We start from the raw sequence: 55,968 nt of genomic DNA on the forward strand, positions 1-55,968 counted from the left end.
GGGCGTCGACGCCGCCTTCGAGCACGAGGACGCCGTGATCACCCAGCGCGCGCCCAGCGACTTCCAGCTGCAGCAGATGACCGACATCCTGCGCGCCCGCCTGGCGGCGCGGAAGATCGACACCCGCTGCCTGGAGTTCGGCGACGTCGAGAGCAACGTCGCCGGCGCGCGGCAGAAGGTCACCGTCAAGCAGGGCATCGAGCGCGAGCTGGCGAAGAAGATCGGCACCGAGATCAAGGCCTCGAAGCTCAAGGTCGATTCGCAGATCAACGGCGACAAGCTGCGCGTCACCGCCAAGAAGCGCGACGACCTGCAGGCGGTGATGGCCCTGCTGCGGAGCAAGGAGTTCGAGCTGCCGCTGCAGTTCGACAATTTCCGCGACTGATGGACCCGCTTGCCGACACCCGCCGCTGGCTGGAACGCGCCGTCATCGGCCTGAACCTGTGCCCCTTCGCCAAGGCCGTGGTCGCCAAGGGCCAGGTGCGCATGGTGCTGAGCGAGGCCCGCGACGAGACGGCGCTGCTGGAACAGCTGGGCGAGGAGTTGCTGCGCCTGCGCGACACGCCCGCCGCCGACATCGACACCACGCTGATCGTGCATCCGCAGGTGCTGGGCGACTTCCTCGACTACAACGACTTCCTGGAATCCGCCGATGCCCTGGTCGGGGAGCTCGAGCTCGAGGGCGTGCTCCAGGTCGCAAGCTTCCATCCGCAGTACCAGTTCGCCGACAGCCACCCGGACGACATCGCCAACAGCACCAACCGCTCGCCGTGGCCGACCCTGCACCTGCTGCGCGAGGACAGCGTCAGCCGCGCGGTCGAGGCGTTCCCGGATCCCGACAGCATCGTCGAGCGCAATATCGCGACGCTGGAGAATCTGGGGCATGCGGGGTGGCGGGAGCTTTTGCGGGACGATTCTTAGGCGCCGACGCCAGCCACGGCCGTGGTTACGGGCTTCGGGAGGGAGCGTGCCCCTGCGCGGTGGGTATGGACCGGCGATTTCGGCTTCGGGTCGATCACATCGTCGCCAGTCCCTGACTGCAGCCGCGGCTCGGCTGACCGCGTGACCGGTACCAACCCCGGGGAAGCGGTTTCGACGAGGTGTCTGCTTCTTTCGTTACGCCTCGCTGTGACCTGGAGGGCCCCGCCGTGGCCGGGAGGCCTTCGCGGCTCATGTCCCCCGGCATCCGCCTGGCGGCGGATGCCTCCTCCTTTACTTCCCCGCGAAGGCCTCCCGGCCACGACGGGGCTCGGCGTTGCTGCGGGTTCGCGGGATACCGGCTTTGCTCTTGGGCCACCGCGTAGTGCCGCGCACCGGGTGCCAAGGCCCTTGAGAGCGAAGTCAAGGAGGAGGCGCTGGCCGCAGGCCAGCGCCGGGGGACATGAGCACTCAAGGGCCTTGGCATCCGGCGCCCGAGAGCATCAATGGCGCGCCTCTCCTCAGTTGGGAGAAGAGCCCAAAAAAAGCCCGTCGCGCTCCGCCGCCTCGAGCATCCGCCACTGTCCTTCCGGCAGCGCGCCCAGGGACAGCCCACCGACCGCGCTGCGATGCAGCGCCACGACATGGTTCCCCACTGCCGCGAACATCCGCCGCACCTGGTGGTAGCGGCCTTCATGCAGCGTCAGCCGCGCCTGCGTCGACGACACCATCTCCAGCTCCGCGGGCAGCAGCGGCGTCTTCTCGGATTCCAGCATCAGCGTCCCGCTGGCGAAGGTCGCGGCCTCGTCGCCCCGCAGCGGCTCGGCCAGCGTCGCCTCGTACACCTTCGGCAGCTTCGACTTCGGCGAAATGATCCGGTGCAGCAGTTGCCCGTCGTCGGTCATCAGCAGCAGCCCGCTGGTCTCGCGGTCCAGCCGCCCCACCGTCGACAGCGTCGGCGAGCGGAGCGCGAAGCGCGGCGGCAGCAGCTCGTACACCAGGCGGCCGCGGTCCTTCGTCGAACACGTATAGCCCGCGGGCTTGTGCAGCATCAGCAGCAGCCCCGGCGGCGGGTCCAGCGGCTCGCCGTCCACGCGTACGTCGTCCCACCCCGGCTGGTCGTCCGCGTAGAGCACCTCGCCCGCGGCGTCGGTGACGCGGCCCTCGCGGAACATCATCGCGACCTGCTTTCGGCTGCCGAAGCCGAGGTTGGCCAGCGTCTTGACCAGCTTCATCGCCGCGCCCGCGCCTGCGTCGGCCGGCCGGCTGCGGCCTTGACCGCCTCCACCACCTTGAAGCCGCCTTCCTGCGCCACCAGCCGCGTCTCGCCGAAGCCGGCGCCCAGCGCCTGCTCGTAGGGCAGGTGGCGATTGGCGACCAGCCACAGCCGGCCGCCGGGCCGCAGCGCCTGCGCGGCGGCGGCGATGAAGGCACGGCCGATGTCGGGGCGTTCGCGGCCGTTGGGCGAGTGGAACGGCGGATTGGTGACCACCACGTCGTAAGCGCCCGGAACTCCCGCGACCACGTCGTGCCAGTGGAAGCCGAGCGCCACGCGCGGTGCGAAACCGGCCAGGTTGTGCCGGGCCATCGCCAGCGCGCGGGCATCGGCTTCGAACGCATCCAGCGCGCCGATGCCGGGGCTGCGTTCGAGCAGCTCGGCGGCGAGGTAGCCGTAGCCGGCGCCGAGGTCGGCGGCGCGACCGCTGAGGTCCGCCGGAAGATGGCGCGCCAGGAGTGCCGACGCCGCGTCGATGCGATCCCATGCGAACACGCCCGGGCGGCTGAGGAAGCGGCCACCCGCCACCGGCCGCGGCGCGTCGAGTCCGCGCCACTGCGCCGCCAGCGCGGGGTCGCTGCCGGGCTGGCCGGCACGCGCCCAGAACACGCGGCACTTGTGCTTGCTGCGGCTGCTCACCGGGCCGGCGATGCGCGCGAAGTCGGCCTCGGCGGACTTCGCGCCGGCATCGTTGGCAACGCTTGCAATCACCAAGGCGCCCGGTGCCGCGCGCGCCAGGGCCTCGGCGAACAGCGCCCGTGCCTCGTCCCGCTGCCGCGGCGGCAGGAGCAGCACCAGCGGCCGCTGCCCGGTCGTGGCCTCGGCAACGGTGAAGCCGTTCTGCCGCAGGCCGTCGGCATCGGGCCTGAACGCGGTCTCGCAGACCAGCCCGGGCCAGTCCTGCATTGCCAGCGCCGCACCGGCCCGGGCGTGCATGAACAGCGCGCCGGACGCACGCGCCAGGGTGCCGTCGGCGAAGGGAAGCAGCAGCGCGTCGAGGGCGGGATCGCCTTGGCTGGACATCGGGGACTCGGGATCATCGAAAGAGGCCGCGATTGTAGTGCGGCAGCCCTCGCGCACGCCGCGCGCACGCGTGCTTCATCGGACGCGAATGCCGGTTTTGCCAGCATCGACGGCAACCCAGGCAAGCATAAGGAAACGCCATGCGCGCACTTTTCGTCGGTGGCCCCGTCGACAACAGCGAACTCGACATCGATGCCGACACCCCTCCCAAGCACTATCCGCCCGACACCGGCAGCGGGCAGTCCCGCTACCGCCTGCACCAGATCGGCCGCAAGGACGGGGAGATCGTCTACGCCGTGTACGGCGCGCCCGACAGCGCCGACGAGGAGGTGATCGCGATCGCCGGGGAGCGCGACTATGCGCGGCGCTTCGGGGCCGAGCCGGGGCCGGCCGAAGCCTGAGCACCCCGCACGATCAGCCCTGCAGTTCGCGCAGGGTCACGGCCGGCGGGGCGTCGAGCACGCGCCGCGTGGCCCACAGGCCCGCGACCAGCGCCGCGGCCATGCCGGCCAGGCCACCCAGGGCCGCCATCGCGATGTCCGGCTCCCAGGGCAGGTCGAACACCTGCGTGGCCACCACGCCCGCCAGCACCGAGGCCGCGACGGACGCCACCAGGCCTGAAAGCAGGCCGATCGCCGCGAACTCCGAGGCCTGCGCCAAACGCAGCTGTCGCCGACTGGCGCCGAGCACGCGCATCACCCCGCCCTCGAGCAGGCGCTCGTCCTGGCTGGCGCTGATCGCCGCGAGCAGCACGAGCAGGCCGGCGGCAAGCGCGAACCAGAACACCACTTCGACCACGGTCGAGACCTGGTCGGCGGTACTGCGCACCTGCTCCAGCACGGCATCGATGTCGATCACCGACACGTTCGGATAGCGCTCCACCAGCGCGCGCGTGAACGCGGTATCGCCCTGCGGCACGCTGACGGCGGTGATCCAGCTCGCCGGATAGGCATCCAGCGCGCCCGGCGAGAACAGCACGAAGAAGTTCGGCCGGAAGCTTTCCCAGTCGACCTCGCGCAGGCTGGTGACCCGGCCCTCGATGCGGCGCCCGGCGATGTCGAAGGCCACGCGGTCGTCCACGGCCCAGCCCAGCGATTCGGCGAAGCCGGTTTCGACCGACAGCTCCACGCCTTCGCCGCCCTCCGGCCCCCAGAACGCGCCGGCGGTGACCCGGTTGTCATCGCGCAGGGCGTCGGCGGTCGACAGGTTGAACTCGCGGTCGGCACGCCGCTGCGCACGTCGCGCCTCCTCGTCGCCACCTTCGTCCGCATAGTCGGCGCCGCTCACCACCTGTCCGTTGTGCGTGGCCAGGCGCCCGCGGACCATCGGGTACAGCACCGGCTCCGCCAGTCCCTGCGCGGCCGCGACCTCGGCGACGCCGGCGATCTGGTCCTGCTGCACGTTGACGATGAAGCGGTTGGGCGCCTCCGCGGCCAGCGCCAGCTGCCAGCGCGCGACCAGGTCGGTGCGCACGAAGGTCAGCAGCAGCAGCGCCATCAAACCCAGGCCCAGCGCCGACACCTGGGCGATGCTGGTGCCGGCGCGGCGGCTGACGTTGGCCAGGCCGTAGCGCGCGCTCCCGCGCAGGCGCGTGCGCAGCCGGCGCACGGCCAGGATCATCAGCCAGGCCAGCAGTGCGAGCACGCCCAGCGTGGCCGCGATGCCGACCAGCATCGCCATCGCGAGCGTCGCCGACCCCGCCTGCCACCACAGCAGCGCGCCGATGCCGGCGACGCCGGCGGCAAGCACCAGCAGCGCCGCCGGCTCGGTGGGATCGAGGTCGCGGCGCAGCACGCTCAGCGCCGGCACCCGACGCAGCGCCAGCACCGGCGGCGCGGCGAAGGCCAGCAGCACCACCATGCCCACGCCATAGCCGCCCAGCGCCGGCATCACGCCCGCCGGCGGGATCGCGATGCCGAGCATGCCCGACAGCCAGTCGCCGATCGCCCACTGCAAGCCCCAGGCGATGGCCACGCCCACGGTGCAGGCCAGCAACCCGAGCATCAGCAGTTCGCCGATGTGGATGCCGGCCAGCGTCGCCTGGCTGGCGCCGAGGCAGCGCATCACCGCCGCGCCCTGCAGGTGGCGCGCGCTGTGCCGGCGCGCGGCCATCGCTACCGCGACCGCGGCCAGCACCACCGACACCAGGGCGGCGAGGCCGAGGAAGCGGCCGGCGCGGTCGAGCGCGGAGCGCACCTCCGGCCGCGCATCGGCCGCGGTTTCCAGGCGCTGCCCGCGCGCGAGGTTGTCGCGCGCGATGGCGGTGAAGCGCTCCACGGCGCCGGCGTCGTCGCCCGCGACCACCAGCCGGTAGCGGATGCGGCTGCCCTCCTGCACCAGGCCGGTGGCGGCGAGGTCGTCGGGATGGATGAAGGCCTTCGGCGCGACGTTGAAGTAATCCAGGGCGGCGTCGGGTTCCTGCACCACCAGCGCTTCGAGCCGGAGCTCGAGCTCGCCGATGCCGACGCTGTCCCCGATGCGGGCGCCCAGCGTGTCGGCGCCTCCGCGACTCATCCACAGCGTGCCCGGCGCGGGGACGCCGGCGGCCGCGCGCTCGACGCCGTCCGCTCCGGTGACGCGGTATTCGCCGCGCAGCGGGAAGCCCTCGCCGATCGCGCGCAGCTCACCCAGCTTCAGCTGGGCCTCGGCGCCGCGGCCGACGCGCACCATCGTGTCGAGTTCGACCGTGTCGGCGATGCGCAAACCCGCGGCTTCCGCCGCTTCGCGCGCCGGGCCCTCGATCGGCGCATCGGAGCGCAGCACCGCGTCGCCGCCGAGCAGGCGGTTGGCCTCGATCGCAAGCGCACGCGCGGCGCGGTCGGTGACGAAACCGACCGCGGTCACCGCCACCACCGCCAGCACCAGCGCCGCCAGCAGGATGCGGACGTCGCCCGACGCCAGGTCGCGCTTCAGCTGGCGCCAGGCGAGCCCGGCGATCCTCACGCCGCCGACCCGCTGTCGGCCACCAGCCGACCGCCCTCGATGCGCAGCGTGCGCCGGCAGCGCTCGGCCAGGTGTTCGTCGTGGGTCACCAGCACCAGGGTGGTGCCGGCGTCCTGGTTGAGCGCGAACAGCAGTTCGATGATCGCCTGGCCGGTGGTGGTATCCAGGTTCCCCGTGGGTTCGTCGGCGAACATCAGCGACGGCCCGGTGACGAAGGCGCGCGCAACCGCCACGCGCTGCTGCTCGCCGCCCGACAGCTGGCGCGGATAGTGCCCGAGGCGTTCGCCCAGGCCGACGCGGCCCAGGATCGCGCGCGCAGGCGCTTCCGCGTCGGCGTCGCCGCGCAGCTCCAGCGGCAGCATCACGTTCTCGAGCGCCGTCAGCGAAGGCAGCAGCTGGAAGTTCTGGAACACGAAACCGACCTTCTCGGCGCGCACCCGGGCGCGTCCGTCCTCGTCGAGCGTCGACAGCGGCGCGCCATCGATCGCCACCGTGCCGGAGCTCGGCGTGTCCAGGCCCGCCAGCAGCGACAGCAGCGTGCTCTTGCCCGAGCCCGAGGGCCCGACCACCGCCACGCTCTCCCCGCGCCGGATGCTGAAGCCGACGCCATCAAGGATCACCAGCTCGCCGCCGGGGAGCTGCACGCGCTTGCCGAGCTCGCTGGCGGCGAGCGCCGGCGCGGCGGTGGCGGGGGTTCGGGAAGAGTCAGCCATGGTGTCCTTCATCGGGGCATGATGTCCGCATCGCCGTCGCGGTGTAACCGGGCAGCACAACGGACAGGAGCGGGAGTCGCTGGATGAAGACAGGATATTGGGCGCCGCGGCGCTGGCTGCAATGTGCCATGGGTTTGTGCGTCCTGCTGCTGGCAACCGCGGCGCAGGCGCAAACCACGGCCGCTGCGCCGGACACCGACGCCCCGCGCACCGTGCTGGTGATGGGCGACTCGCTGTCGGCGGCCTACGGCCTGCGCGCCGACCAGGGCTGGGTGGCGCTGCTGGCCGGCAGGATCGCCGCCGAACACCCGGGCTGGCAGGTGGTCAACGCCAGCATCAGCGGCGAAACCAGCGCCGGCGGCTCGGCGCGCGTGGTCGGCGAAGTGCTGCGGCACCACCCCGACGTGGTGGTGATCGCGCTGGGCGCCAACGATGCCCTGCGCGGGCTGCCGCTGGCCGAGCTGAAATACAACCTTGCACGCATGATCGGGGCGTCCAGGCACGTTGGCGCGCAGGTGCTCCTGGTGGGCATGCGCATGCCGCCCAACCTGGGGGCCGAGTACACGCGCGCTTTCGAACGCACCTACCGCGACCTCGCCAGCTTCTTCGACATCGAGCTGCTGCCGTTCCTGCTCGAACCGGTCGCGGCGGACAGGGGCCACTTCCTGGACGACAACCTGCATCCGACCGCCGAAGCGCAACCGGCCATCAGCGACCACGTCGGGCAAGCGCTGGCACCGTTGCTGCGCTGAAGAACGCGGCAGGCGTCAGCGCGTTTCGCCGGCGAGCAGCGCCAGGGATCGATCGCCGTGCCCTCCCACCAGCGCTTCTCGGGGCGTGGCTGAACGCAGCATGCAATGCATCCGGCCCGCGATTGCCGCGACACCACCACGGGCGCAGACTCGGGTTCCCGACTGCAGGAGGTGCGCCATGCCCCGCCCACGCCACATCCAGGCCCTTGTGATCGGCACCCTGCTTGCATTCGCGCTGGCAGGCCCCGCGATCGCTGCCGACGTCACCGACGCGGACTATCCCCGCAGCCTGGAGCAGGACGGCCCGGTGGCCGTGTCCTGGGCCGACCCGTCCGGGTTCACCGAGATCCGCCACAGCCGCAATCGCTTCGAGGCGCGGCGCGGCGACTGGGTCCGCGACATCGCCAGGCACCTGGCCAGGCGCGCCGGCGACGTGCTCGGGCCCGGTGAGCGGCTCGAGGTCGAGATTACCGACATCAAGCGCGCCGGCGATTTCGAGCCGGGCGCCGGCCGCGGCGACCACGTGCGCGTCGTCCGCGACATCTATCCGCCGCGGATCCATCTCAGCTACTCCCGCCATGACGCCGCGGGCAACGTGGTCGACGGCGGCGAGCGCGAACTCACCGACCTCGGCTTCCTGCAAAGGGGGGTCGGCATGGTGTCGATGAGCGACCCGCTGCGCCATGAAAAGCGCCTGATCGACGACTGGGTGCGTCGCGACCTTGCCGGCCCGGGGCGCTGACCGCGCGATGACGGTCTACGTGGACGACGCGGTCACCCTGTGGCGTGGCCGCCGCTGGGCACACCTGATGGCCGACACCCTGGACGAACTGCACGCCTTCGCCTCCGCGCTGGGCATGCCGCGCCATGCCTTCCAGGACAGGACCAGCGGGGCGCATTACGACGTCACCGCCGAACTGCGCGAGCGCGCGATCGAGCTCGGTGCGGTGCCGATTTCGCGCCACCGGGACCGCGAACAGATGCGCGCGGTGATCGCCAATGCCCGCCGCCAGGGCCGCCGGCACGCACAGTAGGGCGATAATGGGCGTCCCCGCCGCGTTGGAGCCCTGCATGGCCGCCTTCGACCTCTCCCCGCCCGATGACGCGCAGCGTCGCGCGCTTGCCGAAGCGCTCGACGACGACGCCCGTCGCGTGCTGCTCGCGCACGGCACCGAAGCACCGTTCTGTGGCGTGTTCCTCGACAACGGACGCAAGGGCACCTACACCTGCGGCTTCTGCGGCCTGCCCTTGTTCCGCTCCAGCGCCAAGTTCGACTCCGGCACCGGCTGGCCGAGCTTCTTCCAGCCCCTCGATCCGGCGCACATCCGCCTGGTGCGGGACCTCGGCCACGGCATGGTGCGCGTCGAAGAGGTCTGCGCGCGCTGCGGCGGCCACCTCGGCCACGTGTTCCCGGACGGCCCGCCGCCCACCGGCGATCGCCACTGCCTGAACTCGGTCGCGCTCGGCTTCGTTCCCGAGGGCGATCCGCTGCCCGACCTCCTGGGCCGGGGAGCACCGGAAGGCCAGCCCCTGGGCTGAGGCTGCAGCACCCGGCGCAGCCACGTATGCTTTTGCGCCGCGCGCATGCGCCGGCGCCCGCCTCCGAGGCGAACACCACGATGGAATCCACATGACGCAGACCCCTCCCGACCGCCTCAGCAACAACCCCCGCAGCCCGCACTACGACGAGGCGCTCCTCGGCCGCGGCATCGGCATCGTCTTCAACGGCGAGGAGCGCACCAACGTCGAGGAGTACTGCGTGAGCGAAGGCTGGATCCGGGTCGCCGCCGGCCGCGCCCTGGACCGTCGCGGCAACCCGATGACGATGAAGGTCAACGGCCGCGTCGAACCCTATTTCCGCGACGGCGAATAGGCCGCAGCGGGGCGCGCCAGTGTTCGCGTGCCGGCGCGAACCGGCGATGAAGACGGTGCGGTTCACGTGCCGTTGTCGACGCTCACGTCGCGTGGATCGGCGGGCGGGGAAACTCGCAGGCTCCAGAAGACAAGAACGGAGCCTTCCCCCATGAACAAGCGCATTCAGCACGGCACCTTCACGGCGACGGCGTTGGCCCTCCTGCTGGCCGGCGGCACCGCCCTGGCCACTGACGATCCGAAGACGGAGCGCTCGGACAGCGCGGACTCGCAGCAGCCCATGGGCGACACCTGGATCACCACCAAGGTGAAGTCCAGCCTGCTCGCCGACCCGGACGTCGCCGGCCTGCAGATCGACGTCGAGACCCTGAACGGCGTGGTGACCCTGAGCGGCGATGTCGCAAGCCAGGCGCAGATCGACGAAGCGCTCCGCATCGCCACGGAGATCGAGGGTGTCACCGACGTCGACACCACCGGCCTGCGCGTCGATTCGACGGAGTAAGGACGCCGCGCGCGCGCCCGTGCGCGCCCTGGCCAGCGAAGACACCGGCGATGATCCGCCGGTGTCTTTTTTTGGTTCTTCTCCCAACTGAGGGGAGGCGCGCCATTGATGCTCTCGGGCGCCGGGCGCCAAGCAGTACGCGGTGGCCCAGGAGCAAAGCCCGGACGGGCTCGCGCATCTGCAACCAACGCCGAGCCCCGCCCTGGTCCGCTCACCCGCGATACCGCGGCAAAAGTGCCTTGGCCGAATCCGCGTCATCCGCGCAAATCCGTGGCTGAAAAGCTTTTGCCTTATCCGCGCTTATCCGCGTAAATCCGTGGCAAAAAGCTCTTCCGGCGGAGGGTAGCCCCCCGCCGGAAGTCCCGTCGACTCAGGCGAGCAGCGGGTTCGGCCGGTCGGTGTCGATCTTGTAGAGCTTCAGCGCGCGCGCCGCGTCCTTCGCGGTCATCGTGCCGTCCTTTGCCAGCGCGTCGATCGCCGCGTGGGCGATGTGGAAGCGGTCGACCTCGAAGTGGCGGCGCAGGTTGGCGCGGGTGTCCGAGCGGCCGAAGCCGTCGGTGCCCAGCACCGTATAGGTCATCGGCACGAAGGCACGGATCTGGTCGGGGAAGGCGCGCACGTAGTCGGTGGCGGCGATCGCCGGGCCCTGGCGGCCTTCCAGCATTTCGGTGACGTAGGCCTTGCGCGGCGTCTTCGCCTCCGGGTTGTGGCGGTTCCAGCGCTCGACGTCGAAGCCGTCGCGACGCAGCTCGGTGAAGCTCGGGCAGGACCAGATGTCGGCGGTGACGCCGAAGTCCTTGTCCAGCAGCTCCGCCGCGGCGATCGCTTCACGCAGGATCGTGCCCGAACCCATCAGCTGCACGCGCAGCTCGCCCTTCTTCGGCTTGCCGGCGTCCTTGAGCAGGTACATGCCGCGGATCACGCCCTCGGCCGCGCCCTCGGGCAGCGCCGGGTGGGCGTAGTTCTCGTTCATCAGGGTGAGGTACCAGTACTCGTCCTGCTGCTCGTCGAGCATGCGCTGCATGCCGCGCTGCAGGATCACCGCCACCTCGCCGGCGAACGTGGGGTCGTAGGCGCGGCAGTTGGGGATGGCGCCGGCCAGCAGGTGGCTGTGGCCGTCCTCGTGCTGCAGGCCCTCGCCGTTGAGCGTGGTGCGGCCGGCGGTGGCGCCCAGCAGGAAGCCGCGTGCGCGCATGTCGGCCGCCTGCCAGGCGGAATCGCCGATGCGCTGGAAGCCGAACATCGAGTAGTAGATGTAGAACGGCAGCATCGGCAGGTCGTTGGTGCTGTAGCTGGTCGCCGACGCCATCCACGACGCGAACGCGCCGGCCTCGGAGATGCCTTCCTGCAGCACCTGCCCGGTGGCGTCCTCGCGGTAGTACATCAGCTGGTCGCGGTCGACCGGCTTGTACTTCTGGCCATCGGGCGCGTAGATGCCGATCTGCCGGAACAGGCCTTCCATGCCGAAGGTGCGCGCCTCGTCGGCGACGATCGGCACCACCCGCGGGCCGACCTCCTTGTCGCGCAGGATGATCGCCAGCGACTGCACGAAGGCCATGGTGGTGCTGATCTCACGCTCGCCGGTGTCCTTGAACAGGCGCTCGAACGCCTCGACCTTCGGCGCCGCCAGCGTCTGGCTGCTCTTGCGGCGACGCTGCGGCAGGTAGCCGCCGAGCGCTGCGCGGCGCTCCTGCAGGTACTGCACCTCCTCGGACTTCTCGCCGGGGTGGTAGAACGGCACCGCGCCGTCCTTGAGCTGGTCGTCGTCCACCGGGATCCTGAAGCGGTCGCGGAACGCGCGTACCGCGTCGTCGTCCATCTTCTTGGTGTTGTGGGTCGGGTTGAGCGCCTCGCCGGCGCTGCCCATGCCGTAGCCCTTGACGGTCTTGGCCAGGATCACGGTGGGCAGGCCCTTGGTCTCCATGGCGTTGCTGTAGGCGGCGTAGACCTTGTGCGGATCGTGGCCGCCGCGGTTCAGGCGCCAGATGTCCTCGTCGGACAGGCTGGCGACCATGTCCGCCGTCTCCGGGTACTTGCCGAAGAAGTTGTCGCGCGTGTACTTGCCGCCGAAGGCCTTGCAGTTCTGGTACTCGCCGTCGACGGTTTCCATCATCAGCTTGCGCAGCATGCCGTCCTTGTCGCGCGCGAGCAGCGGGTCCCAGTAGCTGCCCCAGATGGTCTTGACCACGTTCCAGCCGGCGCCGCGGAAGTTGCCCTCCAGCTCCTGGATGATCTTGCCGTTGCCGCGCACCGGGCCGTCGAGGCGCTGCAGGTTGCAGTTGATGACGAACACCAGGTTGTCCAGGCCCTCGCGGCCGGCGATCGAGATCGCGCCCAGGCTCTCGGGCTCGTCGGTCTCGCCGTCGCCGAGGAAGCACCAGATCTTGCGGTCGGTTTTGGGCATCAGGCCGCGGGCTTCCAGGTACTTCCAGTTGCGTGCCTGGTAGATGGCGGCGATCGGACCCAGGCCCATCGACACCGTTGGCGTCTGCCAGTAGTCGGGCATCAGCCAGGGGTGCGGATAGGAGGAGACGCCGCGGCCGTCGACCTCCATGCGCAGGTGGTCGATCTGCGACTCGGTCAGGCGGCCCTCGAGGAAGGAGCGCGCGTAGATGCCCGGCGAGGAGTGGCCCTGGATATAGAGCAGGTCGCCCGGATGGTCCTCCGACGGCGCCCGCCAGAAGTGGTTGAAGCCGACGTCATAGAGCGTGGCGCCGGAGGCGAAGCTGGCGATGTGGCCGCCGAGGTCGCCGGGCTTGCGGTTGGCGCGTACCACCATCGCCATCGCATTCCAGCGGATCATCGAACGGATCTTCCATTCCATGGTCTGGTCGCCCGGGATCTTCGGCTCCAAGTGCGGCGGGATGGTGTTGATGTACTCGGTGGTCGGCGCGAACGGCAGGTGGGCGCCCGCGCGGCGGGTCAGCTCGACCATGCCCTCGAGCAGCTGGTGCGCGCGGTCGGGGCCCTGGGCGTCGATGACGGCCTTCAGGGACTCCATCCACTCGCGGGACTCGGTCGGATCCGGGTCGTTGTCGAGGACGTCGTTCAGCCAGCTGTTCATGCTTTGCTCCGCAACGGCGCACCGGCCGTTTCAGTCGTGGGTCGTGGGTCGTAGACCCGTTGATTCTACCAGCGCCCGCCCCTCCGTTTGCCTCGCACCACCGCTTCAACGATGATCCTGCAGCCGGGCGGGAACCATCCGATCCGCCGCACCGAACGCCAAAGGGGACCCGCGCCGTACATGACCTCCGCTTCGCCCCAGGTCAGCCCGCGCTGGCGCGTGCCACTGCTCGCAGCGGCCGTGCTCGCGATCGTGGTGGCGCCGTTCCTGCTGCTGCGCGCCTCCGAAGAGCGCCTGCGCAACGCGGAGGCGCTGGTCGCGCACTCCCTCCAGGTCGTAGCCAACCTGCATGCGGCAAGCGCCGTGGTGCGCAACATCGAGGCCGCGTCGCTGGCCAGGGCGCTCGGCGCCGAGACCGCGCTGCTCGATGAACGGCTCCGGTCCAGCCACGACCTGGTCGGGCCGCTCCTGGACAAGATCCAGGACCTGAGCCGCGACTCGCCGGCGCAGCAGGTCCGCCTGGGCATCCTGCGCCAGAGCATCAGCCAGCGCATCGAACAGCTCGACCGGCTGATACTCGAGGGCGGCGAACTCGACCGCGGCGAGCTGCAGCGGCTGGTCGAGAACTTCCCCGTGCAGGCCCCGATCACGGAGATGGTCGAAGCCGAGCACAGCCTGCTCGTCCAGCGCAGCACCGACGCCACGCGCGTGCGGCGGCAGGCGGACTGGCTGTCGGGCGGCACGATGGCAGCCCAGGTCCTGCTGCTGGTCGTCCTGGCCTGGCTGGCCACGCGCGACGCCGACCGGCGCGCGCGGGCCGAGGCCGCCTCGCAGCGCGCCAACCTGCGCGCGGCCGCGGTGCTGGACACCGTGCGCGAGCCGATCGTGCTGCTCGACAAACAGCTGCGCATCGTGATGTACAACGTGGCGTTCGGCGAACTGTTCGGCCTTGAGGACGATGCCCGCGGCCGGCCGCTGTCCGGGATCGGCGAGGGCGCCTGGGACGACGTCGAGACCCTGCGCCGCCTGCGCGACGTCGGCGGCCGCGGCCGCGAACTCTGGGACTACGAGCTGCGCCAGCGCACCGCCGACGGCATCGAGCGGGTGATGCTGGTCAACGCGCGCCTGATGGAGCTGCCCGACAACGATGACCACGTCGCCCTGGTCACCGCCAGCGACGTCAGCCTGCAGAAGGCCAGCGAAGAACACATCCGCGACCTCAATCGCCAGCTCGAAGGCAAGGTCGAGCAGGTCTCCGACGTCAACCGCGAGCTCGAGGCGTTCAGCTATTCGGTCTCGCACGACCTGCGCGCGCCGCTGCGCCACATCGCCGGCTTCGCCGACAAGCTCCGCCGCCACCTCGGCGACGGCATCGACGACAAGGGCCAGCACTACATCGAGGTCATCGGCGGCTCGGCCAAGCGCATGTCGGAGCTGATCGATGACCTGCTGGTGTACTCGCGCCTGGGTCGCAGCGCGCTGCGCCTGCAAGCGGTGGACATGCAGTCGCTGGTCGAGGAGACCCGCGCGATGCTCGACGCCAATGCGGCCACCGAGATGCCCGGGCACCATGTCGACTGGCGCATCGGTTCGATGCCGGTGCTGGTCGCCGACGAGAACATGCTGCGCCAGGTCTGGGGCAACCTGCTGGGCAACGCGGTCAAGTACAGCGCGCACAGCGAGCCGGCGGTGGTCACCGTCCAGTACCGCGTGGCAGACAGCGGCGAGCACGTGTTCACGGTGTCCGACAACGGCGCGGGCTTCGACATGGCCTATTCCGGCAAGCTGTTCGGCGTGTTCCAGCGCCTGCACGCACCGAGCGAGTTCAGCGGCACCGGCATCGGCCTGGCCAGCGTCAAGCGCGTCGTGACGCGGCACAATGGCCGCATCTGGGCCGAATCCGAGCCCGGCAAGGGCGCCACCTTCCACTTCACACTCCCAGCCAGCCTGGACCTGGGGATACGGAGCCACAACGCATGACCGCCATCCGCACGATCCTGCTCGCCGAGGACAGCCCGCACGACGCCGAGATGGCGATCGACGCGCTGCGCGACGCGAACCTCGCCAACCCGATCGTCCACGTCGAGGACGGGGTCGAGACGCTGGACTACCTGCTCCGCCGCGGCCGGTTCGCCGATCGCCCCGAAGGCGACCCCGCAGTGCTGCTGCTGGACATCAAGATGCCGCGCATGGACGGCCTGGAAGTGCTCACCCACCTGCGCGAGCACGAACACCTCAAGCGCCTGCCGGTGGTGATCCTGTCGTCATCGCGGGAAGAGAACGACCTCGCCCGCAGCTGGGACTTGGGCGTCAACGCCTACGTGGTGAAGCCGGTGGACGTTGACCAGTTCTTCGAGGCCGTGCGCACGCTCGGCAAGTTCTGGGCCGTGCTCAACGAAGGCCCGGGAGAGGACTGAGGGCGTGGCGATCAGGGTGCTGATCGTCGACGACTCGCGCGACGACGCCGAGCTCACCGAGTTCGCGCTGCGCGAGGCGGGGCTGGCCGTGGAGTGCCGCAGCCTCTGCCATGAAGATGCCCTGTCCGCCGCGCTGGACGGCTTCGAGCCGCAGCTGGTCGTATGCGACCTCAACCTGCCCGGCTGGTCCGGGGCCGAGGCCATGGCGGCGGTGCGACAGCGGGTGCCGTCGGCGTGCTTCGTGTTCCTTACCGGTGCCCTGCACGGCAACGAACAGCTGCCTGCCGCCGACGCCGTGATGCTGAAGGATGACCTTGCGCGCCTGGTCGAGCTGGCGCGCCCGCTCGTTTCCGCCGGCTGACGCCCGGGCCGGCGGCTGCGGGATCAACCCTCTCCGGCCGCCTCTCCCTGTGCAGACCCGCGGCGCGCGGCGCGGATCTGCGCCTCCACCGCGGTGATCGCAGTCATGTTGACCACGCGCCGCGGCGTGCTTGCGGCGGTCAGCACGTGCGCCGGGTGGTCCAGGCCCATCAGGATCGGCCCCAGTGCCACGCCGTCGGTCATCACCCGCACGATGTTGTAGGCGATGTTGGCGGCGTCGAGGTTGGGCAGCACGAACAGGTTCGCGCGGCCGGACAGCGTGGTGCCGGGAAGCATGCGCTCGCGCAGCACCGCGTCCCAGGCGGCGTCGGCCTGCATCTCGCCGTCCATGTTCATCCGCGGCGCGCGGCGCGCGAGGATCTCGCGCACCCGGTGCATCTTGGCCGCGCTCGGGTTGTCGTGGCTGCCGAAGTTGGAATGCGACAGCAGCGCCACCCGCGGCTCGATGCCGAACAGCTTGAGGCGGTAGGCGCCCTGCAGCGTGGCCTCGGCGATCTGCTCGGCGGTGGGATCGACCTGGACGTGGGTATCGAGGAAGAACCAGACGCCGCGGTCGTTGATGACGCCGGTCATCGCCGAGGTGCAGCTGATCCCGCGCTCCAGGCCGAACACGCTGCGCAGGTAACCGAGCTTCTTGTGGAAGCGGCCGACCAGGCCCGCGATCATGCCGTCGGCCTCGCCGCGCTGGACCATCAGCGCCGCGATCAGCGTCGCACGCGAGCGCATCAGGTTCTTGGCGGCGTCGGGGGTCACGCCGCGGCGTTCGGTCAGCGCGTGGTACTGGCGCCAGTAGTCGGCGAAGCGCGGGTCGTCGTTGATGTTGGTGAGCTCGAAGTCGCGGCCTTCTTCCAGGCGCAGGCCCAGGCGCTCGATGCGCGAGGCGATGACGTCCGGCCGGCCGATCAGGATCGGCCGCGCCAGCTGTTCGTCGGCCACCGACTGCACGGCGCGCAGCACCGTTTCCTCCTCGCCCTCGGCGTACACGATGCGCTTGACGTCTGCGCGCGCGCGCTCGTACACCGGCTTCATCACCAGGCCCGTGCGGTGGATGAACTGGCCGAGCTTCTCGCGGTAGGTATCCACGTCAGCGAGCGGGCGCCGGGCCACGCCGGAGTCCATGGCCGCCTGGGCCACGGCCGGGGCCAGCATCATCAGCAGCCGCGGGTCGAAGGGCCTGGGGATGAAGTAGTCGGGGCCGAAGGACATGACGTCGCCGCCGTAGGCCGCGCCGAGGTCGGACGACTCGCGCTTGGCGAGTTCGGCGATGGCGTACACGCAGGCGAGCTTCATCGGCTCGTTGATCTCGGTCGCGCCGACGTCGAGCGCGCCGCGGAAGATATAGGGGAAGCAGACGACGTTGTTGACCTGGTTCGGGTAGTCCGAGCGGCCGGTGGCGATGATGCAGTCCGGGCGTGCGGCACGCGCCGCGTCGGGCAGGATCTCGGGATTGGGGTTGGCCAGCGCCAGGATCACCGGGCGCGCGGCCATGGTCTTGACCATCTCCGGCGTCAGGATGCCGCCGGCGGACAGGCCCAGGAACACGTCGGCGCCGTCGACGATGTCGGCCAGGCTGCGCTTGCCGGTATCACGCGCATAGCGCGCGCGGTCGGGGTCGAGGCCGGCGCGGCCGGTGTACAGCACGCCGTCGCGGTCGACGGCAAGGATGTTCTCCGGCTTCGCGCCCAGCGCCACCAGCATGTCCAGGCAGGCGATGCCCGCCGCGCCCGCGCCCGAATGCGCGATGCGCGCCTGCTCGATGCGCTTGCCGGCGATCTCCAGGGCATTGATCAGCGCTGCGGCCACGGTGATCGCGGTGCCGTGCTGGTCGTCGTGGAACACCGGGATCTTCATCCGCTCGCGCAGCTTGCGCTCGACGATGAAGCACTCCGGCGCCTTGATGTCTTCAAGGTTGATGCCGCCGAAGGTCGGCTCGAGGCTGGCGATGATCTCGACCAGCTTGTCGGGGTCGCGCTCGTCGATCTCGAGGTCGAAGACGTCGATGCCGGCGAACTTCTGGAACAGCACGCCCTTGCCTTCCATCACCGGCTTGCTGGCCAGCGGGCCGATGTCGCCCAGGCCCAGCACGGCGGTGCCGTTGGAGATCACCGCCACCAGGTTGCCGCGCGCGGTGAGCGTGCTGGCCTCGTCCGGATCGGCGACGATCGCCTCGCAGGCGTAGGCCACGCCCGGCGAGTAGGCCAGGGCCAGCTCGCGCTGGGTGACCAGGGCCTTGGACGCGGCGACCTTGATCTTCCCGTGGGGCTCGGCGCGGTGGTATTCGAGCGCCGCCTGCTTGAACTCTTCGGTGGACGACGGGTTGGCGGGCGGCTGTTCGGTCATGGTGGGGCTGCGGTCCGGGCGGGCTTTCCATTCTAGCCCCCAAGCAGGAGGCGGCCCCCGATGCCATAACCCCCGGTTATGCGCGGCGGGCATCTTTTCAATGGCGGGGCGTCGGCGCAGGACAGAAGATGGAGTTCCCCCCCCTGCCCACCCGGGCCGCACAGGACGCAACAGGTCATGTCCACCGCCAACTCCGCCGCCGCAGACGCCTCGCACTGGTCGCCGCCGTTCCTGCTGTACCTGGGCAACGCGGCGGACGACCTCGCCGCCAAGACCGCGCGCGGGCTGGTGCAGTTCCGGCCGGAATGGTGCGTGGGCCAGTTCCGCGGGCCGGAGTGCAGGACCAGCGTCCACGTGCCGGACATGGACTTCGCCCAGGCCCGCGCCGCCGGCGCCAACACCATGATCGTCGGCGTGGCCAATGCCGGCGGGCGGCTGGGGCCGGACTCGGTCGCGGACATCATCGCGGCGCTGGATGCCGGCATGAACGTCGCGTCCGGCCTGCACGAGCGGCTGCTCTCGCACCCGACGATCGTCGAGGCCGCGCGCCGCAACGGTCGCCACCTGTTCGACGCCCGCACCCCGCCGGCCACGCCGGTCGGCAACGGCGCGAAGCGCGCCGGGCGCCGGCTGCTGACCGTCGGCACCGACTGTTCCACCGGCAAGATGTACACCACGCTGGCGCTTGAAACCGAGATGCGCGGGCGCGGGCTCGCCGCGGATTTCCGCGCCACCGGCCAGACCGGCATCTTCGTGGCCGGGCGCGGGATCCCGATCGACGCGGTGGTGGCCGACTTCATTTCAGGCGGCATCGAATGGCTGTCGCCCGAGCGCCACGATGGCGGCTGGGACCTGATCGAAGGCCAGGGGTCGCTGTTCCATCCCTCGTACGCCGGCGTGTCGCTGGGCCTGCTGCATGGCGCCCAGCCCGACGCCCTGGTGCTGTGCCACGAGCCCGGCCGCCCGCACATGCGCGGCCTCCGGCATTACCCGCTGCCTGGTCTCGTCGCCACGCTGGAAACCAACCTTGCCGCCGCGCGACTGACCAGCCCCGGGGTGGTCGCGGTCGGCCTGGCGCTCAACACCTCGAAGCTCGACCCGGCCGGCGCCGTGCGCGCCTGCCGCGAGGCCGAGGACCTGCTCGGGCTGCCCGCGCAGGACCCGATGCGCGATGGCGTGGCGCGGATCGTCAACCGGCTGCTGGAGTCCGTGCCGTGCTGAACCTGGCCCACGCCAGCCATCCACTGGCCACGCCGTTCCGCATTTCGCGCGGCGTGCGCACCTCGACCGAAGTGGTGGTGGCGACGATCCGCCGCGGTGGCTTCACCGGCCGCGGGGAAGCGCTGCCCTACGCCCGCTATGGCGAGAGCGTGGCCTCGGTGATCGAAGGGGCTTCACTGCTCTCGCCGGCGATCGCCGGCGGACTGGACCGCCGCGGACTGTGCGAGCTGCTGTCGCCGGGCGCGGCGCGCAATGCGCTCGACTGCGCGCTGTGGGACCTGGAGTCGCGGCAGCAGGGCACGCCGGTCTCGGCGCTGCTGGGCCAGCCCGGCGCGCTGCCGCCGCTGGCCAGCGCGCAGACCGTCAGCCTCGACACGCCCGAGCGCATGGCCGAGGCGGCGCGCGCGCTCGCCCGCCTCGAACTGGTGAAGATCAAGGTCGACGCCTCCGACCCGGCCGCGCAGATCCGCGCCGTGCGCGGCGCGCTGCCCGGCGCCCGCCTGATCGTCGATCCCAACGAGAGCTGGACGCTCGAACTGCTGGAGTCGCTGCAGCCGGTGCTCGCGGAAGCCCGTATCGACCTGGTCGAACAGCCGCTGCCGGCCGGCGGGGACGACGCCCTGTCCGGCTTCTCCTCGGTGGCGCGCCTGTGCGCCGACGAGTCCTGCCACACCGCCAGCGACCTGCCGCGCCTGCGCGGGCGCTACCAGGTGGTCAACATCAAGCTCGACAAGACCGGCGGCCTCACCGGCGCGCTGGAGCTGCTGGACGCGGCGCGCGCGCAGGGCTTCGGAATCATGGTCGGCTGCATGATCAGCTCCTCGCTGGCGATTGCGCCGGCGTGGCACATCGCGCGCCACGCCGAGTTCGTCGACCTCGACGGACCGCTGTGGCTGAAGGACGACCACGCCGGCGGCGCGGTCATGCGCGACGGCCTGCTGCAGCCACCGGCCCCGGAGCTGTGGGGCGGCGGTGCGCGCGTCGAGGACGCGCAGCCGGCATGAGGGCTGGCCGCGACTGCCGCACCGGCCCGCGCGTGCGGGAACGTCGCCGGCCCCTGCGCATGCTCGCGGTCGCAATGGCGGGTGGCCTGCCCGGCCTGCTGCTGCTCGCCGGCTGCGCCGGCCCGCCGCGGGACCAGGCACCTGCGGCCGAAGCCGACACCCTGATCCACGGCGGGCTGCTGTTCGACGGCGGCCACGGAGCCGGCCGGATCGCCGACGTCGCGATCCGCGGCGACCGCGTCCTCGAAGTGGGCCCCGGCCTGCGCCAGCGCTATCGCGCGGCGCGGGAAATCGACGCCACCGGGCAGGTGGTGTCGCCGGGCTTCATCGATCCGCACACGCATCCCGACACCTACCTGCGTTCGCAGGACCCGGCGGCGCGACGCCTGCTGCCGTGGCTGCACCAGGGCGTGACCACGATCTTCATCGGCATCGACGGCGGTGGCACGCCGGACGTCGCGGCCGAGCGCACCACGCTCGAATCCGCGGGTACCGGCACCAACGTCGCCGCCTATGTCGGCCTGGGCCCGGTGCGGCGGCGCGTGCTGGGGCACGACGCGCGCGCGCCCGAGGCGGCGGAACTGGCGCGCATGCGCGGCCTGGTCGCGGACGCGATGTGCGAGGGCGCCTTCGGCCTGTCGGCGGGGCTGTTCTATGCGCCGCAGAGCTTTGCCTCCACCGACGAGGTGGTCGCGCTCGCGCGCGAGGCGGCCCTCCGCGGCGGCGTCTACGACACCCACCAGCGTGACGAATCGAGCTATTCGCTGGGTTTGATGGGCTCGATCGAGGAAGTGCTCGAGATCGGCCGGCGCGCAGGACTCCCGGTGCACATCGCCCACATCAAGGCGCTGGGCGCGGACGTCCACGGCAGCGCCGGCGAGGTGGTCGCGCGCATCGAGCGCGCCCATGCCGAAGGCCAGCGCGTGACCGCCGACCAGTATCCCTGGCTGGCCTCCTCCACCAGCCTCGGCGCGGCGTTGCTGCCGCGCTGGGCGGTGGACGGCGGGCGTCCGGCGCTGTTCGAACGGCTGGACGATCCCGCCACCGCCGCCCGCATCCGCGACGGCATCCGCGACAACCTCCAGCGCCGCGGCGGCGCCGACGCGATCCTGATGACCGGCACCGGCTGGCCGTGGAGCGCGCGCACGCTGCAGCGCTTCGCCGACGAGGCCGGGATCGACCCGGTCGAGGCCGCGTTGCGCATCATCCGCGAGGGCGGCACCGGGCGCACCGGCTCGGCGCAGCGGATCGCGTCGTTCAACATGCATCCCGACGATGTCCGGCTGTTCATGCGCCAGCCCTGGGTGCTGACCGCGTCCGACGGCGGCGACGGCCACCCGCGCCAGCACGCGACCTTCCCCGAGAAGTACGCGCGCTTCGTCGCCGGCGAGGGCGTGATCGACCTGGCCGCCTTCATCCACCGCTCCACCGGGCTGACCGCGACCACCTTCGGCATCGAGGATCGCGGCTTCCTGCGCGCCGGACAGTTCGCCGACGTGCTGGTGTTCGACCCGGAAGCCTATGCGCCGAAGGCCGATTACGTGCGGCCCGCGGTGCTGTCGGAGGGCGTCGTGCACCTGTTCGTCAACGGCGTGGCCATGATCGACGAGGGTCGAGTGGCACATGCCCTGCCGGGACGGGTGCTCCAGCATCGTCCGCCACCGGGCACCTGCCCTTGAGTGCCGCCTGCGAACTGCGGGCGGCGCGACGCCGATAAGGAACGCCATGCTGCAGCTCGACGCCGTCCAGACCCTCGCCCTCGCCGGCATCGCCCTGTTCCTGGGCTATGCGCTGTGCCGCACGATCCCCGTGCTCGGCCGCTACAACCTGCCGCCGCCGGTGATCGGCGGGCTGGTGTTCGCGATCGGCGCGTGGATCGCGCACGAGCGCGATGTGACGCTGTTCGTGCTCGACACCGGCCTGCAGGGCCCGCTGATGATCGCGTTCTTCACCACCATCGGCGTCAACGCCAGCCTGCGCCTGCTGAAGATCAGCGGCAAGCAGGTGGTCGTCTTCCTTGGCCTGGCGACGCTGTTCGCGGTGGCGCAGAACCTGCTCGGCGTGGCGGTCGCAGCCGGCTTCGACCTGCACCCGCTGTTCGGCGTGCTGGCCGGCTCCACCACGCTCACCGGCGGCCCCGCCACCGGGCTGGCGTTCGCACCGCTGTTCGAGGCGGCAGGCGTGGAAGGCGCCGAATCGATCGCGGTGGCCTCCGCCATGTCGGGCATCGTGCTCGGCGGGCTGATCGGCGGACCGGTGATCACGGTGCTGATCCGCCGCTTCCGCCTGGTGTCCACCCGGCCGGAGGACCACGCTGCGCCCGACGACACCGCCACCGCCGCCGCACCGGCGCCAACCGAGGCCCAGCGGGAGTACGGCGCGCTGAAGAGCATCGTGGTGATCCTGGTGGCCATGTGGCTGGGCAGCTGGGTCAGCGACCTGATCTCGGCGACCGGCATCACCCTGCCGGCCTACGTCGGCGCGATGCTGGTCGGCGCGCTGATCCGCAACATCGACGACGCCACCGGCTGGATCGGCATGTCGGTGCCGACCACCGACCTCATCGGCAACGTCTGCCTGGCGCTGTTCCTGTCGGTGGCGCTGATGAACCTCAAGCTGTGGGAGCTGGCCGGGCTGGCGCTGCCGCTGATGGTGAACCTCGGGCTGCAGGTGGCGATGGTGGTGGCGTTCTGCCTGGTGGTGTTCCGGATGATGGGCCGCGACTACGACGCCGCGGTGATGAGCGGCGGCTTCATCGGCTTCATGCTCGGCACCACCGCGAATGCAATGGCGGTGATGCGCACCCTGGTCGAGCGCTACGGCGCCGCGCCGCGCGCGTTCCTGGTCGCGCCGCTGGTGGGTGCGTTCTTCATCGACTTCAGCAATGCGCTGGTCATCACCGGGTTCCTCAACTTCTTCAGTTGACCGGCACGTCATACAGCGGCCCGGGTTCAGCACCGGAGCGGAAGCTGTAGTGCCACCACTCCATCGGGTAGTTGCCGAAGCCCCCGGCCTGCATGGCGTCGCGCAGGAGATGCCGGTTGGCGCGCTGCGCGGCGCTGACGTCCGGGGAGTCGGTGTTGGCGCGGGGTCCGAAGAAGTCGAACGTCGTTCCCATGTCCAGGGGTTCGCAGGCGGCGCCACCCGCGTCGCACTGCAGCAGGGTGAGGTCGATGGTATGGCCACGGCTGTGGCCGGACACCTGCGCGATGTAGCCGTCGAGCAGCTGCGGCTTGTCCAGGTCCGGATAATGCGTCGCCTTGGTGGCCTGGTCGTCCGCGTCGTTCACCCAGCGCATGAAATGCGCGACCGCCCGCACCGGGCGGTAACAGTCGAAGACGTGCAGGCGCATGTGCCTGGCGCGCAGCGACGCCTCCACCCGCGCCAGCGCCCCGGCGGCCCCGCGCTTCAGCCAGCAGCGCGGCGCGAGGTAGCCGTCCACCGGCGCGCCGACGAAGTTGTCGCTGGTGGCGTAGGCGATGGCCTGCGACATGTCCGGCACCAGACTGCGGATGTCGACCATGCCCGCCTGTTGCATCGTCGCCGCATCCGACACGGCGGGCGCGTCTGCCGCCAGCGCGGCACCGTCGATGAAGTGTTCGTACAGGGCCCGGTTGACCTCGTCCCGGATGCCGGTGTCGCGGGTGCCGTTGGTCATCACCACGAAACCGTACTTCGCCTCCGCGTCGAAGAACATGGAGCTGTACAGGCCATAGGCCGATCCGGTGTGCCCGGTCAGCACCACTCCGGGCACCAGCGCCCGCTCGGTCCGGATGGCCAGGCCGTACCCGGCCGTTCCGTCGATGTCGACGGTCGGCTCCTGCATCGTCGCCGCATGCTCCGCGCCGAGGATGCGCACGCCGTTCCACGCGCCCTGGTTCATGTGCATCAACATGTACTTCGCCAGGTCGGGCGCGGAGATCTTGAGGCCGCCGGTGGGCGAGAACACCGGCGCGTCGTAGCCGATGACATGGCCGTGAAGCCGCTCGCCCAGCGGCGCGTACGCCGCGTCCGAGCGCACGAAGCCCTCGCCCTCGCGCCAGCGGTAGATGCGGGCGATCCGGTCCGCGTCCAGCGCGTCCACCAGGTGGCCGCCGTACAACCCGAGCGGCTCGAGCACGTGGCGCTTCACGTAGGCGTCGAAGCGTTCGCCGGACGCGCGCTCCACGATCGCCCCCACCATGTTGTAGGCAAGGTTGGAGTACTCGTAGCGCTCGCCGGGCGCGCGGTCGGCGTAGCTGTCCTGCCACTGCCCGCCCGCGTCGGGATTGATGAAATCAAGACTGCCGTACTTCGGGCCGTCGGTGATCGACGAGGTGTGGTTCAGCAGCATCCGGAGCGTGATCGGCCGCTCCGGGAAGGCCGGGTTGCGCACCGGGAAGCCGATCAGATCGCCGGCCTCGTCGTCCAGTGACAGCCGCCCCTGCTCGGCCAGCTGCAGCACCGAGACGGCGGCGAACGACTTGGAGATGGACGCGATGCGGAACACATCCTCCTCTTCCAGCGGAATCTTCCGCTCCAGGTCCTTCCAGCCCAGGCTGCTGCGATGGACGACGGCGTTGTCCCTCACCACCGCCACCGCCAGGCCCACCGTCCCGTGCTCCTCCATCAGGGCGCGCAGCTGGTCTTCGATGCCCTCGGCGGCCGTGGACGCTTGCCAGGCGCAGGCCAGCAGCAGGCCCATGCCCAGCGACAGCAGGCGGTCCATCCTTGTGCGCTTCTTCATGGTTCCTCCGGCAGGTGGTGCGGCAGTGTCTCAGTCGAAGGACTTGGTGACCGTCAGATAGTAGCCACGGCCCAGCGCGTTGTGCAGCGACGAAAAGCCCAGCGCGGTCGGCATCAGCGGCGGCTGGCGGTCGCCGATGTTGCGGACGGTCAGGCGGACGCGCAGGCCGTCGAGGAAGCCGTCTGTGCCGCTGAAGCGGCGTTCGGCCCAGACGTTGGTCGTCGTCCAGCTCGGCACCGGATAGTAGTTGCCGAGGTTGGACACCGCGCCGGTCGATTCGAACCCGTCGATGTGGTTGACGAAGGTGCCCAGGCCCCACCCGTCCTTGCGCCAGGTGCCGCTGAAGGTCGCGCGCCACTGCGGCTTGCCGTTCACGCCCAGCAGGTTGCCGGCGTTGCGGATGTCGAAGTTGTCGTCGATGAGTCCGGCTTCCTGCGCCGCGATGATGCGCATCTCGTCATCGGTGGAATCCTGTGTCATCTGGATCAGGCGCGTCGCATTGAGGCTGGCGCTGAACGTGCCGGCGGTGTCGGTGGCCATGCGCCAGTCGACGCCGAAATCGATGCCGCGCGTGGTCCTGGGCAGGCGGTTGATGTACAGGTCGTCGACGTAGTCGACCCGGCCCACCGGATCGAGTCCGGTTCCTTCGAACAGTGCGATCCGCTCTTCGTCCGGCTCCAGGCGCACCACGGCGGGGTTGAACGAGCCCTCCATGCGCAACAGATAGTCCAGGGCCAGGTGCGTGGCCTCGCCGAGTATGCCGATCACGTCTTCCTGCTGGATCTCGAAGTAATCGGTGGTGAAGGTCATGCGGGTGGATTCAGGCAGGAAGCGCGGCTGGAACACGAAGCCTGCCGACCAGGTTTCCGCGGTCTCCGGCTGCAGGTCCCGGTTGCCGCTGCGGATCGCCATCGTGCTGTAGCTGCGGCCACAGCGATGCACGCCATCGATGGTGCCCTTGCGGATGTCGGCCTCGCACACGTAGTAGTCGGTGCGGGTGTTGCTGACCGTGGTGCCCTCGGAATACATCTGCAGGATGTTGGGCGCGAGGAAGCTCTGCGACCAGTTGGCGCGGAACATCATGCCGTCGACGATGTCCCAGGCCAGCGAGACCTTCGGCTTGGCGACGCCGCCGAAGTCCGAGTAGTGCTCGTAGCGCCCGGCGACCTGCAGGTCCAGCGCGCGCACCAGCGGGATCGCGAACTCGGCGTACAGCGAACCCACTTCGCGGTCCCCGGAGTTGTCGCCGGACGGGCTGGCGCCAAGCACGTCGCTGGTGATGGCTCCGGTCATCGGATTGGTATAGGTGAGCGTGCCGTCGAAACTCGGATCACGGTCGTCGTTCAGGGTTTCGCGACGCCACTCACCGCCGAACGCGACGCCCACGTGGCCGGCCGGCACCTGGAACAGGTCCTCGCGGATGAAGCGGGTGTCCAGCTGGAACAGGGTCGCCTTGCTGTCGCGCACCACCGGCACGGTGAAGTGGTCGATCGCCGCCTGGTTCCGTGCCGGGTCCGCGGGCGCGCCCCAGTCGTCGCGGTTTCCGCCCAGGAACGGGTTGTATGCGTCCGGCGTGCTCCACGACAGCGCCTCGGAGAACAGCGTGTTGCTGATCGAACCGTACTGGGTATCGGTGGTGGTCGCGGAGGAGTACAGCAGCGCACCCTCCCAGTCGAAGCCACCGACCATGCCGCGCACGCCGGTGAGGAAACGGTATGACTCGTCGTCCACGGTGTACGGGCGCGAGGTGTCCGTCGGCCGGTAGCTGGCCAGGCGGACGTCCAGACCCTCTTCCGGGGCGTCAATGCCCGCCAGGCGGTTCGGGTTGAGCGAGCCATCCGGGAGGTACATCGCGCCGAACGGGTTGTAGTAGTTGTCCTTCGACACCAGGATCGACGCCGCGCCCAGCGGCGCGGCCTGCTCGCGCATGCCGTGGTAGCGCGCCTTGTAGAAGGCCAGCTCGCCGAAGGCGACGAAGTTGTCGTCCAGGTCGTGCTCGAGCGTCCCGAACGCATTCATGCGGTCCAGCTCGCCCATGATCAGGCGCTGGTGGTTGGGGCTGAAGCGAAGCGGGCGGTCGCTGGCGGTACTCTGCGCGCCGGAGTTGATGCAGACCCCGTCATCGAGCGCGGCCGTGCAGCCGTGGTGTCCGACCGGATCGATGTGGAACTGGCCGCTGCCGTTGGTGATCAACGCCCCTCCGGGGCCGCGCACCGCCGCGTTGCCGACGGTCTGGAACGCGCCCCAGGCCGAGCTGGAGATGCGGTCGTCGAACGCGGTCACGCCCTCGAACTCGGTCCCCTCCATCAGCGGGCGGCGGTCCATGTTGGCGGTGTAGTCGCGCGCGTCCGCCGGCAGGTCGGTGCGGTGCGTCCAGCCGCCGACCAGCGTGGCGCGCGTGCGGCCGTCGTTGAACCACTGGCCCCACTTGAAGTTGATATTGCCCTGGCGCAGGTCGACGTCCTCGGAACCGCCGTACTGGGCCTGCACCTGGAAGCCCTGGTAGTGCGTGTCCAGGATCACGTTGACCACGCCGGCCACGGCATCCGAGCCGTACAGTGCGGACGCGCCGCCGAGCAGGGTCTCGATGCGCCGGGTACCGAACAGCGGGATCGCGTTCATGTTGGCGGTCTGCCGTGGCACCAGCGATTCGGTCTGCGTGCCCGGGTGCGGCACCATGCGGCGCCCGTTCACCATCAGCAGCGTGTTGCCGGTGCCGAGGTTGCGCAGGTTGATCGATCCGACGTCGCCGCGCGCCGCGTTGAGGTTGGACGCGGTGTCGGTGTTGCTGAACATCATGTCGCCGACCTGCGGGATCGCCTGCAGCAGCTCGTCGCCGGAGATCGCGCCGGTCGCCTCGATCTTCTCCTCGTCCATCACCACCACCGGCGAAGGACCCTCGGTCCGGGAGCTCGCAAGCCGGCTGCCCACGACCACCACGGCGTCCAGGTCCTTGGCCGTGGCCTCGGCCTGCGGCTGCGCCGGTTCGACGCCGTCCTGCTGCTGCGCGAACGCCGTGCTATGGAGCATCGATGCAAGGATGACGCTGAGCAGCGTCGGTTTGATCAGGCGATGGTGCATGTGGTGACTCCCCTCCGAAGGTACGGATCCGCGCGCGGTCGCACGCTCCCCTGGCCCGACTCTAGCGACGCTGCGATCCTGCCAAGCCTCGTTTTTTGATCCCGTTCCATAGCGGCAGGTTATGCCCGCGCCTACTGCGCGACGGCCTCGGCGCCGGGACGCCGCGGATCGGCCGCGCCCTGCACGCGCTGCGCTTCCAGCAGCAGCGTCTGCGTGCTGCCGATGGTCTGGCCCTGCTCCGGCTGGTGGCCCCGTTCGCGCAGGATGCGCAGCGTGTCGGGGCTGAACCCGCGTTCGATGTCGAGTTCGCCTCGGGTGGTGACCTGCTGGTGGATGCGCGGGAACGCGGTGGCCTCGGCGATGTTCATTCCGAAGTCGACGACGTTGACGATCATCTGCACGATCGTGCCGGGAATGGTGTTGCCGCCCGGGCTGCCGGTCACCAGCCAGGGCCTGCCGTCGCGCAGCAGCATGGTCGGCGCCATGCTCGATACCGGCCGGCTGCCCGGCCGCAGCGCGTTCGCCGGCGGCGCGCGGCCGTCGCGCGCGGCTTCGAGCTGGGCCTGCAGCGAAAAGTTGCCGATCAGGTTGCCGAGCAGGAAGCCGGTGCCTTCGATCATCACTCCGGAGCCGAAGTCCGCGCCGATGGTGTAGGTGGTGCTGACCGCGTTGCCGTCGCCGTCCACCGCCGAGAAGTGGGTGGTCTCCGGGCCCTCCTGCGCCCAGATGTCGCCGGCCTCCACGTCGGCGGCCGGAGTCGCGCGCTCCATCGTGATCGCGGCCGCCCGCGACGCGCCGTAGGCCTTCGACACAAAGCCTTCCAGCGGCACGCGCGCCGCGGCCGGATCGTTGGCGTGGGCCCGGCGGTCGCGCCAGGCGCGCTTGGTCGCCTCGGCCAGCAGGTGCAGCGCATCGGCGGAGCCCGCGCCCATCGCGGCGAGGTCGAACTGCTCCAGGATGTTGAGCGTCATCGCGATGCCCGGCCCGCCGCCGCTGGACGGCGGCATGGTCAGCAGTTCATGCCCGCGGTAGCTGCCGCGCAGCGGCTCGCGTTCGATGGCGCGATAGGCGGCGAGGTCCAGCTTGCGCAGCAGCCCGCCGTGGGCGCGCATGCCGGCGTCCAGGCGCTCGGCGATTTCGCCGCGATAGAAGGCATCGGCCCCGTGCTCGGCGATCTGGCGCAGGGACCAGGCGAGGTCGGCCTGCACCAGGCGCTCGCCCGCGCGCAGCGCGGAGCCGTCCGGATGCAGGAAGACCCCCGCGCCCGCGGCACTGCGCGCGAGCCGCTCCCGGCCCCAGTCCAGCGCGAAGGCCTCGTCGCGGCTGAGCACCATGCCGTCCCCGGCCAGCCGGATCGCCGGCTGCAGCAGCTGCTTCCATGGCAGCCGCCCGTACTTTCCGTGCGCCAGCGCCAGCCCCGCCACCGTGCCCGGCACGCCGGCGGCACGGATGCCCGCCGAGTGGCCCTGGAGGTTGCCGTCCTCGCCCACGTAGGCATCGAGCGTGGCCAGCGCGGGCGCCATCGAACGGAAGTCGATCGCGACGGCGCGGTCTTCGTCCGCGAGGTGGATCAACATGTAGCCGTCGCCGCCGATGTTGCCGGCGCGCGGCAGGGTCACGGCCATCGCGAAGGCCATGGCCACGCTGGCATCGACTGCATTGCCGCCATCGCGCAGCACCTGGGCGCCGATCCGGCTGGCATGCCCGCTCTGGCTGACCACCATGCCGGCGTCGGCCTCGAGCGGCTTGTGGATCTGCTCGTAGTTGAGCAGCTGCCGCACCTGCGCCGGAGCGGGCACCGGCGCAGCCACCGACGAGGTGGTCGCGGCCAGGAAGAGGCACAGCAGTGCGCTGCGGATCGGGGCGGATGGCCTGCGCATGGTTAGGGTCCTTCAGTCGCGTCCGCTCCGACACTGCCGCAGGCGATCCCGGCTGTCGCCCAGCTTTCCTGCGGTCCGGTATGCACCCGGGCTATGGATCGTCCATAACCTGGCGCTATCGGAGACCCCGGCAAAGCGAGGGGCGGGCGATGTCCGTCCGCGATAGTCTCGGGGCCTCGATCCGCTCTGGCGACGCACGCGCCGGCGGCCCCGCAGGAATCCCGCCCATGGTCACGTTCATGCTGCACGCATTCCTCGCGACGTCGCGCCACGCGCTGCTCGTTGCCGCCCTCCTGGGCCTGGTGGCCTGCGGCACCGGTGCCCGCGTCGCCACGCCGGTGCAGCAGCCCGCCGATATCGCGGAGGCGCGCACTGCGGGCCTTGTCAGCAGCGCGCATCCGCTCGCCACCGAGGCCGGCCTGGAGGTGCTGCGCCGCGGCGGCAGCGCGATCGACGCCGCGGTCGCGGTGCAGGCAACGCTGGGGCTGGTCGAGCCGCAGAGTTCGGGCCTGCTGGGCGGGGCGATCGTGCTGCATTACGACGCGAAGTCCGGCCGCGTCGACAGCTACATCGGCCGCGAGCACGCGCCCGCCGGCGCCGGCCCCGACATGTTCACCGACGCGGACGGGGGCGCGCTGCCACGTGCCGAGGCCATGCTCGGTGGCCGCGCCACCGGCATCCCCGGCGCGCTGCACGCACTCGAACTCGCGCATGCCGCGCACGGCGCGCTGGACTGGGCCGCCCTGTTCGAACCCGTCGCGCTGCGCGCCGAGCAGGGATTCGCGCTGAGTCCACGGCTGCACCGCCACATCGCGGGCCGCTTCCCGCAGGCATCCGCGCCCGACGTCGTGGCATTGTTCGCCGGCCCGGACGGCGCGCCGCTGGGCGTCGGCGACACCTTCCGCAATCCGGCCTATGCCAGCAGCCTGCGCATGATCGCCACGCGCGGCGCCGACGCCCTGCGCACGGGTCCGCTGGCCGACGCCCTGGCCGCCCGCGTGGCGGACCCGCCCCACGGGGCGCACATGTCCGCGACCGACCTCCGCAACGGCGGCGCTGAACGCACCGACGCGCTCTGCCGGCCGCTGCGGGCCTGGCTGGTCTGCTCGGCTCCGCCACCGGCCAGCGGCGTCGGCCTGCTGCAGCTGATGCTGCTGCTCGACGGCACCGACATCGCGCAGCGCGGCCCCGATGATCCACGGGCCTGGCTGCTGCTGGCCGAGGCCAGCCGCCTGATGTACGCCGACCGCGACCACTACGTGGGCGATCCGCGTTTCGCGCAGGTGCCCGTGGACGGCCTGCTCGAACCGCGCTACATCGCAGGACGCCGCGCGCTGATCGGCGCACGCGCCGCGCCCGAAGCACCCGCACCCGGCCGCCCGCCCGGGGCGCGCACGCGCGATGCCGATGCCACCGACGAGCCGGCCGGCACCAGCCACTTCGTGGTGGTCGACGCCGCCGGCAACGCCGTGTCGATGACCACCACCATCGAATCCTATTTCGGCTCCGGGCGCGTGGTCGGCGGCATGCTGCTGAACAACCAGCTCACCGATTTTTCCTGGGGCCCGGGCGCGGCGGCCGCCAACGCGATCGCGCCGGGCAAGCGCCCACGCTCGTCGATGTCGCCGGTGATCGTGCTCGACCGCGACGGCGGCTTCGTCGGCGCCATCGGCTCGCCGGGCGGCAACGCGATCCCCGCCTACATCGCCAAGGCCCTGGTCGGCTGGCTGTACTGGGACCTGCCGCTGCAGCAGGCGGTCGACCTGCCCAACCTGGTCGCGCGCGGCGGGCGGTTCAACGGCGAAGCCGACGCCTTTGCGCCTGCGCTGCGTGCCGCGCTGTCCGACCTCGGCGTCGATATCGTCGCGGGCGCCGGCGAGGATTCGGGCCTGCATGGCGTGGCCCGGGCCGACGGCGTGCTGCAGGGCGCCGCCGATCCGCGGCGCGAGGGCGTGGCCGCACAACCTTAGTCACGCGACACCCGGGCCGCGGGCGACGATCATGCCCGCTGCCACGCAGGAGTACCGGGCGACATGCGTTTCCGCCAGATCGAGGTCTTCCACGCCGTCTACACCACCGGCTCCATCAGCGCCGCCGCGCGCACGCTGCACGTGTCGCAGCCCTCGGTCAGCAAGGTGCTGCAGCACACCCAGCAGCAGTTGGGGCTGGAACTGTTCCGCCTGGTGCGCGGCCGCCTGGTCGCCACCGACGAGGCGCACGAGCTGTTCGTCGAAGTCTCCGAGGTCTTCAGCCGGCTGACCTCGCTGCAGAAGACGGTCGTCAACCTGCGCAGCCTGGCCGGCGGCCGCGTCCGGCTGGCGGTGGTGCCCTCGCTCGGGCTGCACATCGCACCGCTGGCGATCGCCCGCTTCCGAGCGCGGCACCCGGACATCACCTTCGACGTGCAGACGCTGCACCACGACGCGTTGTTCCAGGCGCTGTACGAGCGCAGCTGCGACATCGCCATCGCCTACGACCCGCCGACGCACCCGCGGATGAAGCGCCGCGACATCGACACCGGCGAACTGATGCTGCTGTTCCGGACCGCCACCCTGCCCGGCGTCGGCGAGCAGGTGCCCCTGCAGGTTCTCGACGGGCAGAACCTGGTGGGGCTGACCACGGGCGGCCCGGTCGGCGAGCTGCTCAACCGCGAGCTGCAGCGCGAGGACATCACGGTGAACGAAGTGGTGTCGAACCAGACCTTCTACATCGCCGCCGAGCTGGCGCGCCACGGCGTGGGCATGGCGGTGGTGGACGAGTTCACCGCACGCGCGGCGGCCGGCCCCGCCACGTCGCACCGCCCGTTCTCGCCGCCGCTGCGCTTCAAGGTGCAATGCGTGCACCTGGAGGACCGCCCCCCGTCCGAAGCCGCGCGCCGCTTCCTGACGGTGTTCGCAAAGACCCTGCGCGACACGCGCGCGGGCTGAACGGGACGGTGCACCGACCGCGTGAGGGAGTGCGTTCCGGACTCAGCGCTTGCCGTGCCTGTCATCCGGCCGCTTGTGCGCAGCGCGCGACGCCGGCTTCGCGCCCTGCTTGTCGGCGAGGCGGGAAGCGAGCCGGTCCGCGGCGGCGGCGACCTCGCCGCCCAGCTTCATGTAGTTGAGGAAGCGGCCCTCGTCGAGCTCGCCACGCGCGATCGCGGCGCGCACCGCGCAGCCGGGCTCGCGGCCGTGCGCGCAGTCGCGGAACCTGCACTGCGCCGCCAGGACCTCGACGTCGCCGAAGCCGCCGTCTGCGAGCTCCTCCTCGCCGGTGGGCTTGAGTTCGCGCATCCCCGGCGTGTCGATCAGGCAGGCACCGGACGGCAGCGGGATCAGCGCGCGATGGGTGGTGGTGTGGCGGCCGCGGGCGTCGTGCTCGCGCACCGCGGCGGTCTTCATCCTGTCGATGCCGAGCAGGGTGTTGGTCAGCGTGGACTTGCCGGCGCCGGAGCTGCCGACCAGCACGACCGTGTCGCCGGGATGCAGCCATGGCGCCAGCGCCTCGACCGCCGCGGCGTCCTTCGCGTTCACCGCCACCGCCGGCACCCCCAGCGCTTCGATGCCGGCCAGCGCGGCGTGCGCGGCGGCCGCGTCGGCACCGGGCAGGTCGGCCTTGGTCAGCACCACCACCGGCTGCGCGCCGCTGCCCTGCACCAGCAACAGGTAGCGCTCGATGCGGCGCAGGTTGAAATCACCGTCCAGCCCGCAGACCACGAAGGCCACGTCCACGTTGGCCGCGATCAGCTGCTGCCGGTAGTGCTCGCCGGCGGCACCGCGCTTGATCGCGCTGCGACGCGGCAGCAGGGCGACGATGCGCCTGCCGTCCTCGACCAGCACCCAGTCGCCGACCGCGGGCCGGTCCTCCGGCGCCACCGTACCCTTGCGATAGCCGGTCGGGCGCTGCCATTCGGGCAGCGACTCCACCGCGACGCCCTCGCCCGGGCCCGTGGCCACCACGTAGCCGGAGCGGTGCTGCTCGACCACGCGCGCAGGGTGCGCATCAGGATGCGCGGCCATCGCATCCCGCCAGCGCGGATCGATGTCGGCCCGCCAGCCGATCGCCTGCAGGTCGGCGGGCGGGGAGTTCAAGCGTGGGCGCGACGGGGATCCATGGCCGCGATTCTAACCGCCGGCCGGCGGCATCGGCTTGGCAGGGTGCGGCCCGCCTGCGACCATCCGACCGCTCTGCGACTGCACGGATTCCGGATGAACCACTCCATCGACCAGGGCCCGCACCGCCGCGGCCGTTCCGCCGCGTGCGCCTCCCGCTGGCTGCCGGTGGCGGTGACGCTGTTCCTGGCCGCCTGTGCGTCAACGCAGGTGCTGGATCCGGTGGCGACGGCGGCGGCCCCACCTGCTGTCGCAACTGCGCCCACGGAGGTGTCGCGCGTGGCGCCCCAGGTCCGGAAGACCTGGCGCTTCGACGGGGACGGCCTCCGCTTCGACAACCTGCTGCCGGCGGCGCGCCTGTCCGGCGTCGAGCGCCTGGGCGACGGCAGCTACCGCGTCGACATCGCGCCGGAAACCCACCCCGTCAACCCCAGCGCCTGGTACGGCTTCCGCGTCCACGCCGAGGCGCCGCGCGCGCTGGAGCTGCGGTTCGCCTATCCGCACAACCACCGCCACCGCTACGTGCCCAAGCTCGGCACCGGGGGCGGCGAGTGGCGCGAGGCGGGCCCCGGCGAGTTCCAGGTCGACGCCGAAGGACGCGCCCGCCTGTGGCTGCAGCTGGACGCGGGCGAACTGCGCGTGTTCGCGCAGCCGCCGCTGCTGCCCGGGGATGTCGAAGCCTGGTCGGCGCGCGTCGTTGCGGGGATGGGGGTCGAGCCGCGCACCTTCGGCACCTCGGTCCAGGGCCGGCCGCTGCGGGCGTTCGAGTTCGGCGCCGGCGCGGACGCGCCGCTGCTGCTGGTGCTCGGAGGCCAGCATCCGCCCGAGAACACCGGCACCCAGGCGCTGATGGGCTTCGTCGAGGCGCTGGCCGCCGACACGCCGCAGGCGCGCGCGTTCCGCGACCGGGTGCGCGTGCTGGTGGTGCCGCTGCTGAACCCGGACGGCGTGGTCGAAGGCCACTGGCGCGGCAACGCCAACGGCGTCGACATCAACCGCGACTGGGGGCCGTTCGCGCAGCCGGAGACGCGCGCCCTGCGCGACCTGCTGGCCGCACGCGGCTTCGGCGCCGGGCGCGTGGCCTTCGCCATCGACTTCCACTCCACCTTCCGCGACGTGTTCTACACGGTGACCGAAGATCCCTCGCACGTGCCGGGCGGCGTGCTGCACGCGTGGATGGCGGCGATGCAGGCCGGCTTCGACATCGAGGAGAAGCCTTCCGCCGCCCGCACCGCGGTGTTCAAGAACTGGGCGTTCTGCCGCCTCGGCGCGCCGGCGGTGACCTACGAGGTGGGCGATGCCACGCCCGCCGCGGCGCTGGACGAGGTCGCCCGCCACGCGGCGCGGAGCCTGATGGCCGTGCTGCTGGAGCCGCCGCGGCCCATGGCCGCCCCGGCATGCCCGCAGTTCGGGGAATTCCGCTAGTCTCTGGCCTTCGCCCACGCCGATCCGCCCGCATGTCCAAGCCCCCCGTCGCCACCCGGCAGCGCCTGTCCGAGGTGCGCTACGAGATCCGCGGCGAACTCGCGCGACGCGCCCGCGAACTCGAAGCCGCGGGGCATGCGCTGATCAAGCTCAACATCGGCAACCCGGGCGCCTTCGGCTTCCGCGCGCCGGAGCACATGCAGCGCGCGATCGCCGACCACATCCACGACACCGACCCCTACGCGCACCAGCAGGGCCTGCCGGCCGCGCGCGGGGCGGTGGCCGCGCACCACGCCGCGCGCGGCACGCCGGGCGTGTCCGCCGACGACGTCTTCATCGGCAACGGCGTCAGCGAACTGATCGACATCTCGCTGCGCGCCCTGCTCAACCCCGGCGACGAAGTGCTGCTGCCCTCGCCCGACTATCCGCTGTGGTCGGCGTCCACCATCCTCAACGACGGCCGGCCGGTGTACTACCGCTGCCACGCGACCGACGGCTTCCTGCCCGATCCCGACGAGATCGAGGCACTGGTGTCGCCGCGCACGCGCGCGATCGTGCTGATCAATCCCAACAACCCCACCGGCGCCAGCTATCCGCGCGCGCTGCTGGAGCGCATCGTCGCGATCGCCGCGCGCCACGGCCTGCTGCTGATGGCCGACGAGATCTACGACGGCATCACCTACGACGAGGCGCGCTTCGAGCCGCTGGCGCCGCTGGCCGGCGACGGGCCCTGCCTGTCCTTCGGCGGCCTGAGCAAGGTGCACCGGGCCTGCGGCTGGCGCATCGGCTGGGCGGTGCTGTCGGGCAGCGCCGACGCGACGCGCGACTACCGCCACGCCATCGACCTGCTGGGCGCGCTGCGCCTGTGCGCCAACGTGCCGGGGCAGTTCGCGGTGCCGGCGGCGCTGTCGGGGCTGGACACCATCGGCCCGCTGGTCGCGCCGGGTGGACGCCTGCACGAGGCGCGGCGCGTGGTTGCCGAGGCCTGCGCCGCCAGCCCGCACCTGCGGCTGCAGGTGCCCGACGGCGCGCTGTACGCCTTCCCCGGCGTCGTCGGCGACGCGGCCCGCGGCTTCGACGACCATGCCTTCGCGCTGGAGCTGATGGAGCAGGAGCACGTGCTGGTGGTGCCGGGTTCGAGCTTCAACGTGCCCTACCGCAACCACTTCCGGGTCACCCTGCTGCCGGAGCCGGAGCAGCTGCGCGAAGTGTTCCGGCGCATCGATCGCGTGCTGGATCGACGCGCGGCGGCGGCTCGCCACCCCGCGCCGCAGACGGCGACGCCGGCGTCCGCGCCGGTCTGAACGCATGGGCCTGCGCTATCTCGCCCTGGGCGATTCCTACACCATCGGCGAAGCCGTCGCGGTCGAAGGCCGCTGGCCACACCGGCTGGCACAAGCCCTGCGCGCCGAAGGCATCGCACTCGATGATCCGCAGACGATCGCCACCACCGGCTGGAGCACCGACGAGCTCGACGCCGCGATCGATGCCGCCAACCCGCAGGGCCGCTTCGACTTCGCCAGCCTGCTGATCGGCGTCAACAACCAGTACCGCGGACGCAGCGCCGCGGAGTACGCGGGCGAATTCGCCGCCCTGCTCGAACGTGCCATCGGCTTCGCCGGCGGCCGCGCGGACCGCGTGCTGGTGCTGTCGATCCCCGACTGGAGCGTGACCCCGTTCGCCGCCGCCTCCGGACGCGACCTGGACGCGATCGCGCGCGAACTCGATGCATACAACGCCACCGCGCGCGAAGCCTGCAGCGCCCGCGGCGTCGCCTTCGTCGACATCACAGCCGTGAGCCGCGCGCGCGGCGCCGAGCCCGCCATGCTCGCCGAAGACGGCCTGCACCCCTCCGCCACCATGTACGCCGAGTGGACGCGCCTGGCCCTGCCGGTCGCGCGCCGCCTGCTGCAACCGCCCCGGACGACGCCATGACCATCCGCTCCGCCGACGCTCCCTTTCCCCCGGGCGACGCGCGCGCGATCGCGCGGGCGTTCCTGCCCCGGCGCTTCTACGGCAACCGCTACGACTACTACTACACGCTGTCGAAGCTGCGCACCGACCCGCTGTATCCCGGCGTGCTCGAGGCGCTGCGCGGCACCACCGCACCGGTGCTCGACCTCGGCTGCGGGCTCGGCCTGCTGCTGCACGCGCTGCGCCGGGACGGACAGGCCATGCCCTGGCACGGCGTGGACATCGACGCCGACAAGATCCGCCGCGGCCGCGAGATCGCCGCGCGCAGCGGCCATGCCGACGGCGCGTGCTTCGACGTCGTCGACCTCGCCGCCGGCTGGCCGCCGCACGCCGGCAGCGTGGCGATCCTCGACGTATTGCAATACCTCGACGCGCAGGCGCAGGCCGCGCTGCTCGCCGATACCGCGGCCATGCTCACCCCGGGCTCCCGCCTGGTGATCCGCAGCGGACTGGGCGACGACTCGCGCCGCGGCCGCACCACGCGCATCACCGACCGGCTGGCGCACCTGGCGGGCTGGATGCAGGAAGTGCCGAAGCGCTACCCGACGCGCGCAGAGCTGGAATCCACGCTCGGCGAGGCGGGGCTGGCGGTGGAATTCCGGCCGCTGTACGGGAACACGCCGTTCAACAACTGGCTGGTCGTGGGGCGCCGGGATTGACTGCGGTTTCGCTTTGATCGGGGGAAAGCATTTTTTGCCACGGATCTACGCGGAGGGGCGCGGATCTACACGGATAAGGCGGGAAGGGCAGAAAAAGCGAAAAGCTTCTTTGGCCACGGATTTGCGCGGATTACGCGGATCAGTGCGAGGCCAGCGCCAATACCGCGCCCTGTCGCAGCTTTTTTTTCAAATGGGATCTCGACAACAATCTTGCCTCGGCCAGATCCGCGTAATCCGCGCAAATCCGTGGCCAAAAAAGGCTCTTCTCCCATCAATCAGATTCGTGGCCAGGCGCCGCGTTCAATCTGTCGGGATCACTGCCCGGTAGCCGGCACGCTTCAGCTCGGCAAGCACCGCGGCCACGATCTCCGCGCTGCGCCCGTGCGGTGCGCCCTCGTGCAGCAGGACGATGGCGCCCGGCTCCAGGTCGCGGGCGATGCGCGCAGCGACGCGCGCGGGATCGGCTTCGACGGCATCGTAGCCGCGCGCGCTCCAGGCCAGGCGCGACAGGCCGGCGTCGTGCAGGGGGGCGTGGACGAAGGGGTTGGCGTGGCCGACGACGGCACGGAACCAGCGCGGCGCGGTGCCGGTGATGTTGGCCAGCGTGTGCTGGCAGTCGAGGATCTCACGCCGCATCGCGCGCGGCCCCAGCGCCCAGAAGCGGGCCTGCGGGTGGGTGTGGCTGTGGTTGCCGATGCCGTGGCCGCGCGCGGCGATCTCGCGCACGAGCTCCGGCCGCGCTTCCGCGCGCGCGCCGACCAGGAAGAAGGTGGCGCCGGCGCCGTGGGCATCGAGCAGGTCGAGGATCACGCGGGTGTCGTCGGAGGGGCCGTCGTCGATGGTCAGCCAGACCTCGGGACGCGTGGCGACGAAGCGCCGGATGACGGGCCCGAACAGGCGCGAACCCGGGTGCAGCGTGCCCCAGACGAAGCCCAGATGCACCGCGACCAGCAGCCCCAGGCCCCAGTGCCAGCCCAGCCACCACCAGGCCAGGGCAACGCCGGCGTGCAGCAGCAGCGCGGCCCAGGCCCAGGCGTGGGGGCGGCGCGGAGTGATGTGGATTGCGGTGTCGGTGGGCATCAGGGGAACGGTGGCATCGGGGTCGCCGCCGGGGCGGCTCCCGGGGATTGTCGAGTGGAAAGGCGCCCTGGATGATGCCAGTCAAGGCGAGATCCAGGCACGGGGAGTACCCTGTCGCGTCCCCACACTACACACCGCGGTGCCCGCCATGACCCTTGCCCCCGACCTCCGCCAGCGCATCGAAGACCTGCTGCAGGCCAATCGCATCGTGCTGTTCATGAAGGGCGACCCGCGCGCGCCGCAGTGCGGCTTCTCGGCCAAGGCGGTGGCGGCGCTGTCCTCGCTCGAGCAGCCCTTCGCCCACGTCAACGTGCTGGCCGACGCCGACATCCGCGAGGGCATCAAGGCCTACGGCAACTGGCCCACCATCCCGCAGCTGTACATCGGCGGCGAGCTGGTCGGCGGCAGCGACATCATCGAGCAGATGGCGAACTCGGGCGAACTGCACGCCGCGGTCGGCCTGCCGCCGCCGGACCGCACGCCGCCGACGATCACCGTCACCCCGGTCGCGCACGCGACCCTGCGCAAGGCGATCGACGACGCCGGCGGCGACCTGGCGGTGAAGATCGACATCGACCCGCGCTTCCGCACCCGCCTGGCGCTGGCCACCCAGGACGCCAAGGCGATCTCCGTGGACTGCGACGGCATCACGGTGCAGGTGGAACTGGCCGCCGCGCGCCGCGCCGACGGCATCGTGATCGATTTCGCCGACGACGCCCGCGGCCGCGGCCTGGTGATCGAGAACCCGAACGCGCCGCCGCCGGTGCGCGCGCTGTCGCCGACCGATGTCCATGCCCGCGTTTCGGACGGCAGCCTGCGGCTGGTGGACGTGCGTCCGGCCGAGGAACGCGCGAGCGCCACCGCGCCGGTGCCGCACGCCACCCTCGACGACGGCCCGGGCGCGCTGGAAGGCCTGCCCAGGGACACGCCGCTGGCCTTCCTCTGCCACCACGGCACCCGCAGCGCGCAGGCGGCCGAACACTTCCGCCAGCTCGGCTTCCGCGAGGTCTACAGCATCGAAGGCGGCATCGACGCCTGGGCCGACGTGGACGCGGAGATCCCGCGCTACTGAGTGCCGGAAGGGGACGCGCGCCGGAAGCGCGCGCCCCCGCCTTCAGAAGCCGCCGCCGGCGTCCAGCCAGGCCTGTTCGTCGGCGCTGCTGGCCCGGCCCAGCGCGTGGTTCCGGTGCGGGAAGCGCCCGAAGCGCTCGATCACTTCCAGGTGCCGCACCGCGTAGCCGAGGTACGTCTCGCCGAGGTCGGCCATGAGCGCCACCGCGCGCTCCTGGTCCGCCATCACCTCGGAATGCTCGAAGGGCATGTAGCAGAACACGCGCAGCTCCGGATCCACCTCGCGGTCGAGGCCGGACTCCAGCATGCGCTCGGCGTAGTGGAGCGCCAGCGGATCGGTCGCATACGAGTGCGCGCTGCCGCGGAAGATGTTGCGCGGCACCTGGTCGAGCAGGATCTGCACGGCCAGCGCGCCGTCGGCATCGTCCACCCAGGCTTCGAGTTCGCGGCGCGCGGCGGCGAAGTGCGCGCCTTCCAGGAACTGCCGCACTTCTTCGTCGAACGCCGCCCCGCCGTTGAACCACTTCGGCGGGCCGGCCTCGCGCCAGAACGCCACGATCTCGCGCGCCGTCGGCAACCCGTGCACGGCGCTCATTCGTCGAACCTCAGGTGGCGCACGGACTTGCCGTGGCGGCGGATCAGGCGCAGCGCCTCGATGCCGGTCTGGATGTGGTCCTCGACGAAGCGCGTGCTCACCTGCGCGTCGGACGCCTCGGTCTTCACCCCCTCGGGGATCATCGGCTGGTCGCTGACCAGCAGCAGCGCGCCGCAGGGAATGCGGTTGGCGAAGCCGGCCGCGAAGATGGTCGCGGTCTCCATGTCGATGGCCATGCAGCGCATGGTACGCAGGCGCTCCTTGAAGGCTTCGTCGTGCTCCCAGACGCGGCGGTTGGTGGTGTAGACGGTGCCGGTCCAGTAGTCCAGGCCCATGTCGCGGATCGAGGTCGAGACCGCGCGCTGCAGCGCGAACGCCGGCAGCGCCGGGACCTGCGGCGGCAGGTAGTCGTCGCTGGTGCCCTCGCCGCGGATGGCGGCGATCGGCAGCACCAGGTCGCCGAGCTGGTTCTTGCGCTTCAGGCCGCCGCACTTGCCCAGGAACAGCACCGCCCTGGGCGCGATCGCCGACAGCAGGTCCATCAGCGTGGCCGCGTTGGGGCTGCCCATGCCGAAGTTGATCATGGTGATGCCGTCGGCGGTGGCGCTCGGCATCGGACGGTCGGCACCGACGATCGCAGCGCCCGTCAGGCGTGCGAAGTGGCCCAGGTAGCCGCCGAAGTTGGTCAGCAGGATGTGCTCTCCGAAGCCGTCGAGCGGCACGCCGGTGTAGCGCGGCAGCCAGTTCTCGACGATCTGTTCCTTTTCCTTCATTGGTCCTCCTCGCTTTCCGGGGATTCTGGCATGGCGTGGTCGCAGCCCCAACCTTCTGCCCATTGCCTGCGGCCGCGCCGCCCGCTTAGGGTGTGCGACTGACTTCGGGGAGCGACACATGGGACTCAAGCCACACGCCACGCTCGCCGCGGCGCTCACGATCGCGCTGGCCACCGGCTGCGCGACCACCAGCGCGGCCGGCAGTCGCGACGACGACCGCGGCGGCAGCGCAGCAGCGGCCGCCTCGAGCGGGTCCCCGGGCGACGCCTATCCCAGCACCTACCAGCGCATCGCCAGCGCGCCGGTGCTGGTCGGCGGCGCGACCGTGCTCGACGGCACCGGCGCCCGGCTCGAAGGCGCCGACGTGATGATGCGCGACGGCGTCATCGTCGCCGTCGGCGTGGGGCTGGACGCACCGGCGGATGCGATCCGCGTCGATGGCCGCGGCAAGTGGGTCACGCCCGGCCTCATCGACATCCACTCCCACCTCGGCGTCTATCCGAGTCCGGGCACGCGCTCGCACAGCGACGGCAACGAGGCGACCTCGCCGGTCACCGCCGCGGTCTGGGCCGAACACTCGGTGTGGCCGCAGGATCCCGGCTTCCACGCCGCGCTGGCCGGCGGCGTCACCACCCTGCAGATCCTGCCGGGCTCGGCCAACCTGGTCGGCGGCCGCGGCGTGACGCTGCGCAACGTGCCCGCCACCACCTACCAGGGAATGAAGTTTCCCGGCGCGCCGCACGGCCTGAAGATGGCCTGCGGCGAGAACCCCAAGCGCGTCTACGGCCAGAAGGGCGGCCCGGCCACGCGCATGGGCAACGTCGCCGGCTACCGCGCGGCCTTCATCGATGCCGCCGACTACCGCGACAAGCGCAAGGATGGCGGCAAGGACGGCAAGCGCGACCTCAAGCTCGAGACGCTGGCCGGCGCGCTCGACGGCGAGATCCTGGTCCACATCCACTGCTACCGCGCCGACGAGATGATCACCATGCTCGACCTGGCCGACGAGTTCGGCTTCAAGGTCGCCGCCTTCCACCACGGCGTCGAGGCCTACAAGATCGCCGACCGGCTCGGCCGCGAAGGCGTCTGCGGCGCGCTGTGGGCCGACTGGTGGGGCTTCAAGATGGAGGCCTTCGACGGCATCCAGGAAAACATCGCGATCGTCGACCGCGCGCCTGGCGGCTGCGCGATCGTGCACTCCGACTCCGACGAGGGCATCCAGCGCCTCAACCAGGAGACCGCCAAGGTCATGGCCAATGCGCGCCGCGCGGGCATCGACATCGCGCCCGAACATGCGGTGACCTGGCTGACGCGGAACCCGGCGAAGGCCATGGGCATCGCCGACCGCACCGGCACGCTGGAGGCCGGGAAGATGGCCGACGTGGTGCTGTGGAACGGCAACCCCTTCAGCTCCTACGCGCTGGCCGAACAGGTGTGGATCGACGGCGCCCGCGTCTACGACCGCAACGACCCCGCACGCCAGCCGCGCTCGGACTTCATGCTTGGCCGCGGCGCGGCCACCGGAGGTGCCCGATGAACCGCGTGCAGGGGCTTGCGCTGGCTGCGATGCTGGCCGCCTCCGCCGGCGCCGCAGCCGAGGACCTCCTGATCCGCAACGCCACCGTGCACACCGCCACCGAGCGCGGCACGCTGCAGGGCGCCGACGTGCTGGTGCGCAACGGGCGCATCATCGCGGTCGGCACCGGCCTCGACGCGGGCGGCGCAACGGTGGTCGAAGCCGATGGCAGGCCGGTCACGCCCACCCTGTTCGGCGGCATCACCGGCATCGGCATCGAGGAAGTGTCGGGAGAAAGCGCGACCACCGATGGTCGCCTGGCGCTGGGGGAAGGCGCACACGACATGACCGTGCGGCCGGAGTTCGACGTCACCCTGGCCTACAACCCCGACTCGCTGCTGCTGCCGGTCGCGCGTATCGAAGGCATCGGCTTCACCCTGCTGTCGGCGAGCACTGGCGCCGGCGGCTCGATCATCGGCGGCCAGGGCGCGACCATGCGCCTGGACGGCGGCGACCAGCCGACCGGCCCGAAGCTGCTGTTCATCGACCTCGGCAGCCGCGCCGCCAACCTCACCGGCGGCTCGCGCGCGGCGCAGTGGATGCTGCTCGACCAGCTCGTCGATGAAGCACGCGGGCGCATCCCCGCCAGCGCGCATTCGGCGCTGCTGACCCCGGCCGGACGCACCACCCTGCAGCAGCACCTCGACGGCAACCGCCCCCTGGTGGTGGCCGTGGACCGCGCGGCCGACATCCGCCAGCTGCTGCGCTGGTCGAAGAAGCACGACGTGCGGGTCGCGATCCGCGGCGGCGGCGAGGCCGCGCGCGTGGCGCGCGAACTGGCCGCGGCGCGGGTGCCGGTCTTCATCGATCCGCTCGACAACCTGCCCGCCAACTTCGACCGCATCCACGCCAGCCTGCGCAGCGCCGCGGTGCTGCGCGCGGCCGGCGTCGAGGTCGGCTTCACCCAGGCCGGCGACTCCTCGCACAACGCGCGCAAGCTGCGCCAGCTCGCCGGCAACGCCGTCGCCCACGGCCTGCCCTGGGAAGACGGCCTCGCCGGCCTGACCCGCGTGCCGGCGCGCAGCTTCGGCGTCGACGGCGAAATCGGCGCCATCGCGCCCGGCCTGCGCGCCGACCTGGTTCTGTGGGACGGCGACCCCCTCGACGTCGCCAGCCTCGCCAGCCAGGTGTGGTTCGACGGCCGCGCGATCGACATGCGCTCGCGCCAGACCGAACTGCGCGACCGCTACCTGCGCGCCGAACCCGACGCCGCGCGCGGCGAGCTGCCGCGGGCATATCCGGCCAGCGGCGGGCGCTGACCGCCACGCCGGCCTCCCGGGCCGCCGCGGACCAGGTCCCGCGGTGGCCTTGACCAGGGTCAACACGCCGCCGCCCACGATGGCCAATGATCTCCCCAGGCCCTTGGGGAGATCCGCAATGCATCCAGTCCTGGTTGAAATCCTTGCCCGCCCGGTGGGCTGGCTGCTGATCGGCGGCACGCTGATCATGATCGGCATCGGCTTCGGCGTGCCGCTGTTCATCCGCAGCCGCGAGCGCGCGGAGGCGGAGGAGGCCGGGCGCAGGGGCGAGACGCCGCGCCAGCGCTGAGGCGCCTGGCCGCCCCGCACGCGGCGCGGCGCGTCGCAAACGTGACCCCGGGCACGCTCCGTGCGACGATCCCCGGGCCAGCACTGCCAAGGGAACACGCGATGCGCATCGGTCTTGTCGTCGATTCCGCCTGCGACCTGCCTTGGGAGTTCTTCGAGCGCGAACGGGTCGAGATCCTGCCGATCACCGTGCGCATCGGCGACGCCGTCCAGGCCGACCACCGCGACGAGGCGCAGACCCTGGCCTTCCTCGAATCGCATATCGCCGAGCGCGGCGCCAGCGCCGAGACCATTCCCTACACGCCAGAACAGATCCGCGACCTGTTCCTGGAGCGGCTGGTGGTCGATTACGACTACGTCTTCTGCATGACGATCACCGGATCGCGCAGCCCGATCTTCGCCAACGCGCAGAAGGCGAGCTACATGATCCTCAACGACTACAAGCAGCCGCGCGCCGCGGCGGGCAACAACACCCCGTTCGCGCTGCGCGTGATCGACACCCGGAACCTGTTCTGCGCGCAGGGCATCCTGCCGGTGGAAGCCGCGCGCATGCGCGCCGCGGGTGATGAGCCGCCGCGCATCCGCACGCGCCTGGAGGAGCTGGCCAGCCAGACGTACGGCTATCTGGTGCCGCGGGATCTGTACTACATCCGCAACCGCGCGCGCGCCAAGGGCGATCGCAGCGTCAGCCTGTTCAGCGCCGCGATCGGCACCGCGCTGGACATCAAGCCGGTGCTGCGCGGCTTCCGCGGCGAGACCGGCCCGGTGGCCAAGGTGAAGGGCTTCGAGCCGGCGGTGGAGAAGATGTTCGACTTCGCCGCGCGCCGCGTGCGTGCCGGCCTGCTGACTCCGACCGTCACCCTCTGCTACGGCGGCCGCCTCGACGAAATGCGCGACCTGCCGGGCTACACCCGCCTGCGCGATGCCTGCGCCGACCAGAACGTGGACGTGTTCGAAAGCGTGATGAGCACGACGGGCATGGTCAACGTCGGCCGTGGCGCGGTGGTGGTCGGCTTCGCGGCGGCCGACCACGCCTTCGATTGAGGCCGGTACAACATCGGGTTAACAGGGTCGGCGGCTAAGCTTGTCGCAACAACACATTCCGGACGCCGCCATGGCCACGCGCTATTTCATCGCCATCCCCGACCCCGACGCCGCACGCGGCGCGGGCGAGCTCGCCTTCACCGCGCACGGCGCCGAAGCCTTCGCGCGCGAGCTGCAGGAGGCGCTGCGCGACGACCACCTGTTCGAGCGCTGGCGTGCCACCCAGGACGAGCCCGACGAGGTCGACCCGCTGCTCGGCGCCACCGATCCCACGGCCAGCGTGGAGGGCACCCAGCGCGAGACCCGCGTCGAGCTGGTGGCCAACACCCGCCTGCGCGGCGACGTGTTCAAGCACCGCCTGCGCCTGCTTGCCGGCGGCGCCTGGGAACTGCGCGACGTCCGTGCCGGCTGAGCCCGCGGCACGTCCGCGCGCGCTGCTGGCCTGGAGCGGCGGCAAGGACGCGGCCTGGGCGCTGCACGCGATGCGGCAACGTGGCGAGGTCGACGTCGTGGGCCTGCTGACGACGATCACCGAAGGCTTCGAACGGGCTTCGATGCAAGGCGTACACGTGGACGTGCTGCGCGCACAGGCCGCGGCCGCGGGTTTGCCACTGCTTGAATCGCGGATTCCCCAGGACTGCGACAACGCCCGCTACGAGGCGGCGTTTGCCGCGGCCCTGGATGACGCACAGGCGCGCTGGCCAGGCATCACCCATATCGCCTTCGGCGACCTGCTGCTGGCCGACATCCGCGCCTGGCGCGAGGCGCTGTGCGCGCGGCTGGGCTGGGCGCCGCTGTTCCCGCTGTTCGGCCGCGACACCGTGGAGCTGGCGCGCGAAATGATTGCCGGCGGGCTGCGCGCGACACTGTGCTGCGTCGACACGCAGCAGCTCGACGCCGCTTTCGCGGGGCGCGACTTCGACCAGGCCCTGCTCGATTCCCTTCCGGCCGCCGTGGACCCCTGCGGCGAACACGGCGAATTCCACACCTGCGTGGCGGACGGCCCGATGTTCGCAGTCCCTGTCCCACTGCAACGCGGCAATACGGAACTCCGCGACGCACGCTTCGCCTACACGGACTTCCGGCTGGCGACCTGATGCGGCGCCAGGAGGCATTGGCGCGTGTCGCAGTGCGGCACAGGAAAGGATCAGGGAAAAGCTTTGCCACGGATTACGCGGATCAAATCTGATCAAAGCAGATGAGGTGCGGAGCTTCGGTGCTCTATGTCCTATCTGCTTTTATCCGCGTGAATCCGTGGCAAAAAGCTCTTGCTCTTCCGCGGCGTTCGCAGCCGGACAGACTCAACGCAGGATGTGGCGGGCGGACATGCGGCGCGCAAAGAGCCACAGGGCGATCGCGATCGCCACCAGCAACACGGGGAAGCCGAGGCTTGCGGCGCCACCGAGCGACCAGGCCGGCGTGACCGCGTAGCTGGCCAGGACCTGCAGCACCAGGGCCACCAGTGCGACGAGGTAGACCGGCACGGCCCAGCGTCGCCGCAGCAGCAGGCCCAGTGAACCGATGACGCCGCCGATGGTCGCCACGCCGTAGAAGATGTACAGCCAGCCGGGCGCAGCCTCGTAGATCGCGCGCCGGTCGGCCGGCATGGCCTCCAGCGCCTCGGCCGGCATCGCCAGCTGCATGCCGAAGGCGGCCACCCCGACCAGGTTCCACAGCAGCGCCAGCACGCCGACCACCCACACGCTGGCCGGCACTTTCGTCGAACCTGCTTCCATGACCCACTCCCCTGCATATGCATACGGACCCAGCCGAAGCTTGAACCGACGCGGAGCACCGGGCAAGTGTGGAAGGCCGGGCAGCAAGAGAAAAGCTTTGCCACGGATTACGCGGATCAAATCCAATCAAGCAGAAGAGGCGCGGTGCCTCGGTGCTTTACGTCCTATCTGCTTTTATCCGCGCAGATCCGTGGCAAAAGAGCTCTTCAGCTTTTCACCCGGCCCGCAGCGCCTTCGCATGGTGCGCGATGTGGTCTCCGATGAAGCTGGCGATGAAGTAGTAGCTGTGGTCGTAGCCGGACTGCATGCGCAGTTCCAGCGGGTGGCCCATGGCTTCGCAGGCGGCCTGGAGCAGGTGCGGCTTGAGCTGGCCGTCGAGGAACTCGTCGGCGTCGCCCTGGTCGACCAGGAGCGGGAGCTTTTCCTTCGCCGACTTCACCAGTTCGACGGCGTCGTGCTGCTTCCACGCTTCGCGGTCTTCGCCGAGGTAGGCGCCGAACGCCTTCTCGCCCCACGGCACCTGCGACGGCGCCACGATCGGCGAGAACGCCGACACGCTGCGGTAGCGGCCGGGGTTCTTCAGCGCGATGGTCAGCGCGCCATGCCCGCCCATCGAGTGGCCGCTGATCGCGCGCGCGTCGCTGGCGGACGGATCGGCCTCCACCCAGGCCGGCAGCTCGTCGGCGATGTAGTCGTACATGCGGTAGTGCTTCGCCCACGGATCCTGCGTGGCGTTGACGTAGAAGCCCGCACCCTTGCCGAGGTCGTAGCCCTCGGCGTCGGCCACGTCGTTGCCCCGCGGGCTGGTGTCGGGCGCGACGATGATGATGCCGTGCTCGGCGGCGTAGCGCTGCGCGCCGGCCTTGGTGATGAAGTTCTGCTCGTTGCAGGTCAGGCCCGAAAGCCAGTACAGCACCGGGCAGGGGCCGTCGGCGGCCTGCGGCGGAAAGTAGACGCCGACGGTCATGTCGCAGCCGAGGGTCTCGGAGCGGTGGCGGTAGACGTCCTGCCAGCCGCCGAAGCAGGCGCGATGTTCAATGCGTTCCATGACAACCTCGGATCAATAGTGGATGACGGTCCGGATCGACTTGCCCTCATGCATCAGGTCGAAGGCCTCGTTGATCCGATCCAGCGGCAGCGTATGCGTCACGAACGGCTCGAGCTTGATGTCGCCGCGCATCGCGTCTTCCACCATGCCCGGCAACTGGCTGCGGCCCTTCACCCCGCCGAACGCGGTGCCCAGCCACTTGCGGCCGGTCACCAGCTGGAACGGTCGCGTGCTGATCTCCTGCCCCGCGCCGGCCACGCCGATGACCACGCTCTGGCCCCAGCCGCGGTGCGCACACTCCAGCGCCGCGCGCATCACGTTGACGTTGCCGATGCACTCGAAGCTGTGGTCCACGCCCCACTCGGTCATCTCCACGATCACCTGCTGGATCGGCTGCTCATGGTCCTTCGGGTTCACGCAGTCGGTGGCGCCCATCTCGCGCGCCAGGGTGAATTTGTCCGGGTTGGTGTCGATGGCGATGATGCGCCCGGCCCTGGCCTGCACCGCGCCCTGGATCACCGCGAGCCCGATCGCGCCCAGGCCGAACACGGCGATGCTGTCGCCTTCCTGCACCCTGGCCGTGTTGTGCACCGCGCCGATGCCGGTGGTCACGCCGCAGCCGAGCAGGCAGACGTGCTCCGGGTTCGCGTCCGGGTTCACCTTGGCCAGCGAGACCTCGGCCACCACCGTGTATTCGCTGAAGGTCGAGCAGCCCATGTAGTGGTAGACCGGCTCGCCGTTGTAGCTGAAGCGGGTGGTGCCGTCGGGCATCACGCCCTTGCCCTGGGTGGCGCGCACCGACACGCAGAGGTTGGTCTTGCCGCTCTTGCAGAACAGGCATTCGCCGCACTCGGCGGTGTACAGCGGGATCACGTGGTCGCCGGGCTTGACGCTGGTGACGCCTTCGCCGACCTCGACCACGATGCCCGCGCCCTCGTGCCCGAGCACCGCCGGGAACACGCCTTCCGGATCGTCGCCGGACAGGGTGAAGGCGTCGGTGTGGCAGAGCGCGGTGTGGGTGATCTTCACCAGCACTTCGCCCTTCTGCGGCGGCGCGACGTCGAGCTCGACGATCTTGAGGGGCTCTCCGGGGGCGAAGGCGACGGCGGCACGGGACTTCATGGCGTTACTCCTGGCAAACGGGATGTGGGGAGCGGCGCGCGGCGCCGCGGGTCATGCGTGGCGGATCACTTCAGGTAGGAGCGGATCAGCCCGGTCATTTCGGCGACGCGCGCCTGGCGATCGGCCGGATCGGCCGCGGGCTGGCCGAACTGCTCGCGCAGGTGCGACTCGAGCACCTCGCTCATGAGTCCGTTGACCGCGCCGCGGATGGCCGCGATCTGCTGCAGCACCGGGCCGCAGTCGGCACCGGCCTCGAGCGCGCGCTCCAGTCCTTCGCACTGGCCGCCGATGCGGCGGATGCGCGCCAGGACCTTGCGTTTCTCCTCGGGCGAATGGGGCATCCGGGCGGGCTCGGTGGATAGTGGGGGGCAGTATAGCATCGCGCCCTGGCAGCGCCTGGCTTCGGCCAATGCGCGCCGTCTTTCGAAGCCGTGAACCCGGTCGCCCCGGGGCGGCATGGATGCCCACGCCACCGGCGCGCTAGACTCCGCCGCAGCATGCGCAACCCCTTGCCCCTGATGGCGTTCCTGCTCGCGGCGCTGCTGTGCGGCGCGGCTGTCGCACGGCAGCCGGACGCGCCTTCACCGGCCCCGACGGCCGCTGCCAAAGCCGCCGTGCCGCTCGATCATCTGCCTGCCCTGAAGGGCGACTACTTCCCGCTGGTTTCCCGGGCCAACGGCCGAACGCTCCACATCTATGTGCGCCTGCCCGAGGACTACGACACGTCGGGCGAGCGGACATACCCGGTCGTCTACCTGCTCGATGGCGACAGCCTGTTCCCCCTCCTCGCGCCCACCCACCTGTTCCTCGGCTACGACGAGAAGCTGCCCGAGGCCATCATCGTCGGCATCGCCTACGGCGGATTCGACCCGTCGATCAACAAGCGCAGCGTCGACTTCACCGGGCTCGCCGCGGACACGCGCCCCGGCGAGGGCGGAGCGGAGCCGTTCCACCGCTTCCTGAGCGAGCAGCTCCTGCCCGAAGTCGAAGGCAGGTACCGCGCCGATGCCGCGCGGCGCGTCCTGGTCGGACAATCCCGCGCCGGCTATTTCGTGCTCTGGTCCGCGCTGCAGGCGCCGGACCTGTTCTGGGGGCGGATCGCGAGCAACCCCTCGTTCGACCCCGCGCGCGAACAGCTGTTCGCAACGCCAGGCGCCCACGCGCGCGACGACCTGCGGATGGCGATCGCCAGCGGCGCCCGCGACACCGCCGCGCGGATGCAGAACGCCGTGGAGTGGCGGACGTTCTGGACAGGGCGGAGCGATGCGCCCTGGGAGGTCGAACAGATCGTGCTGCCCGAAGGCACGCACGCCGCCTCCATCGGCGAGGCCTACCGCCGCGCCATGCTGTGGCTGTTCCGGGATCAGCCGCCCGCCTGAGGCTCCGGATCCTCCAGGGCATCGACCGCATCCATGACCCGGGCCGAGTACACCAGCGCCGCGCCCGCGTTCAGCGCGACCGCCACGCCAAGCGCTTCCGCAATCTCCTCGCGGCTGGCGCCGTGCTTCCGCGCGGCCTGGGCATGCACGGTGATGCAGCCGTCGCAGCGCGTGGTGACCGCGACCGCCAGCGCGATCAACTCCCGCGTCTTGGCATCCAGGTGGTTCGTTCGCGCCCCCGCACCGCCCAGCGTTGTATAACCACGGACAGTGTCCGGCGAGAGCGTCCCGATCTCCGAGATGCGCTTCGTCAGGTCCTTGCGGTATTCGTTCCAGTCGAGCATGGCGCCGTCCTCCTCAGTGGGATCCGGGCGGTGCGGCCAGCCGAAACAAGGGCGCACGCCCTGGTCCTGTTTGCGCCCTGCCCGGGCCGGAGTCAAGGACGATCCAGGCCCACGACGACGGGCGCGATGCAGGCCGATGCGACACCACCCGGCACCGATCGGGCGACCTTTCCATCAACCACCAGGAGCAAGCCATGAAAACCTACAACGTCGGCTACCTGATCGGCAGCCTCGCCAAGGAGTCGATCAACCGCAAGCTCGCCCAGGCGCTGTTCAAGCTGGCGCCGCCGCAGCTCAGCTTCAAGGAAATCCCGTTCGGCGACCTGCCCCTCTACACCTATGACTACGATGCCGACTACCCGGAGGCGGGCCGCAGCTTCAAGAAGGCCATCGAGGCCTCCGATGCGATCCTGATCGTGACGCCCGAATACAACCGCTCCATCCCCGGCGGCCTGAAGAACGCCATCGACTGGGCCAGCCGCCCCTGGGGCACCAACTCCTTCGCGAATATCCCCTCGGGCGTGATCGGCACCTCGCCCGGCGCGATCGGCACCGCGGTGGGCCAGCAGCACCTGCGCAGCATCCTCGGCTTCCTCAACTCGCCGCAGATGAACTCGCCGGAGGCCTATATCCAGTTCAAGGACGGCATGCTCAACGATGCCGGCGAGATCGCGGACGCGGCCACCGCGAAATTCCTGGGCACCTACCTCGAGGAATTCCACGGGTTCATCGCGCGCGTGCTGACGGTGCTGCCGCGCGGCGCCTGAAGAACGGTACGGGCCTGGGCCGGCGGTCGGACCGTCGGCCGACTCACTTTCCCCGCCTGGGGCAAGGGAGGTCGCGGTCTTCGCGATGACTCGATGTACTCGACAAAAGCCGAGGAACACCTATACTTCAATAATTGAAGTTATAAGGTGCCGGCAAGGTGAAAGTGAAGTCTTTCGCGGGAATGCGGTGCTCCATCGCGGGCGCGCTCGAGCTGATCGGGGATCGCTGGACGCTGCTGCTGATCCGCGACCTGTCGCTCGGACTCCGCCGCCATGACGAGTTGCGCGCGGGCACGGGCATTCCCACTGCCACGCTGGCCGCGCGCCTCAAGTACCTGACGCAGCACGGCATCGTCGAACAGTCGCGCTATCAGGAGCGGCCGCCACGGGTCGAATACCGGCTGACGGCCAAGGGCCGCGACCTGTGGAAGGTCAGCGTCGCACTGCGCGAATGGGGCGATCGCTGGGATGCGAGCGGCTTTGGCGCGCCGACCGTGGAGACGATCGATCGCGAGACCGGGCGACCGCTGCGCCTGGCGCTGGTCGATCCCGAGACCGGCACGGCCGTGCCCACGAACCGCATCCAGCTTCGCCCCGGGCCCGGCGCAGACGACCGCGTCCGCCACCTTCTCGACAACCTCGCCACGGAAACAGCCCAATGACCCGATCGATCGAACTCTTCTACGATTTCCGCAGCCCGTACAGCTACCTCGCCTTCACCCAGCTACGCGAGATGGGCGTCGATCTCGTGCTCAGGCCGATGCAGGTGCTGAAGCTGATGGAGGCGGTCGGAAACGTACCGACCACGCTCACCTGTGCGGCCAAGGGACGCTATGCCCGCACCGATCTGGCGCGCTGGGCGCAGCGCTACGGCTTCGCTCTGAACCCGTCGGACATGCGCGCGAACGATGGAGACGCCTGTTCGCGCGCGGTGCTGGCCGCGGAGTCGCCGGCGGATGCCGCGACAGTCACGCAGGCGCTGTACAGCGCCTGCTGGAGTGAAGCCAAGGCACTGGCCACGAAGGACGACATTCTCGCCGTCATCGCCGCGGCCGCGACCGGGATCAATGTCGACGTCGACGCGATCGCCAGGCGGATCGACGCACCCGAAACGATCGCGCAGCTGGACGCCAACACCCGCGAAGCCGTCGAACGCGGCGTGTTCGGTTCGCCGACCATGTTCGTCGGCGACGCGATGTTCTTCGGCAACGACCGTCTCGATTTCGTGCGCGAACATCTCGCGCAGCTGGAGCAAGCCGCATGACCGGCAAGACCACCAAACCACTCGCCCTCGTGACCGGGGTCGGTCCCGGCACCGGCGCTGCCCTGGTGCGGCGCTTCGCCGAGGGCGGCTACCGCGTGGCGATGCTGGCGCGCGACGCCGATCGCCTCGCGGCGCTGGAGAGGGAGATCCCCGACACCGTCGCCGTGCCCTGCGACGTGACCGACGTGGCCGCGCTCGAGCAGGCGATCACCCGTATCGGCATGCCGAAGGTGGTCGTCCACAACGCCGTGGGCGGCGCGTTCGGCACCTTCATGGAGATCGAGGCGGAGACGCTGCAGAAGAACTTCGACATCAACGCGATGGCGCTGTTCAACCTCGCGCGGCTGACCGCCCCGGCGATGGTGGCAGCTGGCGAGGGCGCGCTGATCGTGACCGGCAACACCTCCGCCCAACGCGGCAGGGCGGGCTTTGCCGGGTTCGCGCCGACCAAGGCGGCGCAGCGGATCCTGGCGGAATCACTGGCCCGCGACCTGGGGCCGAAGGGCGTGCACGTCGCCTATCTCGTCATCGACGCGGTGATCGACGTGCCCTGGCAGCGCGAGCGGCTGCCCGATGCGGCGGACGATTTCTTCATCTCGCCCGCCTCGATCGCAGGCGAGGTCTGGCACCTGGCGCATCAGCCGCGCGACGCCTGGTCGTTCCTCGCCGAGGTCCGACCCTTCCACGAGCCGTGGTGAGCGCCGTGGATACGTGGGGAGACGGCGCGCTCAACGGCCTCGAGCAGCTTCGCGCCCTGATGGTGGCCGGCTCCAGACAGCCGCCGATGGGCGAAACGCTCGGCTTCACGCTGGTCGAAGTCGATCGCGGCCATGCGGTGTTCGAAGGCGCGCCCGACCGGACCGTCTACAACCCCCTCGGCTCGGTGCACGGCGGTTACGCCGCGACACTGCTCGACAGCGCCTGCGGCATTGCCGTCCACAGCCAGCTCGACGCCGGGCGCGGACACACCACGCTCGAACTGAAGGTGTCGTACCTGCGCCCGCTCACCGACAGCAGCGGCACGGTGCGCGCAGCCGGCCGGGTCATCTCGATGGGGCGGCGCGTCGCGTTCGCCGAGGCAACGCTGCATGACGGTGACGGCCGCTTGTGTGCGACGGCCACGTCGACGCTGCTGGTATTCGACATTGAACAACCCAAATGAGGCAGCAGAGATGGACAAGACGATGAGTGGACTGGAACTGCGATCGCTGGCGACGTCCGATGGACAGCTTCGCCTGAGCCTGGAGCCGGTCGTGCTGGATGAGCCCGGCCCGGATGAGCTGGTGGTGCGGGTCGAGGCCACCCCCATCAATCCGTCCGACCTCGGGCTCCTGCTCGGCCCCGCCGATGTATCGACCGTCAGGGCCGAAGGCACGCCGGATCGGCCGGTGCTGGTCGCCGACATTCCGCAGCAGCGCCTGGCGGCCATTCGCAGCCGGCTGGACCAGTCGCTGCCGGTCGGCAACGAGGGTGCGGGCACCGTCGTCATGGCGGGCCGCAATGTGCAGCATTTCCTCGGGAAAAAGGTCGGGATGCTGGGCGGCGGGATGTACACGCAGCTGCGCAAACTGCGGGCCCAGGACTGCATCCTGTTGCCCGATGACGTGGATGTCGCCGACGGCGCGTCGATGTTCGTCAATCCGCTGACGTCGCTTGGCTTCACCGAGACGATGAAGGCCGAGGGGCACAGCGCCATCGTGCAGACCGCCGCGGCTTCGAACCTGGGCCAGATGCTCAACAGGATCTGCCTTGCTGACGGCATCGGGCTCGTCAATATCGTGCGCAGCAGCGCGCAGGCGGCGATCCTCCGCGCCATCGGCGCACGCCACATCGTCGACAGCACGGCGCCGGACTTCCAGGCCGAGCTGACGGAAGCGATCGCTGAAACGGGCGCCACCATCGGCTTCGACGCCATCGGTGGCGGCAAGCTGGCCGGGCAGATCCTGCAGGCGATGGAAACGGTCGCCAGCCGCGGGGGCACCATCTACAACCGCTACGGCTCGGACACGCCCAAGCAGGTCTATATCTACGGCGCCCTGGACACCGGGCCGACCGTGATCGATCGGACGTTCGGCTTTGCCTGGAACGTCGGCGGATGGCTGCTTTTCCCGTTCATGCAGAAGGCGGGCCAGGAGGTCGCGGCGCGGATGCGGCAACGCGTCGTGGATGAGCTCGGGACGACCTTCGCCAGCCACTACACGAAGACCATCAGCCTCGCTGATGCGCTCCAGCCGGGGATCCTGGCTGCGTACGAGCGCAAGTCGACCGGCGAGAAGTATCTGATCAACCCGTCCCTGTAGTCGGGGCTTGTTTTCCGCTTTCCTGCCAGCGCACGCAAGTCGTTCGGCGTACCTGCG

53 protein-coding genes and 2 pseudogenes are annotated in these 55,968 nt (G+C 70.7%); 36 read left to right on the plus strand and 19 right to left on the minus strand.

The window, feature by feature from the left end; all coding sequences use genetic code 11:
• Together E2169_RS12490 and E2169_RS12495 are read left to right on the plus strand one after the other, a co-directional pair.
• Positions 1-385: YajQ family cyclic di-GMP-binding protein (locus E2169_RS12490; RefSeq protein WP_132986950.1), on the plus strand; the 385-nt coding region annotated here is incomplete at its 5' end.
• Positions 385-921, plus strand: a complete 537-nt coding sequence (locus E2169_RS12495) for a DUF1415 domain-containing protein (RefSeq protein ID WP_132986060.1) — start codon at positions 385-387, stop codon at positions 919-921. The genes E2169_RS12490 and E2169_RS12495, both read left to right, overlap by 1 nt.
• Positions 922-1,439: 518 nt before the next feature.
• On the opposite strand, the gene E2169_RS12500 is transcribed toward E2169_RS12495, so the two are convergent.
• Both E2169_RS12500 and E2169_RS12505 read right to left on the minus strand, forming a co-directional pair.
• Entirely contained in the window at positions 1,440-2,153 is a 714-nt protein-coding gene (locus tag E2169_RS12500; RefSeq protein WP_132986951.1) for a 16S rRNA pseudouridine(516) synthase, read from the minus strand.
• Entirely contained in the window at positions 2,150-3,217 is a 1,068-nt protein-coding gene (locus tag E2169_RS12505; RefSeq protein ID WP_132986952.1) for a class I SAM-dependent methyltransferase, read from the minus strand. Before E2169_RS12505 ends, E2169_RS12500 begins: the two co-directional genes overlap by 4 nt.
• A 140-nt stretch (positions 3,218-3,357) precedes the next feature.
• Here E2169_RS12505 and E2169_RS12510 point away from each other — a divergent pair, with 140 nt between their 5' ends.
• Positions 3,358-3,618, plus strand: a complete 261-nt coding sequence (locus tag E2169_RS12510) for a hypothetical protein (protein ID WP_132986953.1) — start codon at positions 3,358-3,360, stop codon at positions 3,616-3,618.
• Between the two features lie 13 nt (positions 3,619-3,631).
• Here the strand turns inward: E2169_RS12510 and E2169_RS12515 are convergent, their stop codons facing one another.
• Together E2169_RS12515 and E2169_RS12520 are read right to left on the minus strand one after the other, a co-directional pair.
• On the minus strand, positions 3,632-6,160 hold the full coding sequence (locus E2169_RS12515; RefSeq protein ID WP_132986954.1) for an ABC transporter permease: 2,529 nt from the start codon (positions 6,158-6,160) through the stop codon (positions 3,632-3,634).
• Complete coding sequence (locus E2169_RS12520; protein WP_132986955.1) at positions 6,157-6,873, minus strand: ABC transporter ATP-binding protein; 717 nt, start codon at positions 6,871-6,873, stop codon at positions 6,157-6,159. The genes E2169_RS12515 and E2169_RS12520 overlap by 4 nt, the downstream gene beginning before the upstream one ends.
• Before the next feature lie 128 nt (positions 6,874-7,001).
• On the opposite strand from E2169_RS12520, the gene E2169_RS12525 reads away from it, so the two are divergent.
• From E2169_RS12525 to E2169_RS12550, 6 genes are all read left to right on the plus strand, one after another.
• Complete coding sequence (locus E2169_RS12525) at positions 7,002-7,625, plus strand: arylesterase (protein WP_132986956.1); 624 nt, start codon at positions 7,002-7,004, stop codon at positions 7,623-7,625.
• A gap of 178 nt (positions 7,626-7,803) precedes the next feature.
• On the plus strand, positions 7,804-8,367 hold the full coding sequence (locus E2169_RS12530) for a DUF3016 domain-containing protein (RefSeq protein WP_132986957.1): 564 nt from the start codon (positions 7,804-7,806) through the stop codon (positions 8,365-8,367).
• Between the two features lie 7 nt (positions 8,368-8,374).
• Positions 8,375-8,659 (plus strand): DUF4031 domain-containing protein, encoded by a 285-nt coding sequence (locus E2169_RS12535; protein WP_132986958.1) that lies wholly within the window; start codon positions 8,375-8,377, stop codon positions 8,657-8,659.
• A gap of 37 nt (positions 8,660-8,696) precedes the next feature.
• Positions 8,697-9,164 (plus strand): peptide-methionine (R)-S-oxide reductase MsrB, encoded by a 468-nt coding sequence (gene msrB / locus E2169_RS12540; protein WP_132986959.1) that lies wholly within the window; start codon positions 8,697-8,699, stop codon positions 9,162-9,164.
• A 91-nt stretch (positions 9,165-9,255) separates the two neighbouring features.
• The gene (locus E2169_RS12545; RefSeq protein ID WP_132986960.1) at positions 9,256-9,498 is read left to right on the plus strand and encodes a DUF3297 family protein; all 243 of its coding nucleotides are present in this window, start codon (positions 9,256-9,258) and stop codon (positions 9,496-9,498) included.
• A gap of 150 nt (positions 9,499-9,648) precedes the next feature.
• Positions 9,649-9,999, plus strand: a complete 351-nt coding sequence (locus tag E2169_RS12550; protein ID WP_132986961.1) for a BON domain-containing protein — start codon at positions 9,649-9,651, stop codon at positions 9,997-9,999.
• 370 nt (positions 10,000-10,369) lie between these two features.
• Here E2169_RS12550 and aceE read toward each other — a convergent pair whose 3' ends face one another.
• Positions 10,370-13,063: a pyruvate dehydrogenase (acetyl-transferring), homodimeric type gene (gene aceE / locus E2169_RS12555; RefSeq protein ID WP_132986962.1), complete on the minus strand. Its 2,694-nt coding sequence runs from the start codon at positions 13,061-13,063 to the stop codon at positions 10,370-10,372.
• 180 nt (positions 13,064-13,243) lie between these two features.
• Here aceE and E2169_RS12560 point away from each other — a divergent pair, with 180 nt between their 5' ends.
• The 3 genes from E2169_RS12560 to E2169_RS12570 are packed head-to-tail and all read left to right on the plus strand — an operon-like array spanning position 13,244 to position 15,841.
• Positions 13,244-15,043, plus strand: a complete 1,800-nt coding sequence (locus tag E2169_RS12560) for an ATP-binding protein (protein WP_132986963.1) — start codon at positions 13,244-13,246, stop codon at positions 15,041-15,043.
• Positions 15,040-15,480 carry a response regulator gene (locus E2169_RS12565; RefSeq protein WP_132986964.1) on the plus strand — a complete coding sequence of 147 codons (441 nt, stop codon included), beginning with the start codon at positions 15,040-15,042 and terminating at the stop codon, positions 15,478-15,480. Before E2169_RS12560 ends, E2169_RS12565 begins: the two co-directional genes overlap by 4 nt.
• Before the next feature lie 4 nt (positions 15,481-15,484).
• Positions 15,485-15,841 carry a response regulator gene (locus E2169_RS12570; protein ID WP_165942418.1) on the plus strand — a complete coding sequence of 119 codons (357 nt, stop codon included), beginning with the start codon at positions 15,485-15,487 and terminating at the stop codon, positions 15,839-15,841.
• Positions 15,842-15,864: 23 nt separating this feature from the next.
• Here the strand turns inward: E2169_RS12570 and E2169_RS12575 are convergent, their stop codons facing one another.
• Positions 15,865-18,201: an NADP-dependent malic enzyme gene (locus tag E2169_RS12575; RefSeq protein WP_132986966.1), complete on the minus strand. Its 2,337-nt coding sequence runs from the start codon at positions 18,199-18,201 to the stop codon at positions 15,865-15,867.
• Between the two features lie 177 nt (positions 18,202-18,378).
• Between E2169_RS12575 and dgcN the strand changes: the two genes are divergently transcribed.
• The 4 genes from dgcN to gltS are packed head-to-tail and all read left to right on the plus strand — an operon-like array spanning position 18,379 to position 23,351.
• The gene (gene dgcN / locus E2169_RS12580; protein ID WP_132986967.1) at positions 18,379-19,422 is read left to right on the plus strand and encodes an N-acetyltransferase DgcN; all 1,044 of its coding nucleotides are present in this window, start codon (positions 18,379-18,381) and stop codon (positions 19,420-19,422) included.
• The gene (gene dgcA, locus E2169_RS12585) at positions 19,416-20,426 is read left to right on the plus strand and encodes an N-acetyl-D-Glu racemase DgcA (protein WP_132986968.1); all 1,011 of its coding nucleotides are present in this window, start codon (positions 19,416-19,418) and stop codon (positions 20,424-20,426) included. Before dgcN ends, dgcA begins: the two co-directional genes overlap by 7 nt.
• On the plus strand, positions 20,423-22,105 hold the full coding sequence (locus E2169_RS12590) for an N-acyl-D-amino-acid deacylase family protein (protein WP_132986969.1): 1,683 nt from the start codon (positions 20,423-20,425) through the stop codon (positions 22,103-22,105). The genes dgcA and E2169_RS12590 overlap by 4 nt, the downstream gene beginning before the upstream one ends.
• A 46-nt stretch (positions 22,106-22,151) precedes the next feature.
• Entirely contained in the window at positions 22,152-23,351 is a 1,200-nt protein-coding gene (gene gltS / locus E2169_RS12595) for a sodium/glutamate symporter (protein WP_132986970.1), read from the plus strand.
• Here the strand turns inward: gltS and E2169_RS14655 are convergent.
• From E2169_RS14655 to ggt, 4 genes and pseudogenes are all read right to left on the minus strand, one after another.
• Positions 23,344-23,982: a M15 family metallopeptidase gene (locus tag E2169_RS14655; protein WP_370465152.1), complete on the minus strand. Its 639-nt coding sequence runs from the start codon at positions 23,980-23,982 to the stop codon at positions 23,344-23,346. The genes gltS and E2169_RS14655 overlap by 8 nt on opposite strands.
• 63 nt (positions 23,983-24,045) lie before the next feature.
• A pseudogene (locus tag E2169_RS14660) lies at positions 24,046-25,152 on the minus strand (serine hydrolase domain-containing protein); the annotation flags it as partial.
• A 30-nt stretch (positions 25,153-25,182) separates the two neighbouring features.
• A complete protein-coding gene (locus E2169_RS12605; protein ID WP_132986971.1) occupies positions 25,183-28,233 on the minus strand; it encodes a TonB-dependent receptor plug domain-containing protein in 3,051 nt (1,016 codons plus the stop codon).
• A 131-nt stretch (positions 28,234-28,364) separates the two neighbouring features.
• Positions 28,365-30,113: a gamma-glutamyltransferase gene (gene ggt / locus E2169_RS12610; protein WP_132986972.1), complete on the minus strand. Its 1,749-nt coding sequence runs from the start codon at positions 30,111-30,113 to the stop codon at positions 28,365-28,367.
• A 227-nt stretch (positions 30,114-30,340) separates the two neighbouring features.
• Here ggt and E2169_RS12615 point away from each other — a divergent pair, with 227 nt between their 5' ends.
• On the plus strand, positions 30,341-32,083 hold the full coding sequence (locus E2169_RS12615; protein ID WP_207918395.1) for a gamma-glutamyltransferase family protein: 1,743 nt from the start codon (positions 30,341-30,343) through the stop codon (positions 32,081-32,083).
• Between the two features lie 63 nt (positions 32,084-32,146).
• Complete coding sequence (locus E2169_RS12620) at positions 32,147-33,040, plus strand: LysR family transcriptional regulator (RefSeq protein ID WP_132986973.1); 894 nt, start codon at positions 32,147-32,149, stop codon at positions 33,038-33,040.
• 42 nt (positions 33,041-33,082) lie between these two features.
• On the opposite strand, the gene rsgA is transcribed toward E2169_RS12620, so the two are convergent.
• Entirely contained in the window at positions 33,083-34,186 is a 1,104-nt protein-coding gene (gene rsgA, locus E2169_RS12625; protein WP_370465132.1) for a ribosome small subunit-dependent GTPase A, read from the minus strand.
• A gap of 117 nt (positions 34,187-34,303) precedes the next feature.
• Here rsgA and E2169_RS12630 point away from each other — a divergent pair, with 117 nt between their 5' ends.
• The 4 genes from E2169_RS12630 to E2169_RS12645 are packed head-to-tail and all read left to right on the plus strand — an operon-like array spanning position 34,304 to position 38,265.
• Positions 34,304-35,632, plus strand: coding sequence for a M14 family metallopeptidase (locus E2169_RS12630; protein WP_165942419.1), 1,329 nt, complete (start codon positions 34,304-34,306; stop codon positions 35,630-35,632).
• Between the two features lie 32 nt (positions 35,633-35,664).
• Positions 35,665-36,936 carry an aminotransferase class I/II-fold pyridoxal phosphate-dependent enzyme gene (locus tag E2169_RS12635; protein WP_132986976.1) on the plus strand — a complete coding sequence of 424 codons (1,272 nt, stop codon included), beginning with the start codon at positions 35,665-35,667 and terminating at the stop codon, positions 36,934-36,936.
• A 4-nt stretch (positions 36,937-36,940) separates the two neighbouring features.
• Entirely contained in the window at positions 36,941-37,567 is a 627-nt protein-coding gene (locus tag E2169_RS12640; protein WP_132986977.1) for an SGNH/GDSL hydrolase family protein, read from the plus strand.
• Entirely contained in the window at positions 37,564-38,265 is a 702-nt protein-coding gene (locus E2169_RS12645; protein WP_132986978.1) for a methyltransferase domain-containing protein, read from the plus strand. Before E2169_RS12640 ends, E2169_RS12645 begins: the two co-directional genes overlap by 4 nt.
• Positions 38,266-38,565: 300 nt before the next feature.
• Here the strand turns inward: E2169_RS12645 and E2169_RS12650 are convergent, their stop codons facing one another.
• Entirely contained in the window at positions 38,566-39,345 is a 780-nt protein-coding gene (locus tag E2169_RS12650; RefSeq protein ID WP_132986979.1) for a polysaccharide deacetylase family protein, read from the minus strand.
• A gap of 148 nt (positions 39,346-39,493) precedes the next feature.
• Between E2169_RS12650 and grxD the strand changes: the two genes are divergently transcribed.
• On the plus strand, positions 39,494-40,417 hold the full coding sequence (gene grxD, locus E2169_RS12655) for a Grx4 family monothiol glutaredoxin (RefSeq protein WP_132986980.1): 924 nt from the start codon (positions 39,494-39,496) through the stop codon (positions 40,415-40,417).
• Positions 40,418-40,459: 42 nt separating this feature from the next.
• Here the strand turns inward: grxD and E2169_RS12660 are convergent, their stop codons facing one another.
• Complete coding sequence (locus E2169_RS12660; RefSeq protein ID WP_132986981.1) at positions 40,460-41,011, minus strand: DUF924 family protein; 552 nt, start codon at positions 41,009-41,011, stop codon at positions 40,460-40,462.
• The gene (locus E2169_RS12665) at positions 41,008-41,784 is read right to left on the minus strand and encodes an AMP nucleosidase (protein ID WP_132986982.1); all 777 of its coding nucleotides are present in this window, start codon (positions 41,782-41,784) and stop codon (positions 41,008-41,010) included. The genes E2169_RS12660 and E2169_RS12665 overlap by 4 nt, the downstream gene beginning before the upstream one ends.
• 886 nt (positions 41,785-42,670) lie before the next feature.
• Between E2169_RS12665 and E2169_RS14665 the strand changes: the two are divergent.
• From E2169_RS14665 to E2169_RS12690, 6 genes and pseudogenes are all read left to right on the plus strand, one after another.
• Positions 42,671-43,321: pseudogene (locus E2169_RS14665) on the plus strand (amidohydrolase family protein); the annotation flags it as partial.
• Entirely contained in the window at positions 43,318-44,619 is a 1,302-nt protein-coding gene (locus E2169_RS12675; RefSeq protein ID WP_132986984.1) for an amidohydrolase family protein, read from the plus strand. The pseudogene E2169_RS14665 and the gene E2169_RS12675, both read left to right, overlap by 4 nt.
• Positions 44,620-44,737: 118 nt before the next feature.
• Positions 44,738-44,908: a hypothetical protein gene (locus E2169_RS14280; protein WP_165942420.1), complete on the plus strand. Its 171-nt coding sequence runs from the start codon at positions 44,738-44,740 to the stop codon at positions 44,906-44,908.
• Between the two features lie 101 nt (positions 44,909-45,009).
• On the plus strand, positions 45,010-45,951 hold the full coding sequence (locus E2169_RS12680; RefSeq protein ID WP_132986985.1) for a DegV family protein: 942 nt from the start codon (positions 45,010-45,012) through the stop codon (positions 45,949-45,951).
• Between the two features lie 70 nt (positions 45,952-46,021).
• The gene (locus E2169_RS12685; protein WP_132986986.1) at positions 46,022-46,363 is read left to right on the plus strand and encodes a hypothetical protein; all 342 of its coding nucleotides are present in this window, start codon (positions 46,022-46,024) and stop codon (positions 46,361-46,363) included.
• Entirely contained in the window at positions 46,353-47,048 is a 696-nt protein-coding gene (locus E2169_RS12690; RefSeq protein ID WP_229659171.1) for a Dph6-related ATP pyrophosphatase, read from the plus strand. The genes E2169_RS12685 and E2169_RS12690 overlap by 11 nt, the downstream gene beginning before the upstream one ends.
• Before the next feature lie 204 nt (positions 47,049-47,252).
• Here the strand turns inward: E2169_RS12690 and E2169_RS12695 are convergent, their stop codons facing one another.
• The 4 genes from E2169_RS12695 to E2169_RS12710 form a co-directional block, all read right to left on the minus strand.
• A complete protein-coding gene (locus tag E2169_RS12695) occupies positions 47,253-47,687 on the minus strand; it encodes a hypothetical protein (RefSeq protein ID WP_132986987.1) in 435 nt (144 codons plus the stop codon).
• Between the two features lie 214 nt (positions 47,688-47,901).
• The gene (gene fghA / locus E2169_RS12700; protein WP_132986988.1) at positions 47,902-48,735 is read right to left on the minus strand and encodes an S-formylglutathione hydrolase; all 834 of its coding nucleotides are present in this window, start codon (positions 48,733-48,735) and stop codon (positions 47,902-47,904) included.
• Positions 48,736-48,747: 12 nt separating this feature from the next.
• A complete protein-coding gene (locus E2169_RS12705) occupies positions 48,748-49,857 on the minus strand; it encodes an S-(hydroxymethyl)glutathione dehydrogenase/class III alcohol dehydrogenase (RefSeq protein ID WP_132986989.1) in 1,110 nt (369 codons plus the stop codon).
• 65 nt (positions 49,858-49,922) lie between these two features.
• A complete protein-coding gene (locus E2169_RS12710) occupies positions 49,923-50,198 on the minus strand; it encodes a metal/formaldehyde-sensitive transcriptional repressor (RefSeq protein ID WP_132986990.1) in 276 nt (91 codons plus the stop codon).
• A gap of 156 nt (positions 50,199-50,354) precedes the next feature.
• Here E2169_RS12710 and E2169_RS12715 point away from each other — a divergent pair, with 156 nt between their 5' ends.
• A complete protein-coding gene (locus tag E2169_RS12715) occupies positions 50,355-51,236 on the plus strand; it encodes an alpha/beta hydrolase (protein ID WP_132986991.1) in 882 nt (293 codons plus the stop codon).
• On the opposite strand, the gene E2169_RS12720 is transcribed toward E2169_RS12715, so the two are convergent.
• Positions 51,221-51,580, minus strand: coding sequence for a carboxymuconolactone decarboxylase family protein (locus E2169_RS12720; RefSeq protein ID WP_132987017.1), 360 nt, complete (start codon positions 51,578-51,580; stop codon positions 51,221-51,223). The genes E2169_RS12715 and E2169_RS12720 overlap by 16 nt on opposite strands.
• Before the next feature lie 194 nt (positions 51,581-51,774).
• Here E2169_RS12720 and E2169_RS12725 point away from each other — a divergent pair, with 194 nt between their 5' ends.
• From E2169_RS12725 to E2169_RS12750, 6 genes are all read left to right on the plus strand, one after another.
• Positions 51,775-52,347, plus strand: a complete 573-nt coding sequence (locus tag E2169_RS12725) for an NADPH-dependent FMN reductase (RefSeq protein WP_132986992.1) — start codon at positions 51,775-51,777, stop codon at positions 52,345-52,347.
• A 164-nt stretch (positions 52,348-52,511) separates the two neighbouring features.
• The gene (locus E2169_RS12730) at positions 52,512-53,009 is read left to right on the plus strand and encodes a winged helix-turn-helix transcriptional regulator (RefSeq protein ID WP_132986993.1); all 498 of its coding nucleotides are present in this window, start codon (positions 52,512-52,514) and stop codon (positions 53,007-53,009) included.
• The gene (locus tag E2169_RS12735) at positions 53,006-53,611 is read left to right on the plus strand and encodes a 2-hydroxychromene-2-carboxylate isomerase (RefSeq protein ID WP_165942421.1); all 606 of its coding nucleotides are present in this window, start codon (positions 53,006-53,008) and stop codon (positions 53,609-53,611) included. The genes E2169_RS12730 and E2169_RS12735 overlap by 4 nt, the downstream gene beginning before the upstream one ends.
• On the plus strand, positions 53,608-54,309 hold the full coding sequence (locus E2169_RS12740; RefSeq protein ID WP_132986995.1) for an SDR family NAD(P)-dependent oxidoreductase: 702 nt from the start codon (positions 53,608-53,610) through the stop codon (positions 54,307-54,309). Before E2169_RS12735 ends, E2169_RS12740 begins: the two co-directional genes overlap by 4 nt.
• Positions 54,306-54,773 (plus strand): PaaI family thioesterase, encoded by a 468-nt coding sequence (locus E2169_RS12745; RefSeq protein ID WP_229659172.1) that lies wholly within the window; start codon positions 54,306-54,308, stop codon positions 54,771-54,773. Before E2169_RS12740 ends, E2169_RS12745 begins: the two co-directional genes overlap by 4 nt.
• A gap of 10 nt (positions 54,774-54,783) precedes the next feature.
• Positions 54,784-55,911, plus strand: coding sequence for a zinc-binding dehydrogenase (locus E2169_RS12750; protein ID WP_132986996.1), 1,128 nt, complete (start codon positions 54,784-54,786; stop codon positions 55,909-55,911).
• Positions 55,912-55,968: the final 57 nt, after the last annotated feature.

Origin of the sequence: Luteimonas terricola, from assembly GCF_004352845.1 — a bacterium.
In the GTDB taxonomy this organism is placed as follows: Bacteria; Pseudomonadota; Gammaproteobacteria; order Xanthomonadales; family Xanthomonadaceae; genus Luteimonas; species Luteimonas terricola.

Coding starts and splice junctions, on each gene's coding strand:
- E2169_RS12495 (WP_132986060.1), top strand. CDS start 385: ATGGACCCGCTTGCCGACACCCGCCGCTGGCTGGAACGCGCCGTCATC.
- E2169_RS12500 (WP_132986951.1), bottom strand. CDS start 2,153: ATGAAGCTGGTCAAGACGCTGGCCAACCTCGGCTTCGGCAGCCGAAAG.
- E2169_RS12505 (WP_132986952.1), bottom strand. CDS start 3,217: ATGTCCAGCCAAGGCGATCCCGCCCTCGACGCGCTGCTGCTTCCCTTC.
- E2169_RS12510 (WP_132986953.1), top strand. CDS start 3,358: ATGCGCGCACTTTTCGTCGGTGGCCCCGTCGACAACAGCGAACTCGAC.
- E2169_RS12520 (WP_132986955.1), bottom strand. CDS start 6,873: ATGGCTGACTCTTCCCGAACCCCCGCCACCGCCGCGCCGGCGCTCGCC.
- E2169_RS12525 (WP_132986956.1), top strand. CDS start 7,002: ATGGGTTTGTGCGTCCTGCTGCTGGCAACCGCGGCGCAGGCGCAAACC.
- E2169_RS12530 (WP_132986957.1), top strand. CDS start 7,804: ATGCCCCGCCCACGCCACATCCAGGCCCTTGTGATCGGCACCCTGCTT.
- E2169_RS12535 (WP_132986958.1), top strand. CDS start 8,375: ATGACGGTCTACGTGGACGACGCGGTCACCCTGTGGCGTGGCCGCCGC.
- msrB (WP_132986959.1), top strand. CDS start 8,697: ATGGCCGCCTTCGACCTCTCCCCGCCCGATGACGCGCAGCGTCGCGCG.
- E2169_RS12545 (WP_132986960.1), top strand. CDS start 9,256: ATGACGCAGACCCCTCCCGACCGCCTCAGCAACAACCCCCGCAGCCCG.
- E2169_RS12550 (WP_132986961.1), top strand. CDS start 9,649: ATGAACAAGCGCATTCAGCACGGCACCTTCACGGCGACGGCGTTGGCC.
- aceE (WP_132986962.1), bottom strand. CDS start 13,063: ATGAACAGCTGGCTGAACGACGTCCTCGACAACGACCCGGATCCGACC.
- E2169_RS12560 (WP_132986963.1), top strand. CDS start 13,244: ATGACCTCCGCTTCGCCCCAGGTCAGCCCGCGCTGGCGCGTGCCACTG.
- E2169_RS12565 (WP_132986964.1), top strand. CDS start 15,040: ATGACCGCCATCCGCACGATCCTGCTCGCCGAGGACAGCCCGCACGAC.
- E2169_RS12575 (WP_132986966.1), bottom strand. CDS start 18,201: ATGACCGAACAGCCGCCCGCCAACCCGTCGTCCACCGAAGAGTTCAAG.
- dgcN (WP_132986967.1), top strand. CDS start 18,379: ATGTCCACCGCCAACTCCGCCGCCGCAGACGCCTCGCACTGGTCGCCG.
- E2169_RS12590 (WP_132986969.1), top strand. CDS start 20,423: ATGAGGGCTGGCCGCGACTGCCGCACCGGCCCGCGCGTGCGGGAACGT.
- gltS (WP_132986970.1), top strand. CDS start 22,152: ATGCTGCAGCTCGACGCCGTCCAGACCCTCGCCCTCGCCGGCATCGCC.
- E2169_RS12605 (WP_132986971.1), bottom strand. CDS start 28,233: ATGCACCATCGCCTGATCAAACCGACGCTGCTCAGCGTCATCCTTGCA.
- ggt (WP_132986972.1), bottom strand. CDS start 30,113: ATGCGCAGGCCATCCGCCCCGATCCGCAGCGCACTGCTGTGCCTCTTC.
- E2169_RS12615 (WP_207918395.1), top strand. CDS start 30,341: ATGGTCACGTTCATGCTGCACGCATTCCTCGCGACGTCGCGCCACGCG.
- E2169_RS12620 (WP_132986973.1), top strand. CDS start 32,147: ATGCGTTTCCGCCAGATCGAGGTCTTCCACGCCGTCTACACCACCGGC.
- E2169_RS12630 (WP_165942419.1), top strand. CDS start 34,304: ATGAACCACTCCATCGACCAGGGCCCGCACCGCCGCGGCCGTTCCGCC.
- E2169_RS12635 (WP_132986976.1), top strand. CDS start 35,665: ATGTCCAAGCCCCCCGTCGCCACCCGGCAGCGCCTGTCCGAGGTGCGC.
- E2169_RS12640 (WP_132986977.1), top strand. CDS start 36,941: ATGGGCCTGCGCTATCTCGCCCTGGGCGATTCCTACACCATCGGCGAA.
- E2169_RS12645 (WP_132986978.1), top strand. CDS start 37,564: ATGACCATCCGCTCCGCCGACGCTCCCTTTCCCCCGGGCGACGCGCGC.
- E2169_RS12650 (WP_132986979.1), bottom strand. CDS start 39,345: ATGCCCACCGACACCGCAATCCACATCACTCCGCGCCGCCCCCACGCC.
- grxD (WP_132986980.1), top strand. CDS start 39,494: ATGACCCTTGCCCCCGACCTCCGCCAGCGCATCGAAGACCTGCTGCAG.
- E2169_RS12660 (WP_132986981.1), bottom strand. CDS start 41,011: ATGAGCGCCGTGCACGGGTTGCCGACGGCGCGCGAGATCGTGGCGTTC.
- E2169_RS12665 (WP_132986982.1), bottom strand. CDS start 41,784: ATGAAGGAAAAGGAACAGATCGTCGAGAACTGGCTGCCGCGCTACACC.
- E2169_RS12675 (WP_132986984.1), top strand. CDS start 43,318: ATGAACCGCGTGCAGGGGCTTGCGCTGGCTGCGATGCTGGCCGCCTCC.
- E2169_RS14280 (WP_165942420.1), top strand. CDS start 44,738: ATGCATCCAGTCCTGGTTGAAATCCTTGCCCGCCCGGTGGGCTGGCTG.
- E2169_RS12680 (WP_132986985.1), top strand. CDS start 45,010: ATGCGCATCGGTCTTGTCGTCGATTCCGCCTGCGACCTGCCTTGGGAG.
- E2169_RS12685 (WP_132986986.1), top strand. CDS start 46,022: ATGGCCACGCGCTATTTCATCGCCATCCCCGACCCCGACGCCGCACGC.
- E2169_RS12695 (WP_132986987.1), bottom strand. CDS start 47,687: ATGGAAGCAGGTTCGACGAAAGTGCCGGCCAGCGTGTGGGTGGTCGGC.
- fghA (WP_132986988.1), bottom strand. CDS start 48,735: ATGGAACGCATTGAACATCGCGCCTGCTTCGGCGGCTGGCAGGACGTC.
- E2169_RS12705 (WP_132986989.1), bottom strand. CDS start 49,857: ATGAAGTCCCGTGCCGCCGTCGCCTTCGCCCCCGGAGAGCCCCTCAAG.
- E2169_RS12710 (WP_132986990.1), bottom strand. CDS start 50,198: ATGCCCCATTCGCCCGAGGAGAAACGCAAGGTCCTGGCGCGCATCCGC.
- E2169_RS12715 (WP_132986991.1), top strand. CDS start 50,355: ATGCGCAACCCCTTGCCCCTGATGGCGTTCCTGCTCGCGGCGCTGCTG.
- E2169_RS12720 (WP_132987017.1), bottom strand. CDS start 51,580: ATGCTCGACTGGAACGAATACCGCAAGGACCTGACGAAGCGCATCTCG.
- E2169_RS12725 (WP_132986992.1), top strand. CDS start 51,775: ATGAAAACCTACAACGTCGGCTACCTGATCGGCAGCCTCGCCAAGGAG.
- E2169_RS12735 (WP_165942421.1), top strand. CDS start 53,006: ATGACCCGATCGATCGAACTCTTCTACGATTTCCGCAGCCCGTACAGC.
- E2169_RS12740 (WP_132986995.1), top strand. CDS start 53,608: ATGACCGGCAAGACCACCAAACCACTCGCCCTCGTGACCGGGGTCGGT.
- E2169_RS12750 (WP_132986996.1), top strand. CDS start 54,784: ATGGACAAGACGATGAGTGGACTGGAACTGCGATCGCTGGCGACGTCC.